A 53,326-nucleotide genomic window follows, 5' to 3' on the forward strand; every position below is an offset into this window, starting at 1 on the left:
GAGTCGGATACACAACCTGGTCCGGCAACCATCGCATGGTCAAAGTCGGCACCAAACTTAATTTTACACAAGAAGCCCGCATCCGAAACGTCCGAACCTACCAGGGCAAACTATACGATTCCATCCGCATGGGGATACTGCGCGAGGAATGGGAGCAATCCAAATCCACACCTACACCAACAAAAGGAGGAAGCTAATCCACCATGCAAATATACACCGAACTCACAAAAGATAACCATCAAGACCTGATCCATCTGCTAACAACGGAAACCTGGCCCTACCATGGCACCGAAAATCCAACTGAGGAAGTCATCCAAACATCCATCCAGCAAGGCAATTACGCCAACGAAGGCACCAAAACCTTTCTCATTCAAGACAAACAAGAAACCGTCATAGGCATGCTGCGACTTTTTGATCTCGAGGACCCGACATGCCTTTTCGACCTCCGACTCAAACAACAAGTCAGAGGTCAAAACCGCGGAGTACATGCTGTAAAATGGCTCACACACTACGCCTTCACCAACTACCCGCATCTCATAAGAATCGAAGGCCATACCCGCCATGACAACCTGGCGATGCGGAAGACCTTCTACCATTGCGGGTACGTCAAAGAAGCCTACCACCGGAGTGCCTGGCCTCAAAACGAGAAGTTATTTGATTCCGTGGGATATGCCATCACCCGCACGGACTGGGAGAAGAAAATCACCACGCCAATCCGCGACCACGTCCCGTTCTAACAATTTTTCGGACAGATAATCAAATCAGAGTGGGACAAAATCTCGATAGCACGCTCTAAATCAGAAGTATCGAGGAACACATTTGTATTCTCACCAAGATACATACTTTCCACCTGCAGCTCACACCAGAGCGCACCAAAAAGGTCGTTGAGCTGTCCGGATTGACCCGCCGGCAGCTTTACAACCTGGATAACCTGTCTTTCTTTAAAAGGAATACTGTACCCGCGCAAAACTCTGCGCATAGCCTGAAGATCCTTTGTTGTTTCACCCTCACTGCTGCCAAGCACCAATTTTACAAGGTGGGTTTCCTTATCCAGTTTTGTATGAAAATAGGCATTTACATTAACCTCTTGCTCCGCCAATCCATCCAAAATGCAGCTTAATGCCCAATCGTCCACCTGGAAAGAAAACTGCGTCCGAATTAAATAATCAAAGGATTCCACCACTTCCGGCATCTCCCGCATCGCCATACAACTCCCTCGACCTGAGTTTTACCCTATACTATGCAGCACTGAGGAAAAAGGCCATCACATCAGTCCATGCAACGAGGAGGGTTCTCTTCCGACAGCAGCCGAATGGCATATCCGATATTAGAAACATCTAAATAAATAGTATTGTCCTCGCCAAGATAAACCGCACGAACCTGCATCTTGCACCATAACGTGCCAAAGATAGCGTTGACTTGCCCAGACACACCCGAAACACGATTTAGCAACTGAATCACTTGATTCTCCCTGTAACGAACACCGACTTTTTTCATCACCTTGCGAACCGAACGAATATCACGCTCATTCTCCTCAGCTGTTGTCCCAACAACCATACGGACAAAATTGTATTTCTTGCCGGCAAGCGTCTGGAAGTAACCGTTGATATTAACATTCTCCTCAGCTAGTCCATTTAAAATACGGCTTAAATCCGGATCACTTAGGCTAAACGTAAATTGTGTCCTAATATTGAAGTCCAGACATGCACTTCCCATCCCATCTCACTCCCGTAAAAAGTCTTTCCTGTAGAATATGAGAATTCGCTTAGCATGCTTGGACTTTTTCCTGAATTTCTTAAGTAAAATAAAAAAATGATAAATTAATAGATTATATTTATAGAAAATAGGGAATGGGGAAAGGGATGGACTTTAGTACTACATAGGATTTCATAGAGACATGATGGAAATTCCAAAGAAGGGAAACGTGAAATGCAAAACACCTCTTATAGCACACAAAAAATGATCTACAAAAACTTCGATGAAGCAGCAGATAATATCTTGAAAATGATGAGCAGGATGCTCGACATCAATACACTCTTCATTGCAAAGAACGATCGCAGTACGAACAAAATCATAAAAGTACTGAATAAAAAGGATACGTTGCTAGAAGAAGGTGGAACCCTTCCTTTTGAACAGACATTTTGCAAGCTATCTGTGGACCATGGAAACACCACGTTGAATATACCGGATATCACGCAAAGTGACCTGACAAGGAATATGGATGTGACAAAAAATCTGGGAGGTGGTTGTTTTATAGGCATCCCCATTTATTATGAAGACGGGGAAAACTACGGTACACTTTGTGGATTGGATAACAGACCGAATAATTTTAAAGAAGAGCTTATAGAGCTTTTTCAAACAATGGGATCATTACTTACATATGTTCTGGAGTTAGATGAAGCCTACCAACAAATCCGCAGCCTTTCCGTCCCGTTTATTCCGATAACACAAGGAGTTGCAGCCCTCACCATCATAGGAAATGTGAGCGAGCTACGAGCGGAAAATATTATTGCCCTTGCGCTGAAAAAAAGTCAGGACTATTCGCTAGATTATTTAATCATCGACCTTTCAGGGATTGATAAAATAAATGAAATTGTCAGCCTGTCACTATTTAAAATAGTCAACCTCCTCCAACTAATCGGCGTAAAGCCTATCCTAACCGGAATTACCCCCGACATTGCCATCAAAGCAATCGGGATTGGCTTTGAGACAGGTGATATCCTCGTTCAATCCAACTTAGAACAAGCATTAAAGAAGATTGGATTTTCATTATTAAAAGAAGGAAAAAAACGTTAATAGCAAACTAAAAAGCAACCAAGAGATGCTGGTTGCTTTTTTTATCAATTGGTAATATTTGAGCGAATGGAGTGTGACAATGGCAGTTAGATTATTATATAATGGTCCAAAGGACTACTTCTGGAGGTGTGGAAATGGCAAAACAAGACATTCGGAAATTAGCTCCTCAAATGTTAGATGAATTAGAAGAAGCAGAGCTTTCAAAAGTGGTTCACACAATGCGACTAATTAAAGATCAAAATAGTAAAGAGAATACAGAGAAAAACTTTCCTGTAGCTAAGCCTACTAATGAAGAATTAATTGCCATAAATAAAGCCAAAAGGGAGTTTGAAACTGGGGAAAGTTATACCCACGAAGATGTATTCGGAGAAGACTATGTTTGAGCTGAAATATTCCAAACAAGCAATGAAGTATATTAAAAAGCAAGATAAGCAAACAAAAAAAACGATTGGAAAAAGCACTGTTCACCTTGGCGGAGAATCCATATCAGAGAGACACTCTAGATATAAGTTCACTTCAAGGATTGGACGGTGCTTTTCGTTTAAGAATTGGAGATTTCAGAATTGTCTATGAAGTAGTTGATAACGAACTAATCATCTATGTTATCGCAGTTGGGAGTAGAGGGGACATATATAAATAGAGTTTCGTATAAGGAGCTAGGGGGAGCAAATTGAACTTATTTAATATCATTAAAAACAAACAGGAATACTGGCTAGTAGATCAAATCAAAAAGGAAGATGTTTCAACAGAATTATACATAAGAGAATTGACAGGTATTTTAGGGGATTGGGACCGTTTGGAGATTGGCTATTTGTCCTTGCTAATGGATGAACAATTTGAAAGCTGGTTGCTTGATAAGAAGTTCAACAAAATCTCGAGTATCGTGGAGTATACAAGGAAATTAAAAGATTTACCTTTAACGAACGACCAAATAGTCTGGCATTCCCTTGCAGAAGGGTTAATCGATGACCAGGCATACGCAGAATTATATGAGCTTTGCCGTTCGGGAAGTGCCAATAAGAATACGAAGCAAACAATAGCCCAGATTATGAGTTCCCTAGAAAATGAATTGGGACCTGAATGGCACAAGCATTGTTATTATTTTTTGAAAGATGGAGCTTTTGCAGGGATCAGTATTCCTCATATTGAAATGGGAACGGAAGATGAAGGGAGATTGTTTTATTTCGGAGTAGTTCCTGAGCTAAGAGGCCAAGGGATTGGTGCACAAATTCATCGAGTAAGTATGGTGTTACTCAAGCAATTCCAGGCCACCTATTATGTAGGTAGCACGGATGTCAACAATGCCAATATGATAAAGATATTTGAGAAAAATGGGTGCAAGCTTCGTGATCGGAAAGGGATTTATAAGATAGTCAGGTGAGCTTATTTTAAAAAGGGAGTGAAGTGATGAAATTATTACTAACATCTGCAGGGGTCAACAACAAAAGTATTCACGACGCGTTGGTTGACATGCTGGACAAGCCGATTGCCGAATCCAACGCCTTGTGCATTCCTACTGCTATGTATGGACACCCCTGGGTCGGCCCCGGCGTAAAAGCTTGGGAGTTCATTACTGGTAACTCCGATAATCCCATGGTCGATCTCGGTTGGAAGTCCGTCGGTGTGCTTGAGCTCACAGCGTTGCCAAGCATTGATAAAGAACGCTGGGTGCCGTTGGTCCAGGAGACGGACGTCCTGCTGGTGGGGGGCGGCGATGCCCTCTATCTGTACCATTGGATGAAGCAATCGGGACTGGCAGACCTCTTGCTGGAGCTGAATGCCGTTTATGTGGGAATGAGTGCGGGGAGCATGGTGATGGCTCCTAAGATTGGAGAATTTTTTGTTGGTTGGACTCCACCAAATGGCGAAGATAAAACGCTGGGGCTGGTTGATTTTACAATGTTCCCGCATCTGGACCACGAGATGTTGCCGGGAAACACCATGGCTGCCGCAGAGAAGTGGGCCGCAGGGATGCAAGGACCAGCGTATGCCATTGATGACATGACGGCTATCAAAGTGATAGATGGAGCAGTAGAAGTTGTTTCCGAAGGGCAGTGGAAGCTGTTTAGCCCTAAAACGAGTGATTTGTAATCCTACAAAATGGTGCACAAAATATCGGATGACTAGATTAAACTCCTGTTATTCTATTGATGAAAGGGGGGCATATTAATGGATTTGCTTAAGGGCATGAATACTGCAATGAAGTATATTGAGGAAAACCTTACGAATGAAATAGATTTTAAGGAAGTGGCAAGGATAGCTCATTGTTCTGAATATCATTTTAAAAGAATGTTTTCTTTCCTTGCAGGGATTACATTATCAGAATATATACGCCGCAGACGACTTAGTTTGGCTGCTCTGGAGCTTCATGATAGTAAGGTAAAAATAATCGATGTTGCAATAAAGTATGGTTACAATTCACCGGATTCTTTTACTAGAGCTTTTTTCAATTTACACGGGATTACACCATCAGAAGCAAGAGAAAATGGTCAGCAACTAAAAGCCTATCCTCATATGACCTTTCAATTATCAATTAGAGGAGGAAATGAAATGAATTACCGAATAGAACAGAAAGAAGCATTTAACATCGTTGGGATCATGAAACGGGTTCCTATCGTTTTTCAAGGGGAGAATCCCGAAATTGCAGAAATGTGGAAATCCCTGGATGCTGATAAGATAGCTCATTTACAGAAGCTCTCCAATGTTGAACCCATGGGCATGATTCAAGCATCTACTAACTTCTCGGAAGGGCGGATGGAAGAGAAAGGTCAGTTGGATCAGTATATTGGAGTCGCAACAACGCAAGAGGATCCTCAAAGTTTTTCAAAGCTTGAAGTCCCTGCTTTGACTTGGGCGATATTTGAATCAACAGGACCATTTCCTCAAACCCTCCAGGAAACTTGGGGAAGGATTTATTCTGAGTGGTTCCCATCTTCAAGCTATCAAGTTACAGAAGGACCAGAAATATTGTCTATTAAAAGCAAAGATTTAGCATCACCATCAGTAAAATGTGAAATATGGATTCCGGTTTTAAAGAAGTAAATAATGAAGTTTATGTAAGAGGTTTAATAACCTAATAAAAACTAACGCAGGATAATCCCTGCGTTTTCTTGTGTGCAAATTAGAGGTAAAGAAACCACTTTTTTGTTAAGGTTATGTTGAACAAAAATAAGGAGGTAAGATAAGGATGTCTACATTGCTCGAAGAAATCAAAGCTTATAAAGAGGTATTTAAACAAAAGGCTCCTGAGGAAAAGCAGCGTTTAATGGCACAGGCAACAAAAGAATTAGAGGAGTCTGGAGTGGCACAGGGGCTAAAAGAGGGAGAGCAAGTACCGGATTTTACCCTTCCTGATGCAACAGGCAAAACGGTGTCCATCAAGGACGAGCTTGAGAAAGGACCAGTAATCCTAACATTCTATCGAGGCGGCTGGTGCCCTTACTGCAACCTTGAATTAAAAGCTTACCAGCGTGAATTACACTCTATCCAAAACGCTGGTGCAACTTTAATCGCCATCAGTCCACAGACCCCTGATGCTTCCCTGTCTACAAAGGAAAAGAATGAACTTCAATTCTTGGTTCTTAGTGATGAAGGCAATCAAGTTGCAGAACAATTTAGTTTGGTTTTCAAAATGCCGGATTATTTAGTAGAGATATATAAAAGTTCAGGCTTAATCGTTCCAGATCATAATGGGAATGATGATTGGGAGCTTCCAAAACCAGCTACATTTGTCATTGATCAGACAGGTAAAATCGTATTTGCAGATGTAGACTCTGACTATACAAAACGTGTAGAGCCTAGCAAAGTTATAGATGTTTTAAAGAGTATCTAACAAGAATAAAATAAAAAATGGCTTGGGATTTTATTCTCAAGCCATTTTTGCTATTTAAAAATGATGCTAGCAAAATTTAACTGTACAACGTGAAACTTTTTAGATGAACCTCCGTATAAATACTAAGAAAGCCCAGTAAAATACAGGAGGTTTATGATGAAGGAATTTTCAAGGTATTTTTTCTGGACGGTGGTTATCGGGTTAATATTCTACGTGGGTTCAATATATGAGCTGCATTTAGTGAATGAAGCTCAAATGAACTATAGTTTTTGGCCGCAAGTGATATTTGCAGCGTTATTCCCGATCTTAATTGGGGTACTCCTTCGCTTGCCAAAATTAATCAAAGAGATACAACAGGAAAAAGCATGGTCAGTGAATTGGATGAAGCTACTTGCAGTCGGACTCCCTACTTTTTACGTAGCTTTGGTTCCCGTACTATCACTTACTAATCTGTTTGTGTACATTCCGTTTGCGATGGACATCATACATTTAGATCTTGCAACCTTAGCTGGGGTGGTTTTTGGTTATGTGTTAATGGATAGTTTGAAGGAAGATTCGGAGGCTGAAGACACTATCCAAATGGCGCGCATATAGTTTTTTAAAGGACTCTTTTCAAGTAACAATGAAAAGGGTCTTTTTTAATTAATTTAAGAAAAAGTTAAGAATTATCCTATTATTTTTTAAAGAAATTTTATATAAAGTGGTAAATGAAAAGGTAATGCTGTTATATCCATTTGGATAGAATATTGTTCAAAGAGTAATTTATTTGAGTGGTTGCTACGAATTAAAGCATCCCTGACATAAATCAGTTTTTTGCCGGGGAAGTTTCATAAGCCTTGATGGATATTTAGAGAATACAAATTTATATAGGAGTGGAAATAATTGAAACGTTTATCCGTATTAATTGCTGATGATGATGCTGAAATTGCTGATCTGGTCGCCATCCATTTAGAAAAAGAAGGGTATCATGTTATAAAAGTTTCAGATGGAGAAGAGGCTGTTGATGCAGTTGAAACTCAATCTGTTGATTTGCTGATTTTGGATATCATGATGCCAAAAATGGATGGTTATGAAGTAACCCGTAGCATTCGCGAAAAGCATAATTTGCCGATTATCTTTTTAAGTGCCAAGACATCGGACTTCGATAAGGTACAGGGGCTTGTCATTGGAGCGGATGATTATATGACGAAGCCATTTACCCCGATAGAATTAGTTGCCCGTGTAAATGCTCAACTCAGACGTTTTATGAAGCTTAATCAGCCCAAAACAGATAATAAAACCTCCCTGGAATATGGAGGGTTAGTGATAACTCCTGATCAGCGCACAGTAACCCTTTATGGTGAGAGCATCCAGCTTAGGCCGAAAGAGTTTGACATTTTGTATTTACTTGCATGTAATCCAAAGAAGGTATATAGCGTGGAAAATATTTTTCAGCAAGTTTGGGGTGAAACGTATTTTGAAAGTGGTAATACCGTTATGGTTCACATTCGTACGCTTCGAAAAAAGCTTGAAGAAGATAGACGGAAAGACAAATGGATCAAGACAGTATGGGGGGTAGGGTACACATTCAATGGGTAAAATGATGCACAGCTTTCGGTCAAAGATGGTACTATTATTTGGTTTGAGTATGATTTTATCTGGAATTATAACATTTATAGTCTTTAAATCACTCCAATTATATTATTATACGAATGTCCAGTATGGTGACCAATTAGAATATTATCGGAAAGTTATGAAACAAATTGGCGACATTAATGTATTCTTACTACTTTTTATCCCTCTTTCTTTCATGTTTTTTTACATACTTACGAAGCGATACTCTATCTATTTTAACGAGATTTCAATTGGAATCCACCAACTCTCTCGGGGAGACTTTTCACATCAAATACAAATAAAATCAAATGATGAATTTCAGCAAATAGCCCATGATATTAATTTGGCAAGTGAAAAATTGAAACAAGCTGTAGAAAGAGGAGACTTTTCGGAAAGCAGCAAGGATCAATTGGTAGTAAATTTAGCTCATGATTTGCGGACGCCACTAACCTCAGTACTGGGATATTTAGATTTGATTCTTAAGGATGAAAACTTGACTAAAGAACAAGCAAGGCATTTTTTAACAATTGCTTTTACTAAGTCTCAGCGTTTAGAAAGGCTAATTGATGAGTTATTTGAAATAACTAGAATGAACTATGGAATTCTTCCAGTAGAAAAAAATAGATTTAACTTAACTGACCTCCTTAATCAATTAAAGGAAGAATTGTATCCAGTCCTCAAAAAGAATCATTTGGTTGCGCGCCTGGAATGTATTTCTCACCTACCCATTTTAGGTGATGGAGAATTAATAGCCCGTGTGTTTGAAAACCTTCTAACCAATGCCATTCGTTATGGATATGAAGGTCAGTATGTGGATATCTACGGCACTATTGAGCTAGATGAAGTGGTCGTTCAAGTTGTGAATTATGGAGATAGTATTCCTCCGGATGAACTCCCGAATATCTTTGAGATGTTCTATACTGGTGACAAAGCAAGAACGAATCAAGAAGATGGCACTGGTCTTGGCTTATTCATTGCGAGGAATATTCTGGAGCAGCACAATGGCACCATCACTGTCGAAAGTGATGTCATCAAAACAGTTTTTGAAGTTCGGTTACCAAAGGATAATGAACAAATTAATCTAGATTAGCTTTAAATGAAGTATTTAAGAAAAATTTAATATTTACCCTACACTTTTTTTAAATAATTTTCCCTATTCTTTAAGAAAGGAAAGAACAAGGAGGAAATTAGATAATGAAGAAGTGGGGCTTTGCATTAATAATATGTTTGGGGTTAACTTTCATTTATATGAAACCTTTTGCTGAACCAAAAGTAGAAATACAATATGGTCATTATAAAAATGAGAAAGAGGATAGATGGACAACAGAAGAAATCCAAAAAGAGATTAAAGTGGAGCAAATTTTTCAAGGAAATCTGCTTTTGGTCAATAGTGAACATCCGGTTGACCAAGAGGGCATTAAATCGGATATAGTTAATTTATCAGCAAACAATGATTTAACACAAGGTTACGTATTGTTAGGCACGGACATTTATTTGTCAGAGGAGATTGCGCATCAATTCTCAGAGATGATTGCTGCTGCGGGAAAAGAAGGCATTCAAAATTTCGCCATTACAAGCGGCTTTCGAGATTTCAATGAGCAGAGTATACTCTTTGAAAACATGGGTCCTGACTATGCTTTGCCACCGGGATATAGCGAACATAATCTAGGCTTATCGCTTGATGTAGGATCTACTCAAATGAGGATGGCTGATGCACCAGAAGGAAAGTGGATAGAAGAAAACGCTTGGAAATACGGATTCATTTTACGCTATCCAAAGGATAAAGTCGGAATAACGGGCATTCAATATGAACCATGGCACATCCGCTATGTTGGTTTCCCACACAGTGCAATTATGAAAGAAAAGAATTTAGTTCTAGAAGAATATTTGGAATATCTAAAAAAAGAAGAAAATATATCTGCAAGTGTAAACGGGGAAAGGTATGAGATTTCTTATTATCCTGTTACTGAAAATACGTCGATTCCTGTGCCTGCGGATCATTATTATGAGGTTTCAGGTAACAATGTCGATGGTGTGATTGTAACAGTGTTTTCCTCATAGGCATGCTGTGTACTCATAATGAGGAATAAGCAGAACGCAAGGTATTATAATACCTCCACATTCACTTAAGGGGGGATATTAATGAGTAGTAAAGTAAGTTGGTTTATACTTTCTTTGTTTGTAGTAATGATGACAGTCGTAGGAATAATTGCATTTGATAATTTAGCTTCATCGCTAATTTTTGGGCTAGGTGTCGGTGGGATATTTGGTTGGATATTTTCCAAAAAATCTAAAGTAAAAGAATAGTAAGTTGCATTATCAATGGCCATTGCTGTAGGCAATATTCTAAAATGAGCACAATCCTAGGACGGGGTCAGTGCTCATTTTTTATGATGAAAAATTCTTGGATGAAGACACAAGAATAAAGGAGGAAATGGATTGCTACCAACTGAATACATTTAAGAATTCTATGTATGTTTTATCAGGTAATTAATGGGAAGGAATATGCAGTATAATGTCGAAATTATAGTGTATTCGGAAAAAGCAACCCATGGAGGTATAAGACAGTGGTTAAATGGTGGAAGTACTCTTCAAAATAATTATTTTGAGGAGGAAACAGAAATGGAAATTAAGTTCAGTAGGGATAAAGACGTCAAGCTAGAACAATTAGAGACATTATATAACGATGTAGAGTGGTATGCTTACACCAAGGATTTAGATGTCCTCCAACAAGCAATCTATCAGTCTTTAGATGTTATTTCTGCGTGGAATGACGACGAATTAGTAGCGTTGATTCGAGTAGTTGGTGATGGATTGACCATTATCTATATCCAAGACATTCTGGTGTTGAATGCTTATCAAAAACAAGGAATTGCGACTCAACTGGTGCAACAGATTCTAGAGAAATATAAACATGTTCGCCAAAAAGTTCTGTTAACAGATGAGGCTCCTGATGTAAGGCACTTTTATGAGAAAAACGGATTCGAATCTTGTGATAAGGGATCTTTAGTAGCTTTTGCGAGATTTGATTAATTTCATTTAGAACATGTAATGTTACATTTTAGCGCTATTCAGGATTCTGGGATAGCGCTTAATTTTTACTTAGTAATGGGAGAGTGGGTTTCTCGTGATTAATCTTTTCGAGCAAATGAAGACCGGCAATATTCAGCAACAAAAGGCGTATTCAGCCATTAATGAATTAAAGATTTTAGATGATCTGAACGATTATACCCCAGTCCTATGTGGAACCATCCCTATAGATATTGATATCAAAGGGTCTGATTTGGACATCATTATGGAAGTAAGGGACTTAGATACTTTTGCAAACGAACTACAAAATTTATACGCAAATAAAGAAAATTTCTCTTTAAAAAGAAAAGTGATCCGAGGGAAAGAAGTCGTGAAAGCGAACTTTATTTTTCATGATTTCGAGTTTGAATTGTTCGGTCAAGCGTTGCCTGTACATAAGCAGTTTGCGTACCTGCATATGTTGATTGAAGATGAACTAATGAAAAGAAATCCCGGTTTAAAAGAGAAAGTCTTACACCTTAAAAAACAAGGATATAAAACGGAACCGGCATTTTGTAAAATTCTAAACATTGGTGGAGATCCTTATGAGGGCCTCATCTTGTTCGGTGTCCAAGAAGGAATTGTGCAAGTATAGCAAACTACCTACCAAACTTAATGGAAAAGGTGAAAAAATGTTCGATAAAATTAAAGCAGTACCGGAGAAAAAGTCATTTTTCATAGGTATGACCCTACTATTAATAACACCTTTGTTCTCATTTTTAATAGTAGATTTATTTCTAATGTCTAATTGGATAATGATTTCTATAGGAGTTTTCATTAACATTTTTTCTCTTTTATTTATTTTGAACGCGGCTGATAAACGGCATTCACGGTTGGCTAAGAGGTAAATAGTAATCGGTAGTACAAAGGAGGAAACTATTTTGGCAGAGTACAAGGTCATTCTATTCGATTTAGATGGAACGCTTTCGGACCCAAAAGAAGGAATCACAAAATCGGTTCAATATGCATTAGCCAAAATGGATATTGTGGAATCTGATGCCGATAGACTTGAGACTTTTATTGGTCCCCCACTCCAGATTTCTTTTGTCGAGTATTATGGTTTGGATGAAATGGAATCAAAACGTGCTATTGGATTTTATAGAGAAAGGTTTAAGGAGAAGGGGATGTTTGAAAATGTCCTTTATCCGGATATTTCCTTGCTTTTAGAGGCGTTAAAGGAGAACGGCTTTGTATTAGTGGTGGCAACCTCGAAGCCTACCGTTTTCGCTGAGCAGATAATAAAGTATTTTGAGTTAGAGAAGTATTTACAACTGATCGTCGGAGGTAACCTCGATGGAACAAGGTCATCCAAAACGGAAATCATTCAATACATACTTGATAAATATACTGAATTTAATCGCAGTGACTTTGTCATGATTGGAGACCGGAAGCACGATATAATTGGGGCGAAAAATACAGGGATTGACTCTATTGGAGTGACGTATGGGTACGGGTCTCAGGAAGAAATAAGGGATGCAGAGCCGACTTACATCGTTTCTAGTATTGATGATTTAATGGGTTTGTTGCTAGGAAGCCGAGTATAGGATGACTACTTACTCCTGTAATCGTTTTACTATACAAGGCGAAGAACACAAGAAAAAACATAAGGTTATTATACTGTTAAAGATGCACTCGACGCGAAGAAACAACAGTGGTTTAAGCGAGCAGTTAGCATCCATGAACCAACACATGAATGGTTACAGGTATTAAAATAAGAAACAAATTTTCAAAGCATAAAGGGGAGAGGTTTCTGAAATGCTTATCATTATTACCATCGCTGTTTTTATATTTTTATTCGACTTTGCCAGGATTAGAAAACAGAATGATACGCTAATAGAGCAAAATGAAAAGGTAATATCTTTATTAGAAGAAATAAAAAACAAATAAAAGAAGGGGTTCAAGGGTGCTTAACGTAGAGATAAGAAGGCCAAGAACGGAAGATATTAACGAGTTACATAAATTTTTTAAAACAGTGATTATTGATACATTTAACAAAGAAGGCATAGGGGATCAGTTAGATGATTTACAAGCTGAGATTGAATCCAAGAGAGCTTACTTAACGGAAGATTTAGCAAGCGATGGCAAGAACCGATTTTTTCTGCTGGCTTTAGTGAGAGAAAAGATCATTGGCACGATAGAATATGGCGCAGCAAGTGATCTTATATGTAAATGTACCGATAACGCCATAAAAGAATTGCATGAGGTCGGTACAGTGTTTGTGCATCCTGACTACCAAAGGATGGGAGTAGGGAATTTGCTCTTAGAAAATATGTATCGAACCCTGCGCGACAAGGGGATTAGTGAGTTTTGCTTAGATAGCGGGTATGCACGTGCGCAAAACATTTGGAAGAAGAAATTTGGTGAACCTGCTTATTTGCTAGAAGACTATTGGGGCGAAGGCTATCATCATATGATTTGGAGAGTCAAATGTGAGGGAGAGATTTAATTTGACATGGTTTGTAGTACTGGACATTTTAACACTAGTGTTTCTTCTTCTCGCAGCAGTTTATTACTTTAAGTTCTGGAAGGGATTCAGGGGCCTTGAAGGTGAGCGGAACCTCTCCAGGAAATTCGTACATGCAGGTGTCAAAAATATTCAAGTGGCAACTTTTTTTCTTGTAACTGGGTGTATGATAGGGCTTATTAGTATTTGGATGTGACGAATTTCTAATAATTTTACAAGTGCCATCTTGAACAAATGGAAGATGTTTCGCGTTTTAATAAGTAAAAGGTTACTAGAAGGATGATGACTTATTAAAAGAAAGCTTTTGATGGTGCTATTGATACTTAGCTTAGGTGTGAATGTCTATGTTGCTGGAAAGTGGATGCTGGTTGACCAGTTTTATGAACCATCCCCAGAAGAAAGTATCATTTTAAGTGAAATGGTTCAAAAAACGGTGGAAAGTAGCGATTATAGAAGAATAGCAGAACAAGAGAACATCCTTGCTATTGATACTAATATGGATAAAAACAAGGGTGGGGTGTTTCCGTATTATTTTGCGGTAAGTGTTCGTACGGATAAACAAACCTATCTTTTTTCCTGTAACAATGAGCAATGCTCCAAAATGGAATTGTTTGGGGAGACTTATTCCATTTATCAGGATGAGAAGCCGAGACTTCCGTTTCATTGATTGAGTTGAATATGTAGGGGGAAAATTATGAAGAAATCAAAGGAACCAACCGCAAAATACTATGTTATGATGTCTTCTTTACTTTGCCTGTCTATAATCTTACAAAGTATTGTTGTGGTTTCGACTCCTCATACTTTTATCCGGATTATTAATTTGATATCCGTCATAGTATCTTCTGGTATTGTAGGGGCTTTTATAAGAGAAGTATTTATTTTAAAAGAATAAGAGAAACAAGTGATGAAAGTATGAAAAAATATCATTGCCCCTGCTGTGGTTTCAGAACGTTAGAGGAGGAACCACCTGGAACGTATGAAATTTGTGAGATTTGCTTTTGGGAAGACGATGAGATTCAATTCCGTGACCAGGACTACGAAGGCGGTGCAAATGAACTTTCTCTCCGAAACTATCAAAAAGGTGTGATAGAAGGAAGGTTCCTTAAACGCAAAGCTGTTGAAGGGGAAGAGAGAAGTCTGGGTTGGAAACCTTTAGGGATTAAAGCGAATCCATTGTCTACAGGGGGATGAGATATGTTAATGGCTTGTTGGAAAAACTTCCTGTATATCTTTGAACATAAACTAAATGTGCTTGTCGAGTGTTGGAAAGAAGGGTTATATCTACAAGGGATAGCTCATGATTGTTCAAAGTTTACACCTAAAGAATTCTTTCCTTATGCAAAGAAGTTCTTCTTCCATGGAGATAAAAGTGCTGACGATGAATTAAGGTGGAAATATGCTTGGCTACATCATCAAAATAAAAATAAGCATCATTGGGAGTATTGGGTGGTAGACCCGCGTACTAAACAAGCTTTACCTATGCCAAGAAAGTATCTCATTGAAATGATCTGTGATTGGCGTTCTTTCTCAAGAAAGTGGGGGAGAAAGGTCAAAGACTCTACCTTGAATCTAAGCGATAAAATCATATTACATCCAGATACGAGAATCGAGCTTGAGATATTGATAGGGAATGATAAAGAAAAGTCTAATGATTGATACATAGAAAAAATACCGTAGTTTTTAATGAAAAAAGAGTGGTAGTATTACGTCCTCCAACGTAATCACCACTCTTTTTCGCACGGTTATACTTCTTAAAGATTAATCTTATTACGCTGCCCTTTATCGACTATTCGGGTGTTAGGTACGGAGGGGATATTGAGAGTGGTATCCATACTGTTGACGGTTAGTTCTATCAAAGGGTTGTTATGAGGGATAGATGAAACATCCCAAACCATTCCATCAAAATAGTTGAATTGACCGCTAACCTTTAAGATTTTGGTTGTAATAGATGTAGGCTGAATTTGGAGGTCTTTAAATTGATTCCCACTAATTTCAAATGGGATAGTTGGACTGCTGGACATGGTGATCATTTCAATACAATCATCAAGTGACACACTAAGAAATCGGTTTGCATTAATCCAGGCGAACCCAGAAGCTGGACGGGTGGCAACCAGTTTCATACCAATTTTCAATCCGGCAATTTTGATATTCTCAAAATTAACGAAAGAAATTTCATGCCCTGCACCGCCTGAAATAAGCGATAGGCCGATACCTTTGTGACTATTTTGCCAGTTGACAATATTTATATCTCTTATTTGTGTTCGATTCCATGTATTGTAATATTTATATCTACCATTTAAATAGATAACATCTGAATCAAACACAGGGTCATTGATTGCAATATAAGCCCCATCCAGAGAGGCGTTTGTTTGTATTTCCAATACCCTGAAATTTCCTTGGACGATAAACCGAGTTCCATAATCAAACAGTAATTTGACGCCTTGCTTAATAATGATGGGTCTAGTTATAAAATAATCTTTATTACTCAACTTAACGTTCTTTCTTTTATTGCTTGTCGCATAGTCAATGGCAGCTTGAATTTTTAAGGAGTCATTCGACCCACTGAATTCTTCTATATAGATGTCTTCATTCAACATTTGTCCCTACTTTCATTTTGTATAGCATCCCTCTAAAGCTATCAAAGCAATTAAAACACTAAGAGTAACGCTTGTACTATCTTATTCATGAAAAATACAAAGAGTGCGAAAAGTAGATATATGTAATGAACCCGGGAGGCAAGCAGTGATATGAAATTGCTTATCATTCGGAGCGGGGAACATCTAATGGAGCACCGAAGGAAAATTGTAGGTTGGACGCGGCCTCGCAGAGATCAGTGCATTCAAAGCCTTTATAGGCGGGGAGAAGATATTAAAAGCTAATATAAAACGAGAATTTTGAAATATGGCAACATCAGGGTGGAGGCGTTTGGAGCAGGGTTATGGTGTAACAGGAGATATCGTTAGAACTAATGGTCACTTATGTTATCCTTGTAACAGGAGAGTGATTTTTTTGGAAGAAAAGAAAGAAATAGTATCTGTAAGTGGAGTAGTTAGTCAGGAGATTTTCAAGAAGTTCTTGGGCTATCATATTCAGTCGTTGAACAAGATGGTGCTAACTGTCTTGTTATTGGGTTTCTTTTTGTATATATGGCTAATCCTTGATTTGGGTTGGATATTTGCCCTGATTACTGCCCTCATCCTGTGGGGAATTATTAAATTAATGCTAACAATTGTGATGAATCTTCGTTCTGTAAAAGAATACAAAAGCGACAAGCTGATGCAAAATGAGGTATTTTTGACCATTAGTGAGGATGGTATCCAGCAGAAACGCCAGAAAGCAGAAGCGTCTTGGGAGTGGGATGATATCCTTTCCGTCCATGAACAAAAGGAAATGTTCCTATTTTATGTATCTAAAAATAAGGCGGTCTTGTTGCCGAAAAGCTTTATGGTCAACCATGAGATGATTAAACTGAGAAAAATCATACATAATAACGCATTGACGCAAAAGGTGAAATTGCTAGAGGGGTCGGTGTAAGGATGACGAGAAACATCTACATCATTTCCGGTCCGTGTGGTGTTGGAAAATCGACTATTACCAAAGGTCTTGTACGTAAGTTAGAGAAAACGGTTCTTGTTGAGGGTGACTTGATTACTGCTATGTTTGCAGGGGAGGAGCAGCCGCCTTGGGAGGAGAAGCTCTCCATCGTCTGGCAGAACCTAAGCAGCCTGACCAAGAACTTTTTACGGAATGGTTATGATGTTGTGATCGATTATGTGGTGGAGGACGAATTTGAATGGTTTAGCAAGGAACTCCAACAAGCAGGACTGGATGTGACGCTGCACTATTATGTATTACGAGCTGACGCGGAAGTGCTAGTGGAACGTATCACCAAACGCGGTGACACCGACATGATCCCGCGTTCCTTGGAGCTTCTTCATCAGCTTGAAAATAAAAAGGAAAACGCGCCACATTTGTACGACACAACCCATAAGGACTCGAACGTCATTATAGAGGAAATCGCGAATAACATTACGTATTATTATCCTTGACAGATCGTTTTGAAATTCTTACCATAAAGGAAAGAGATGTACGGAAGGGGAATCGAAAGCCTAACAATGTGGAATAACCTTTAATGAAAAAATTGAGCAATTGGATAGAGTCAGCTGTTCCGACCAAGGGATAAGTCTGTCCGTCCATCATTTCATTAAAGGGATACACATGTTGTGGAGTTGATACCCCACTTGAAACAGGTGCCTTTGGTGCACCTGTTTTTTTATGGGGAAAAACATCTCTTTTATCGAACCATACTTGTTTATACCCCAACAATTGGAGGGTTATTTTATGAATAGAATAGCAATTGTAACTGGCGCGAGCCGTTTGAAAGGAATCGGAGCAGAAGTATGCAGGGAATTGGCAAAAGTGGGACATTCCGTATTTTTTACGTATTGGTCGGCTTATGATGAAGAGATGCCATGGGGTTCTGAAGCTAGTGAACCACAACTTTTAAAAGAAGAGCTGGAGGGATTCGGTGTTCTGGTGGGCCTGATGGAGCTTGACCTCACAAATGTGGAAGCGGCTGATATGTTGTTTCAAAAAGTGAGGGAGGAACTTGGTGAGCCGAGTATACTTGTGAATAACGCAGCCTACTCAATCAACGATGATTATAGAACGATAACAGCGGAGGATCTGGATAAGCATTATCTTGTAAACATCCGGGCTACCACTCTATTAAGCAGTAGATTTGCTCAGCAGTTCACCTTTGGGAGCGGTGGGCGAATTGTTAACCTTACATCCGGCCAATTCCGCGGGCCGATGCCAGGCGAGCTTTCGTATGCAACTACGAAAGGCGCGATTGATGCCATGACGATAACGCTAGCGGCAGAGGTTGGGAAGCTTGGAATTACGGTCAATGCAATCAATCCGGGCCCGACCGATACAGGTTGGATGACAGAGGAAATCAAATCAGGTCTTTCAGGCATGTTTCCTTCAGGACGGGTAGGTTTGCCAAGTGACGTGGCACGGACTATTAAGTTTCTTGTCAGTGAAGAAGCAGAATGGGTGACAGGACAGATTATCCATTCAGAAGGCGGATTTAGGAGGTAGAGGGATGGGAGAGATAAGTGTTTGGTTGCAGTTAGTGGAAAGTTCGGATCGCTTGGAGTACTTGCCGTATTTGGTCATGGCGGATGAGAGCGAGAGCGTGGTGAAAGAGTATATTGCGGAAGGGCAAATGTTCGCGATTATGGTGGATAGCGGTACGGTGGCTGGTGTGGCCTTGTTTGTGGAAGATTCCGAGGGTGTGATTGAGCTGAAAAATATCGCGTTGGATCCACAGTTTCGTGGGCTTGGACTAGGGAAGCGCGTTATTAATCTGGCTTTTGAGATTTTCAAGGGACAGGGTTTTCGCAAAATGATAGTCGGCACCGCCAACTCCAGCATCGCCAGTCTTGCATTCTATCAGAAAGCAGGGTTTAGGATGGCGGAGATAAGGAAGGATTTCTTCTTAAAGTATCCGGAACAAATTATTGAGGATGGGATACAGGCGATGGATATGGTGGTGTTTGAGCGGGTGTTGCAGGAAGAGTGATAGCTCGTACGTAAGGCGCTCCATATGATGGAGCGTTTTTCATTTGGCGTTTTCCTCGAATGTGTCTAATTGTAAACAATATCCAACTCGTTTTTAACAAATTTTTCAAAAAACATTTGAGTATTCCGAACTATTTTGAAATAATTGGAGATAGAATGTAGTAGGTTGAAACCTTCCTTACACACCATCCGCCTATTGCTTAGAGGTGATAATGTTGAAAAAAACGATATTCATAGCTTTCTTTTCCCTGACTCTAGTTGGTTGCGCTTCAACCAAAGAGCCCATCCTCATAGAATCCACAGAAGAAGCATCCTGGGCATACGAATTTGTTCGAGTAGATGAAATCTCCTTTCAGCTGACACAGAAAGAAGCGGAGGAGAGTGCTAAGGGAGACCTAATTGGCGAAGTCCAACGAAATATTGTGGATATGGATACCGATGAGGAGTTAGTGGAGCAGCATCTAGATAGCAACTCCCTACCGCCCGGAACAGCCCTCTACAAACACACTGAGAACAACAACTTCATCCTATACGAGTTAGATGACAAATGCTATATCGCAGAAAAAAGAGACTGAATTTTGAAATTTTAGGGGGATCCAATGGAACTAAAGAAAGAATCGATTAAGTTGTCCGTTTCTGTTATTTTGGCTTTAATTTTCACCATCCTGCTTATTTTTTTCCCAAGAGGCGGGTACTATGGTGAGATCCCTATGAACCTGGAAGATGGTGCATTTCAAGGGTTTCAACTTTCTCTATTTTTTGAAGTGTACCAAACAAACATCACGCAGTTCTTTCAGCATATTTGGGAACACCAGAGTTTAGGGGGAACCATGTTCTCAGAGACTTCCGTGGAAAAAGAACTAATTAGGTACTATCCGAAAAGCTTACTTATCATTGTGATTGGATTTGTGGTCAGTATTATTTTCGGTGTATTAAAGGGGATTTTTGATTACCGCAATACATATACAAAAAAGAATCTGCTTGGGAACGGAACGACGTGGCTTTTTCAATCTATCCCTGACTTTTTCGTCGTGATTATCGCCTTTTATCTAGCATTCTACTACTTGCCGATGGGGATGATATTCAGCAATAAGAACTGGTACAGCTTTGCTGCGCCGGCCTTACTTGTTTCTATTTATCCAACGATGTATGTTGCGCGCATGACGTGTGTGTCGCTTTTGAACCAAGATGGCCAGGACTATATCCGCACGGCTTTTGCGAAAGGATTTAAAGTCACACAGGTCATTAACCGCCATATATTGAGAAACAGCGTGCTTGACTTGATCGCCCTCCTGCCGACCATCATGATGGTAGTTATCTCTAACATGTTGATGGTCGAGTACCTAACAGGTTATGCTGGGGCGGGGAATAGAATGTTCGTAGCACTTGGAGGAAGACAGAATACGGTTGGATTTGGTACTCCGGACATTGAAGCCGGACTCGTTTTTGGTTTCGCACTTTGCTTTATAGCAACCGTGCTTGTCGTTCATATTGTAAAAATGATCATGCTGACAAAACTCAGCCAGAAGGGAGCGTAAGGGATGCAGAAAAACACAGCGCTTTGGACCGGAGGATTTTTTCTTTTTGTGTTAATTTTGGTGGCCGCATTCGGCTCTTCTTTTTCATATTAAAAAAAGTACTTGAAGGCAAACGAATAATTTTTCCGGAGGCTGGAGGTATCATATCAGCGCCTTTCCCTCCATCGGCCGATTTCCCGCTTGGCTCTGACCATGAAGGAAGAAATATGGTAAGTCTTCTTGTGATGGGAGCCAAGGATACATTATTGCTCATTTTTTTAATAACCAGTATTCGTTATGTTGTAGGCGTGGTGCTTGGTGCGATTGCATCGATCGGTGGACGCGTGATCTCAAACGTCCTTAATGTGTGGGATCAGATTTTCTCCAGCATGCCGGTAATTTTCTTTGCCATCTTAGCATTTAATCTGCCTCTATTGATTTATGCGGAAAACAGGTTCTGGATTGTTATTTTCAGCATAGCATTGGTGGAAGTAGGGCGCGTGGGCGTGACAATCCGAGATCAATTAATTCATGTGAAAAATAAACCGTATGTCGATGCTGCGAGGACCGTTGGATTATCAAACTTCGGCATTGCCAAGAATCACTTCCTACCGATTTTGCTGCCAACGATGCTTGTTAATTTTTGTTTTGATATTGGAAGAGTGGCGCTAATCATCGGCCAGCTCGGGATTTTCTCCATTTTCATTACGATGCAATTTGTGGAGGTTCCACCAGGCGGGATGTATGACCTAGTTAACACGAGCTTCAACTGGCCGACAATTTTAGGAGATGCCCGCAAAGATATCTATACAGCCGTATGGATTCCAGCCGCAGCGGCATTCTCGATCATGTATGTCATTTTGACATTCAATATTTTAGGTGAGGGATTGAGAAGGCACTTTAGTCGTTTTGGGGTGTGATGTAGGATGAGAAAGTATATCTTACTGTGTTTAATGATTACCTTTTTGCTGGTGGCTCTACTAACTAACCCCAGCAAGGAAGAGTACCTTGAGATGACAGGGGAACCATTTTATGAAAAGCTTCCGGAGGGGCTGGAAGTAGAAGTGGAGCGCGTGAACTTCTATCTCTTTTCAGCCTACACGCCTGTAGTTGCGGGGGAACACGGTATAACCCATCTGGGGGTCTATGGAAGTTTCTTTCAAATATCTAACGGTCAATTCGATTACCCGGGTTGGTTAGAGGTGTTTAATTGATTTTTGAGTGAGAGGAGGATGTAATTGGATTACAATGAATACAATTACAAACAACCACATTCCGATAGCCGCGGACACACTCCAACTCGTCATAGCTGGGATACGAGTGAAGTAACCCTTGGGACCTGGATTGTTGTTTTGCTTCTTTTGGCAATTCCTTTTGTTAACTTTATCGTTTTAGTGGTTCTGGCATTCGGTGATCATAACGTGAGCCTAAAGAACTTTGCGAAAGCGTCATTGATATTTATTGTGCTGGGGTTTTTCCTAACTATTCTGGGGGTAGGGTGTAGTTTTTGACATTCACTAATAAAGCGGGGTTATGAACATTAAGAAAATCATTCTGTTACTTGCTCTAGGGCTGTTACTTTTTTTGAGTAGGATATATTTAAGCGACCTGTTCTGGATAGTGATAGCAATAGAAGCATGCATTGTAACATACATTATTTTTAGTGTGATAAAAAGCATTATTGGCTTTAAAAATAAGAGTAGGGAAGATTTCAACATTAATATTAGGAAAGTCTTGGAGCAGAAGTTTGGTAAATCATTTTTAATAGAGTTTGTTATTATCGAGCTCAACGTTTTTTATTATTCATTACTAGTTTGGTTTAAGAAATCGAGAACAGCTGAACAGAATGGTAAAGCATTTACCTATCATAGAAGCTCAGAGATGAAAACCTTCATTATTGTGTTTGCTATTTTGATAACTGGAGAAGGCATACTTTTTCATTATCTTTTGCAAAAGTGGAATGAAGGTATTGCATGGATTTTTACCATACTGAATGTTTACGGCCTTCTATACTTGGTAGGGTTTTATAACTCAGCCAAACATCTTCCGCATATGATCACACAAGAAAAAATGATTATCCGACTCGGTTTCCAAAGTAACATTACCATAGATATCGCCAACATTGAACAAATCAACCGGGCTAAAGAAATCGAGTTAGGGATGAAAATTCCTAAAACTACATACTACTCTTTATTGAAACTTGATACCCCACATGCTGAGATTACCTTGAAAGAGCCGGTGGAGATGAGGGGGTCTTACGGGATGAGGAAAATGGTAGATAAAGTAGTGTTTAGGGCAGATGACCGAGATGAACTATTAAAAGAGATCAAACTAGTAATGACTTCAGGCTATAAACCTCATGCCACTCAGAAATGATTCTTTCGAGACAGAGAGCGGTTCTCTAAGCCTGAAACCAGCTTGGAAAGAGGAAAGCGGTAACAGAGAATCAATCTCTATAATCCCCTCAACAAATCTCACCATAAATGGTCCAGCATGGAACTTTTTCCTAGTCCATTTCGTATAATTAGTAGGAATAATCATAAAAGGGGATATGGGGAAGATATGGAGTGGTTGGTGATGTTTATAATTTGGGGTGGATTGATGTTGTATTTTATCATTCCTTTCCATAAAAATGATGAAGTATCAACAAATGTACCATCTATGAAAGTAGCCGTGAAATTAAGCCTTCAAAGAGTTACTTTTCACCGAAAGTTCCTTCTAGCAATTTTCCTCTTAATACTCAGCTATCTCGCAATCTGGTATAGTTTCAAGGACATGACCTGGTATAACGAGGCACATGGAGTACCCAACCACATAGATGCTGCAGAAACATTATCTTTTTATTTAATAGCAGTCACCCTTTATACCCTTCTACTCTATAGCGCAGCAGTTGTTATGCGGGCTTTCTCGTATATGAAAGAGTTTTAATAATAATACTAGGTTTAAATATCTTGCTTTATTTAATTTATAGTAGAAGGTAATAGGAGTTGTACAAGATGGGATTATTTTTTCAAGATAGAGAACATAAGGGTAGCTCAAAATTGTTAAATGGAATTAGGATCGTTTTTGTGATTGGAGTCTTTGCTTTATTGATTATAGGATTAGTAAATGACTTTAGTTTCAAATACACAGGCCTAGCGTTTATCTTGCTGGGTGTGACCAACATAATGAATGGTGCTGAATCTCACTATTACGGGGAAAAGAAAAAAGTTTATATCACAGAATATCTGTTTGGCTTCTTGCTTTTTACAATAGCCATAACCTATTTAAGCTAGATGTGAAACATGCGAAAGGAGAGGGGAAAGTGGAGAATAGTATATCATTACGTGGAATAGTTAGTTATGAAGATTACAAGAAATATGTTAATTTTCATTGGAGAAAAATGAGAGTGTTATTTACTATTGTATGTGCCGTTATATATATACCTATTACTACTTATCTAGTTTACTTACCTTTAATTGGAAGGTTGATAGGTGCTATAGTGTTAGGGGTGCTTATTTGGTATATGATCCCCATACTTAATAACTTTAAAGTAAAGCAGGAGTTTAAAAGTGATCAATTAATCAAGAATGAAATGTCTATTACGGTAAGTCCTGCAGGGGTACAGCAAAAAGTGAAGAATAATGAAGCAAACTTGGACTGGGACGATATAATAGAAATTCACGAGACGAAGGATATGTTCGTATTCTATATTTCTAAAAATAAAGCTATCTTGATTCCACAAAGTTTTCTAAGAGAGACGAGTGATAAAGAAACACTCAGGTCTATAATCAGAGAAAATGCAGTACCAGGCAAGGTGGAGTTGAATAAGGAAAGCGTATCATGAAGTTGTATGCGAAGTTATGAGATGAAAAACTATCTTGTTTTATTTGTGTGTGCTTCTCTTATTCTTTCAGCCTATAGTTCAAAGAGCAGTGGCACTTATATATATTGGACAGAAAAAACAGACAACCAGATTCAACGTTTAGATCAAGCAAAAATAAAATACGAAATTAGGCATGGAGATATCTGGATTAGGGAAAAGGATAATAGAAAAGTTGTGGCGTGTTGTAGCTGAGGAGAGCTATAATGCAGTAAGAGTCTAAAAAATTTATCTTCTAACATTCAGTGGATTAGAATGGTAGGTGCAAAAAAATGAATGAATCTGTTCCACATTCCGAGACAGGAAAGCTAAATAGTAATGCTATTATTTCTTTAATTCTTGGTATCATATCGATAGTTTGTTGTGTCATTAGTTTTTTAAGCATGCTTTTTGCAGTTCCAGGATTTGTCCTTGCTGTGATTGGGTTGAATGAGATTCACAAAACGGATCAATCAGGACGAGGGTATGCAAAGGCAGGTTTAATATGCAGCCTTGTCGGAATCATTTTGCCTCTCATTATTATCCTACTTAGCTTGTTAATATTTGAGTCGACGGATTTCATTATGGACGTGAGTTAAGAAGAAAAGGACAACCTTTGTTGGATAAAAAGGGTGGTCCTTTTTTATTCTTCTATAGTAATTTTTAAACAAACGTATGATTAAGAAAAGTTCAAAGCTATGGGGCTGTAGGGAGAAAACAATTTTTTAAAGATTAACTTTTCAAAAAGGAGTAGTGGTATAATTCACAAACCTGCCATTATTCATGTCTAAACGACAAATTTCCCGGGAAAACTTTATTTTGGAATAGGTTTTTTTAAACAAACGTTTGTTAAAGAAAAAAATAACCCCTTGGTAGAGAAGGGGTTCAGCGAAAAAATCAAAATTAACTTTTGAAAAAGGTATGGTGGAAAATTGCCTTTTTTCCAATGAGGGAAATTCCACGTCCTCTTGTCGAATTTTAAGGTGCTTGAAAGCCAAAAATCGCCACAAAGAGTAATAATCCCCACCCGCAAATACTAAGTAAGTTTGCTGCAATGAGCCAACCTTTAGCCCAACCTTTTACTTTTATTAGACTCACCAGTAATCCTATAACACCAAAAGCAATAGGGATGAAGAGGGTTACTCTGTTGAACAGCTCAACCATTGCTGCACCCCAATATGTCATAAAGGCAATCAAAGGAATGACAGATAATATAAAGAAAAGTGACGCCAAAATAGTGGCTAGCTTTTGCATAAACTCCCTCCTTATTCCATTAACTTATGCTGCGGGGAAAACAAAAACACCACTGTTAACAGAAATGGGTGGGTGGAGGTGCCTGTCCCCGTAGCCCGCTAAGCTCGTAAAATCTTCTCCATTGCTTTTCCTTTTGCTAATTCATCAATCAGCTTGTCTAGAAAGCGGATTTCTCTCATGGTTGGTTCTTCAATGTTTTCTACTCGTACGCCACAAACGACTCCTTTAATTAAGTTCCGGGAAGTGTTCATATGGGGTGCTTCTGCAAAGAAGGTTTCAAAGTCCGTTTTCTTTTCCAGCACCGTTTCTAACTCTTCCTGACTGTAGCCTGTCAACCAACGAATGATCTCATCGACTTCTTCTTTCGTACGGCCTTTTTTCTCTGCCTTCGTAACGTAGTGGGGGTATACACTTGCAAAACTCATCGTATAGATTCTGTGCTTTTCCATCATTTATCCTCCCTTAAAGATTCTTTATTTTATTGTATCATGCAAAGGTTAGAATGATGTACAAACCTTTGTCAGTATATATAACATGTAAAGATTATAGAAGGGTGGAGATGTTTTGTTTTTTCATATGAAGGAATTACAGTATGAGGCAAAACCGGATAAGCCTGATCCCATATTCGCTACAAGGCTGCAAGAAATATTGGGAGGACAGTTTGGGGAGATTTCGGTTGCTGTTCAATATCTGTTTCAAGGCTGGGGAGCAAGGAGGCATGATAAGTACCGGGATTTATTGATGGATACTGGGACAGAGGAGCTTGCACATATTGAGATGCTTGCCACAATGATTGCAAGACTGCTTGATAATGCACCCGTAAAAGCTCAGGAAGAAGCAGCGCAAAACCCTGTAATGGCAGCGATTATGGGTGGGATGAACCCGCAATATGCCATTGTATCCGGACTCGGGGCGTTGCCTGTCAATAGTGTTGGTGTACCGTGGAACGGGGGATATGTCATCGCAAGTGGAAATCTTCTCGCCGACTTCAGGGCAAACCTGAACGCCGAAACACAAGGGCGTCTGCAGGCAGTCAGATTATATGAACAGACAACGGACCGAGGAGTAAGAGACATGTTATCGTTCCTGATTGCCAGGGATAGAATGCACCAAAATCAGTGGTTGGCAGCGATTCAAGAGCTAGAAGCACAAGAAGGAGTAATCGTTCCAAGTACCTTTCCGACGACAAAGGAAAAGTCGGAAGTCTCACATACGTTCATTGCTTTATCGGAAGGGGAAGAGAGCAGCAAAGGAAACTGGGCAAGTGGCCCTGCGCCAGACGGTTTAGCAAATTTCCAATACTTAAGTATGCCAGGTGCATGGGGAGGAAAACCAATCCTGAATCCTGCTCCTCCAGCGTTGCATAATACACCGCCATCTGTAAAATAAAAAAAGAATGCTCGGTTGCGATGGTTGCAATCCCGAGCATTCCTTTAATTTAACCTTTTGAAATTTCGACAATTCCTTCTTCCTTCAATGCTACTTGACCTTGCTTATTCAGCTTCACTTTCTCATCATCCTTCAAGTTTGTGAACACAATCGGTGTCATCATAGATGGCGCATTCTTCCCGATGAAGTCCATATCGAACTTAAGGAGTTCTTGCCCCTTGGTTACAGAATCACCCTGGGCAACCAGTGCTTCAAATCCTTCACCCTTTAGATTAACGGTATCAATCCCTACGTGGATAAGAATTTCATGTCCTTCATTGGACTCAATCCCAATCGCATGCTTGGTTGGGAACAGGTTAACGATTTTCCCGTCAACTGGTGAGACGACAAGTCCTTCTGAAGGCTCAATCGCAAAGCCGTCACCCATCATTTTTCCGGAGAAGACTTGATCTGGCACATCGTCGAGCGGTTTGATTTCCCCTTTGATAGGAGCGATAAATCCGCCTTCTGTAGACTTGGTTTGCATTGCATCCGGATTGATCTCTTCAATTTGCTGCTCGACTTCTTTGTTGGAGTCGGTTTTAGCAGGACGAGGAGTTTTGCCATCCATAATGTCCTTGATTTGTGATTTTAGCGTATCTGATTTTGGACCAAAAATTGCTTGGATATTGTTACCGACTTCTAGAACGCCGGAAGCACCAAGCCTTTTCAAGCGAGCTTTGTCGACCATGGAAATTTCGTTAACCGATACGCGAAGCCTTGTGATACAAGCATCCAAATGGGAGATGTTTTGCTTTCCACCCATTGCCTCCAATACATCATGTGGGAGGTCACCGGCAGTTGTCGGAGAGGCTCCGTCTTCATCCTCGTCCACATCCTCACGACCAGGAGTTGCAAGGTTGAATTTTGTGATAGCGAAGCGGAAACCGAAATAGTAAATGACCGAGAACACAAGCCCGACCGGTATCACCAGCCACCAGGCAGTTCGGTTAGGCACAACCCCAAACAACAGGTAGTCAATGACCCCGCCTGAGAAGGTCATCCCTATTTTTACATCTAAAATATGCATCACCATGAACGAAAGTCCGGCAAACACAGTGTGAATCGCAAATAACACTGGTGCGACAAACAGGAACGAGAACTCAATTGGTTCTGTAATCCCAGTTAAAAAAGAGGTAAGAGCAGCAGATGCCATGATTCCCCCAACCACTTTCTTCTTTTCAGGACGCGCCGTGTGGTAAATCGCGAGCGCCGCAGCAGGAAGTCCAAACATCATAAACGGGAATTTCCCTGTCATGAATGTACCGGCAGTAGGCTCGACCCCATCACGAAGCTGGGCAAAGAATATCGCTTGGTCCCCGCGGACAATGTTTCCAGCTTCGTTCGTATAGGAGCCGAACTCAAACCAGAAAGGCGAGTAGAAAATATGGTGTAGTCCAAACGGAATCAAAGCACGTTCAATCACACCAAAAATAAAGGCAGACAATGTTAAGTTGGTGTTAATCATGCTTTCTGAAAGTGTGTTCAATCCACCTTGAATCGGCGGCCATACAAAGGACATCAGGATTCCAAGCACCACTGCAGAGGCAGCTGTAGCAATCGGGACGAATCGCTTCCCTGCGAAGAATCCAAGGTAGGATGGAAGCTCGATATTGTAGTACTTGTTGTACATGAATGCCCCGAGGATACCGACGATTACCCCGCCGAACACCCCACTCTGAAGCGTGTTGATGCCGAGTACATTCGCGTATGCCGGGTCATCAAGCATTGCGTCATCCACGCCAAGCACAACACCCATGGTCGCATTCATGATGAGGTAACCGATGATCGCGGCAAGTGCTGCAACCCCCTCACCACCAGCAAGTCCAACTGCAACCCCAACGGCAAAAAGAACAGGAAGGTTACTAAATACAATTCCACCGGCAGCATCCATGACGCTCGCCACTAACTGGATCCAATCTGCTCCAAGGAACGGCATCAACTCCAGTAAATTTTCCTCTTTCAATGCAGCCCCAAGCGCAAGCAAAATCCCCGCCGCCGGTAGGAGCGCCACCGGAAGCATTAAGGCCTTCCCGACCTTCTGCAACACACCAAATAACTTCTTCAAAGGCACTACCTCCTAAATATGTAATAGTCAAAGTGCTTTTAATTTCCCCTAATTAGTGAGTTTTAAACAATGTGTCGCCGTGCCTGTCTCAAAAGGGTTTTGGCATCAACTTAGAGCATTTTGGCACGAACTTGGCAGTTTTCCGCACTAACTCGAAGCGTTTTGGCATCAACTCACCCTGTTTTGGCACAAACTTTAGGTCATGCAAAATAAATGTACAAAGAAAAGCATAATAGTTTATTAATTCTGTTGATATTTACATATATAGGAATTATTTTTAATGAGGAGGAGATTTCAGGTGGACATAGCAACGTTATTTATAGATTTATCTCGCAATATTAAGGGTTTTTTCTTCAATGAAGACGGCATTTTGGATAAAACAAGAATGGTAACCGGTTCTGCTGTCATCCTATTTTTGATAGGTGGAATTGGGTATTTGTCTTATCGCTTATTTGTTTAAGGATCCAGCCTTGTTCTCCTACACAAAATATCCAGTTGACTGGACACTGATTAGTGTCATATAATCAAGACACTAATCGGTGTCGTATTTATTGAAAGGAGGAAGAATATTGAATCTAGCCCTTCAAGAAAGAGATGTGTATGTGGCTATTGCAGATCCAACAAGACGAAAGATTATCCGATTGTTAGCTGAGTCAGAGGAACTACCACTCTACGAACTCACCCCACATTTTGACATGGGACGTACTGCCGTATCCAAACATTTATCTGTCCTGAAAGCAGCAGACTTAGTGACAAATCGTAAAATAGGGAGAGAAACAAGGTACAGGCTTAACCCAGCGCCTTTAAAAGAAGTTCAAGATTGGCTGGCGTTTTATGAGCAATTCTGGAATGAAAGTGCGATGAAACTAAAGAAGTTATTGGAGGAATAAAAAATGGCCAATTTATCATTAGATTATCAATTTAAAAGTCCCATCGACAAGGTTTGGAACGCTTTAACCCATTCAGAAACACTTGCACAATGGGTGATGGAAAACAATTTCAGACCCATCGTAGGCTACAAATGCCAGTTTCAAAATGAAGAGATTGGATTGGTTGTAAATAGTGAGGTTTTAGTTGTGGACAAGCCCCATAAATTATCTTACACATGGGTTGGAGGTCCCATCGACACGATCGTAACCTGGACCTTAAAAGAAGAAGGCGGAACAACTCACCTCCACTTGGAGCATACAGGATTTGAAGAAGAGAACCAAGCTTACTTTGGAGCCAAGTATGGTTGGGCCATGATGGTAGAAGGATTGTCAGAAATTCTAAGAGAAGTTTAAGGGGGAACTAGTATGGGTTTTAAAGATGCACTTTCTATTTTTAAGAAAAGTGAACTTGTTTTTTTGGAAAGAGTAAAAGAATCAGAAAAGATCTATTCTTTTCTATTTAAAAAGGATCAAGACCTCACGTGGAAACCGGGCCAGCATGGGTTATTTACGATTACACACAAGAAAATTAAAAATGGAACAAAGCCTTTCACGGTATCTTCCACTCCAAATGAGGGCGTGGTAAGGATCACTACAAAAATTGGTGATAACCCAAGTGAATTCAAGCAAGCGTTACTGGATTTAGAACCAGGGATGAAAATCAGCATGAGTGGCCCGGTAGGCTCCTTTTATGTCAAAGAAGACAGCGCTGCACTGTTCATCGCAGCAGACATCGGCATTACCCCGTTTCGTGCAATGATTAAGCAAATAGAGGAAGAAAATAGACAGAATCAGGTCAAGCTCCTCTATTTCAATAACGAAAATGTACACATCTATAAAGAAGATTTCAAGAATGTTGATGTCGACTTTATCACGACAAAAGAACAGTTGTTGCACGAAATAAGTGCATTCGCGGAAAAACATAAAGAAAACGGTCAATACTTTGTTGCAGGGTCAAAGGGTGCAGTAAACATGGTAGTCGAGCACTTGAAGAGTAAGAATATAGCCAAACGTAATATCAAGAAAGACGTTTTTGTGGGTTGAGGGGACAGGCACGGTGACCCGTTATTGTGGAATATTAAAGAATGTAGCCTAAGGCAAGTATAGAGATAAGCTCTATGCTTGCCTTTTTTGTTTTTGAAAAATCACATTATAGAAGACGAATACCAGGCCACAATCAAAGATAAACTATCAAGAAAACGACATAGAATGGAGCCACATAGATGTTAAAACTATTAGTCGGCCTGCTATTAATGATGCCACTTCAGCCCCTAAATACGGAAAGCGATTCTATTGCCTCCAATTATAAAAGTTCAGGCTTCACCACAGTTGAAAAAGCTACATTTCAATATGAAAAGCAGTCCAAATTGCACGCGACGCCTCCAGAATCTATTCCCTTCAAGCCAACACATTCTTTTGGAAGATATATCGACAGGGGCTATTACAAAGGGAAATTACAGCTGGAATATGTGGATTCTAGTAATATGGACGTTTTAGTAGTCTGGATAGCTGAAGAAGAGCATGAAGATTTTCCTTTCATTATTTCGAAACAACTATCACTTAATGGCGGGATAAGTGGAACATATATGGAAGGAAAAGATCATGCTTGTGTTTCAAAGCTTGCTTTTGAATATGAAGGAAGTCATTACATGATTGAATATATTCGTGCACTTTCAATGCCATATGTAAAAGAAGAATCGCTTATAGAAGTAGCCAACTCCATTATTCATTAATGGTATTTGCGTAGAAATTATTACCATCTACTCACCTATATGATACTATTAAAATAGACGGAATATTCCTTTATTAAATAGTAGGGAGATGGGAACATGGAGTTATTTCAAAGCCAGTATGATTGGATTAGACGCACAAGGGAACCATTATTTACATATTGTGAAGGGATGTCTCATGCCGACTATGTCAAAGAAATGGAAGCCTTCGGTGGAGATTCAATCCGAAATCTTCACGTACATATTGCGACCTGTTATCATTTTTGGCTAGGTACACACGGTCTTGGAAAAACAATCGCCAAAACAGACCCGCAAGACATCAAAACCGTACAAGATATGAGAGAGCTTTTCCACAAGACAGACGAGATTGTGGAGGGGTTTTTGCGGAAATATGAGGGGAACTGGGATCATATAATTCCATATACTCTTAAAAGTAGCGGTGAAACCCTAGACTTTAGTGCACTTTGGCTTTTTACCCACACAATCACCCATGAATTTAACCATAAAGGACAAATGGTCAAAATTGGCCGCCAGCTAGGTTATATCCCACCTGATACAGATCTGATTGCGCCGGAGGTAAATACATGTCAGTCTTAACGAGAAATCAATTGGAGGTTGTGGAACAGTCAGAAATTGATGCTTTGGAAGATAGGTTGAAGAGGATTGCCAGCTTAAATGATAATGAACGTGGCGTGGAGCTGAAACGGTTTGGAAATGCTGTTGCCTTCTCTGTTAAAAACATCCCAGGTCCTTCTTTCAATACGGCAAAAGGAATCAGTGGAGAAAATATAGGGGACTTAGAAGAAATAGTAGACTTCTATTCAAGTAGAGGCATTCCTGCTAGGTTTGAGGTGACACCAGGTAATGCCACCACTGATCTTTTGCGGAAGTTGAGTGGTATGGGCTTTTTTCAAAGTGGCTTTCATACCGCACTTTATCGGACTCTCTCTACAAAAGAAATGGCGTGGACTGTGACGGAGGACACCATCTTAGTAGAAAAGATCAGTCTTGAGGATTTCGGTATTTTCGGAGAGTTATACACGAAAGGCTTTGGTATGCCAGTTGCATTCAAGGACTATGTAACCACCAATAACAGGGTACTTGCCGAGAGTGATAAATGGAATTTCTATCTCGCTCGTGTTGACGGAGAACCAGCCGGAATCGGAGTTTTATTTAACGAAAATGATGTAGCAACATTGGCTGCTTCGGCAACGTTGCCTGAGTTTAGGAACAAAGGCGTTCAAACAGCGTTGATCCAAAGACGTATGCAACGAGCAGAGGAGGCAGGATGCCGTTATTTGGTTGGACAAGCGGCTTTTGGCAGTGTGAGCCAGAAGAATATGGAGCGAGCGGGATTGCGGATTGCTTATACGAATGCGGTTTGGGAGAAGGTTTGATTCCTAAAGTAATATAGGGTTTTACGTGCTGAGTTAGTGTCGTTATTTGTCGATTGGCATTTATCTGGCCCAAAGTGGCTTATAAAATGAAAAAGTGGCTTATAAATTTAAAAGTTGGCTTATAAAATGAAAACTTGGCTTATAAAATCGGGGGGAGGATGGTGCGTGTGTGCTTTAATGGGCATTTTTGCAGATTCTCTCCAAACTCCCTAGTATTTGAGCAATATTTTTGCACCCACCTCACTAAAATCATCATTTATTAACTAGCACAAGAGATTTTCAACTCAAAATACTCCTCTTTCCTATGCCGCATCCTCATCTTTAGTATAAAATGTACTCATCAGAAGAGAAAGGAAGAGATTTAGTATGTCCATAGTTGTTATTTACGGGGGAAGTCGTAAGCAAGGAAATACAGAAACTTTAACAAAGCACGCCATCCAGGGTATGGAAGTAGAAGAGATATATTTGAACAACCACAACATCCTGCCGATTATCGATATGCGCCACGATGTCGAGGGCTTTCAAAATCGAAACGATGATTATAACACCATAATCGAGCGTATCCTGCAGCATGATACGTTGATTTTTGCGACTCCAATCTATTGGTACAGCATGTCCGGGACGATGAAAAATTTCATTGATCGCTGGTCCCATTCGATGCGTGACGCTAATTTTCCAGATTTTAAAGAGAGAATGTCTACCAAAGCCGCATACGTTATTGCAGTCGGAGGGGATTCTCCATCTATGAAAGGATTGCCAATGATTGAGCAATTCAAATACATTTTTGAGTTTATGGGAATGGAATTTAAGGGTTATATTATTGGAAAAGGAAACCAACCCGGGGATATCCAAGAAGATAATGTTGCGTTGTTTCAAGCAGAAGCGCTTCGGGAAGAACTACGAGTAAAATAAGTTATTATCTACTCAATTTGTCCAAGAAACTCTCCCTTCTCTATCATATATTATTCTATAACGATAGAGAGGAGAGTTTTAATGAGTCACTATTATTATCAAAAATCCTCAAGGGATCATCGGGATTTTAGTAGAGTCCTGACCACCGGAGTCCAGAGAAGAGAACCAGAAACGTATTCTGCAGTTATCAACCTTGCCAATCTGGATCCAAAGATTACCCAACGCGTAACGGTGGAAGTGTGGGACTGGAGCAGCTATGTTAATCCGGTGAAATTACCAGTATTGATAGGTGACCGGGAAGTTGTCCGGTTTCCCTATAAAATTGCCCCAGAGAACCTTGCAGTCATGTACATATTTTTAGAACCGGAAGACGTCGTGTTCTATGAAGACCGCATCATTCAGCACTCTGGAAATGAGAACCTCGTAACCAACACCTATGGAAATAGAATCGAACTTACCGACCCAATCGAGAACCGCGTCCTGCAATCCCAACTAGTGCCACTTCACTTGAAGCATGGTTGCTAATGGTGAGCAGGAGAGCGGTTCTCCTGGTTTTATAGTGTTATTTTACAAAAAAGGATTTAAGTTACCGAGAATAGAATTATTATACATATGAATGAGGTGCTAGTTATTAACATTGTGAGGGTCTAACCATGGAATTTATTAATATGATACTTTCGGTTTTTATTTTATATATATATTACAAGCTTTTAAAAGCAGGTCTCCAATATCTTGATAAGAAAAACTTCTTTGTTGAGTTGAGAACTTTAGTAAACAGTATATTCATTTCTATCCTCTCAACCATTGTGTTGTTCCTTCCCATAAGGGAGGGCCTTCATAAATATTTTGCAATGGGAGGACTCACCGTTGTGGTTGTTTTATTGTTTTTATTAGTTTGGATAGGGTTAGCTAAAAAAATAAATCAACAACTCTATGAGAAATCAGTGAGGGTGTTGGAGAAGGTCCTAGCAACGATAATTTAGGAGAAGCAGGCTAATAAAATAATGACGAGTGGGTGACCAGTATAGATGAAAAATAGTAAAGACAAATTATTAGGCATAGTTGCTTGTGTGGGAGGCATAGCAGTTCTTTTCGCCATATATTTTTCTTTTGAAGAATCAAAAACATTCAAAGGATTTCCTGTACCAAGGTACGCGGAATTAACCTCAAGTAGTGAGAACCTCGAAGAATATGATTGGAGGCCGGCTTCAGAAGAAAATGGCTTACCACTAAGATATCAAGCCATCATCTGGTTATGGGGTTGGGAGGTCAAAGAGGTGATGGGAACCCTGACTGTTTATCACAAAGATGGGCAGGAAGTGGATGTCATTTCTCAGACTGATTATTTATCGCTAAGCACTGTTCCAGAATAACGAAATTTTCTAAGAGTGGGGGAAGAAAATGGAGTTCTTGCTGATTTTAAGTGTACATTTCATTATTGTGGGATCGGCTGTCATGTTGCTAAGCATTCTAATCAGTTTTTTTGCCAAGAAATTACCTGTCATCATAACCATACTTTTGTGCATGCTAATTGGATTTTTTTATGCAAATTTATTTGGATTAACGCATGTCGCGTGGCTTCAAGCCGTCTTTATTGGGGTAGTGTCGGCTGTGGGAATTGCGATGGTGAAGGTAGGAAGGTATGCAGGGGAGAAGGCGTTGAGGTTGGAGGAAGATTTTGGAGCTAAGGAGATTAACAAACGAATATAATCTGGGGTACTGTGGGTTTTAAGACCTCCGCTACTTAAAAAGTTAGACACTGAAGTCATAATAAGGGCGATAAAGACTTCTGTGACGTGAAAAATCGACCGGAGGGGTCATGAGAAGGGCTATAAAGACCTTTGGGACAAGAAAAGTAGGGAAGAAAAGTCTTTATAACGCTTATAAAGACTTCTACACCGAAAAAACTCGAAGCTACAGGTCTTTAACGAGCGACCAGCTGTTCGACAGCCCACACCGGGCTCGCCACTCCAGACAAAAGTGGGTCTGCCTGACCCTCCGACACCAGTGGGTCACCGTGCCTGTCCCCACAACCAACCCACTCAACTATACTTCAACTTCTTCCCCCCACCCTTTTTCCATTTCCTATGCATGATCAAGGTAACAATTCCAATCAACGCAACAAACAAAATGCTGATGAAGAAGCCGTTTCGGACGGTCTTTTCCGCGAGGGTTCCGCTTATGGCTAATAGCAACAGCAGCAGCCCCACTACGGAAACTACTTTCCCTTTCTTCTCTAACTTACAAGAAGAGAGCAAGATGAAAATCCAGTTATACAACAATAGCAACCCAGCAGCTGTGGTGATGTATTCAAACACCTTTCCAGGCAACACAAATGCACAAACGACCGATGCTGCTAATCCCCCCACTCCAAGTAAGAGGGAGGGGAGCGGTAACTCCCGAAATTCCAATTTTTTCTGAAATAGTTTTGGTGCATCCCCGTCCTTTGCCAAGGTGACCAAGAGGGTCGTTACGCCGAACAGTGCTGCGGTCATAGTAGAGAAGCCGGCAATGATAATGGCCCCGTTGAATACGTGTGGGAAAAAGGAAAGGTCGTAATTGGTCAGGGCAGTCACAAAGGGACTTTCCTTTTCGTTGAATGCTTCAAAGGAAGCCAGGCTAACGGCAAGCCCGAGTGAGCCTACATAGAGTATCATTAATAAAAACATCATGATTGTTCCGGCCTTCAGTGTATCTTCCTTCTTTTTCAGCTGGATGGCCATCAGCCCGATGACTTCAATGCCTCCGTATGCGTAGAAGGCATAAATAAGCGAAGACCATAATCCTTTTATTCCCAACGGCATCCATTCTTTGATGGTGTTCGGAAGGTTGCCGGGACTTGCCGCGGAACCTCCGCCATCCCCTTTTATCCAGCCAAAATAAATCCCAAGAGCAATAACAATGAACATCACAATCGCCGCCAACTTGATGATGGCAAACAGGTCTTCCATTTTATCGAACCCTTTTGTCCCAAGCATGACAACGAAAAGGGACAACAATGCGTAACCGGCAGAGAAAATCCAAAGCGGTATATCTGGAAACCAAAATTGGGACAACAAGCCTAGGGCAGTCAGCTGACTACCCATTATCAGTATATTGGAGCACCAGTAATTCCAGCCGCAGCTGAATCCCGCCCATTTGCCAAAAGCCTTGCCTGCGTAGTAGCAAAAAGAGCCTTCCTGTGGATCTTGAATGGTCATTTTAGCTAATCTGCTGTAGACGATATAGGTCCCGGCGGCGCCAATCAAAAAGGATAGGATAATGGAGGCCCCTGCAAGTTGGATTCCTAAAGAGGAACCAAGGAAAAAGCCAATGCCAATTGTGCATCCGATTCCTATTAGTGACAGCTGCCACCATGCTAAATCTCCTGATGTTGGTTTTGAATTGCAAGTGGCTTTTGACATGGGACTCTCCTTTTAACCAGCTACCATAGCGTGCTTTTCTTCGGTTTTACATTTTGGATAAAAATAAACACTAGGACTCCGATGACGATGGCCAGAGCACCAGAAATATAAAGGCTTAGTAGCAGATTTTCTTTCATGACGACTGACATGATTGGTGGACCGGCAGCGACTCCTATGAAACGAGAAGAGCTATAAAAGGATGAAATCGTCCCTTTCTCTTCCTTTTCAACATTTTCCGTAATCAAAGCATCTAATGTGGGCAGCATCGCCCCAATACTAATACCGATAAAACTAGATATCACAAGCAATAAGAATAGTTTTTCATTCAGATATCCAACAAAGATGATGGTTACGGCGATAACAGCAAGCGAAATCATCAGGATCTTTCTCATCAATTCTATATTTCCTTTGATTACTTTTCCCGTGATATAGGAAGAGACACATAGGGTAAATAATGGAACGGCTAAGTATAACCCTTTTTTTACACCGTGCAGGTCATGTGTTTTCTCGAGTATGTCTGATAGATAAAATAATAGGCCAAATAGGATCAGCATCGCGTAAATGCCGATGACGAAGGTGGTATAAATCCATTTTCCTTCTTTTTGAAAAATCTTTTTTGTATTTTGGATAAAAAGATGGAGTGCAAGTGGCTTGTCTTTTTTCTTAGGTACTTTGATGAAAAAAAGAACGAGCAGAATGGAAATCAGACTGAAAAAGGATATAGAAAAGAATGGAAGGTACCATAGGACAGCTGCCAAAAGGGAGCCTAAAATAGGGCTTAGAACCTTCCCGAATGTATTCGACGTCTCAATGATTCCCAAACAAGAACTGGTTTTCTCATCGTCATCCTGATACAAGTCTCCAACAAGCGGGAGAATGATAGGGGTCGCACCTGCTGCTCCAACTCCTTGAATGATGCGTCCGATGATAATCCATAAGTAAGGATCATCTATTTTCCAAGACGCGAATCCAGAAATCAACCCTCCGATAAGTGCCAGTATTAAACTAGGCAATATAATCATTTTCCTGCCAAACCGGTCAGATAAGTAACCTGCAATAGGTATCAAAAAAATGGAAGCAACAGAATAAGACGTGATGATCATACTGGATTGGAAGGAGGAGATGTCCAATTCTTTTTCGAGCATTGGCAATACAGGTATAAGCATGGAATTGCCCAGTGTCATAATAAGAGGGATGGAAGCCATGCTTATTATGCACCAAGCACTGACTTGTCCGATTTTCTTGTTTGTCACCTCTAACCCTCCAAAGTCTTTTCTATGATGTATAAAATGGGTTGCTTCGTTTACTTATAGCTTAAATGAAAACCCATCAATGGAATCGATTCTTCCGCGCCACCAGGCATGACTCTTGATAGGAGATGGTGTGTTTGCAGCGTTATACATAGCGTCTTTTAAATGAATAAAAGTAGCAATCATATCCTGCTTTTTCTTCTCCTCTTCCTCTTGCCGTTCACTGATATAGGCCTCTTTTAGGTCAGTGAATTTCTTATGTAGAACGTGCTTGAGGGTAGTATTTTCTACATTATCAGAAGAAGCGATGATTCCTTCATAATAAGTATGCGGGCCAACAAGTGTTCCGGCCACCACAGTTCCATTCATGTTTAATGTAATCCCTATCTCCACGCCGTCTTTATCTGTTAAATCAAGTAGCATTTGCAACACTGCATCATCAGTGGATACGTTTTCCTCTTTTTTCGCCAAGTTAACCCCTCACTTTATGTTTCTTCATCCGTTTTGTCACGCACATAGTTAGTATAGGTAAATAGGGGAAGGTTATTCTGGAAGTTTGTTCAAGTGAAGGCGGGAAAAGGCGTGCCGTTCTTATTCCTAACTTTTACAAAAACAACAATTTAAATGCCTCCACACCAAAATAAATGCCAAAACCAATCATTGATAAGGACGAAAAAATCGAAATGACCACAAGGAAATTGGTCGTTAATAGATTTCTTGCGATGCTTGAAATGGTGGCCATGAACACATCCCACAGTAAAATACCGCAGATGATGGCCGCACTATAAATAGCCAATTGACTGCTGGAAAAAGAAGAAGCGGTTTTTGCTAAAACAGACCCATATATCCCTAGCCAAAAAAGAATCGTAAGCGGGTTAGAAATCGAAAGGAGGAAGCCAGAAGTCCAGGATCGAAGCAATGATGTTTTTCCTCTTGGTCCATCCACAAAAGTCGACTTCCCACTTTTTATCAAACTTTCGATTCCTGTATACGTAAGCACAAAAAAGCCGAAAAGCCATAAAAATGCCTGCATCATTGGCTGTTCAATAAAATGAATCATCCCCATATAAACAAGCAGCATATAGCATATATCAGCGACGAGTGCCCCTACCCCAAATATCCAAGCATGTCCAAAACCAAGTCGCAATCCTTTATCCAACTGTGCAGCATTGACCGGTCCAATAGGTGCTGCCAGTGATATCCCTAAGAATATGTAAGTAAATATAGAATTCATTTTGTAGCCCTCCCCATCATCTCCTTACATTTCTATTCAATGAGGAGGGGTTGTACCACAATTTTTCACATTAAAAAGAGCCTGGAAACTCGAGCTCTAATCAATCGTTCCGTATGGCATTCACAGCGGCTTGCGTCTCTTTCAAGCGCCTTAGCATATCTTTTGCATGTTGCTCTTCAGACGTAGGAGAAGAGTTTTCCGGTGCATCTTTCAACGCTTGTTCCACTTTTTCAATGGCCTGTTGTGAATATCCGATATTATCAGAGTTGCTTTCCAATTGTGTCGCATAAACGGCCTTGTCAGCTTCTTCTAAAACTTTTTTTAACTGGTCCATGTCCACTTCTCCTTACAAACAATTTGTGAAAATTAGTCTATGCAACTTACACGGAATTTAAAAACGTTTCCCTTGGCCAATTAAAAATCCTTTCCCTAGGTAACAATAAAAACATTATTTTAATATAGGGGGATTTGTTATGTCTTTATTTTCTAAAAGTCCGATGAGGCCGCTCGCCAGCAGTGAGTTTGATGTGCTAAAAAAAGTGATTCTCTGTAAACCGGAGTATATGACAATACGGGAAGTCATCAATGAAACGCAGAAAAAGTTTAAAAATGAAGGCATTCACATCGAGATTGCGATGGCACAGCATAAAAAGTTCGTGGAAACATTGGAGGAGCATGGAGTGGAGGTTATTCTGCTACCTGCTATTAAGACGTTCCCAGAACAAGTATTCACCCGTGATATCGGCTTCACGCTTGGTAATATTCTTTTTGTCGCGGAAATGGCCAATAAAATAAGGCAAGGCGAAGAAGAGGTCCTGAAAAGTATGCTGGAGCAACAGGAAATCTCCTATTTAAATTTAATGGGTGACATGATTGAAGGCGGAGACGTCATCATCAATGGGGAAACGGTATATGTTGGACTGAGTAACCGGACGAATGAGGATGCGATCGAACACCTTCAAAGCATCCTGCCGCATTATGAAGTAGTGAAGGTGCCATTCAAAGAAAAATATTTACACCTGGATTGCGTGTTCAACATCATCTCACCGAAAGAAGCACTTTACTATCCAGAAGCATTTACACAAAAAGAACTGGACATCCTTTCGTCGCGCTTTGAGCTAATCGAAGTAACGGATGAGGAACAGTTCACCCTTGGCACCAACGTACTCAGCATCGGCAAGAAGAAAATCTTCAGCCTACCCGTAAATCCTAAAGTAAACGCAGAACTAACTAAGAGGGGCTTTGAAGTAATTGAAGTCGACATTATCGAAATAATTAAATCAGGTGGGTCTTTCCGTTGTTGTACGTTGCCTATCCTTCGTAGGTAGGGGGGACAGGCACCATAGCCCACTTATGTGGCCTGTAAAATGGAAAATGTATTTTTCTTATAAAACGTGATAGTTGCCCTCTTATCCACTATAATTAAAAGAGGAGGTGATAACATGGAAAAGCAAATTTTGGAGCTGCTGATCGGATTGGATTCGGAAGTTAAAGGGATGAAGTCCGAGATGAAAGACCTGAAATCAGAAATGCACGCGCGATTTAATACTGTAGATGAGCGATTTAATGCTGTAGACGAACAATTTAATGCTGTAGACGAGCGGTTTAATACTGTAGACGAACGCTTTAATGCTGTAGACGAACGCTTTAATATCGTGGATGAACGTTTCAATTCTGTTGACGCACGTTTTGATACTATGGAAGCAAAGCTTGACGGAATTGGAAATCAATTTGAATTAACGAATGAGTCCAGGATAAATGAGGTAGACTTCCTAGACAATAAGGTGAATAGACTTGAAAAAGAGATTTTCATCATGAAGAGTAAAAGTAAAAGTTAAGGTGGCTCCTGCATAACCCTCTATAAAACCTCAAAGTGTTTACTTCCACCTTGAATACTTCAGGAAAAAACTATACTCAAAGTGAAAAGACGCTTCCCGTTCAGAAGGGAAGCGTCTTTTCGAGTGCACTACATATTTTTAAACACGGTAAGTTTGCTTTCCGCAGGCTTTCGTTCACGTTTTGGCGGCACCTGTTCAAAGTACCCCATATGCAAGAACCCAGCTATTTTTTCACCAGGCTGTACGCCTAAAATTTTATGAACTTTTGGATCGTATATATGCGGGTTTGTCTTCCACACGACGCCAAGCTTTTTCTCCCAAGCAAGCAGCTGGAAGTTCTGAATAAGGCAACTTACAGCACCGAAGTTTTCCTCCCATTGCTTTTGTCTAGGATCCTCTTCCATTACCACAATCAAGAAGGCAGCCGGTTGACTAAAATAATTTCTTCTATTTTCCTGCATTTCTAGTGGAAATGTTTTAACCAGTTTTTCCACAAAACCATTCTTCTCACTTGAGGACACAAAAATAAACCGCCACGGCTCCCGCAGTCCATGGTTTGGTGCCCAGACTGCATCGTCCAGGAGCTCTAGTACGATTTCGTGTGTCACTTCCTTGTCGGTATATCCAGCTTTTATAGAACGTCGCTCACGAATGGTTTGAGCTAAGGATGATTTATTTTTCATTAGATTGTCTCCTTTTACCTTTTTTAAGATGATTGTGATTATCATTATCAATTATATTGTAGTATAGATTTTTATGTAATTCCATATCTATGGGAGAAAAGCGGAAAGGTTCTTATGTAAAAGTAGTGACTTTTCAAAGAAAGTTGTAACATTTTCCAAGTGTATTCGTAATTATTAGTAGAGAAAGAAAGGAGATCAGCCCATGTCAAAAAACATATACATCGTCAGGCATTGCCAAGCCCAAGGGCAACCAGCAGAATCACAGCTTACAGAAGAAGGATTCAAGCAAGCTGAAGAGTTAGCCAGATTCTTTTCCAACATACCAGTGGACAGAATTGTATCAAGCCCTTTTTTGCGCGCCATCCAATCTGTTGAACCATTTAGTAAGAATAGGAACATAAGCATAGAGGTCGATGATCGCTTGGCTGAACGCACGCTCAGTGCCGTAGATTTACAGGACTGGATGGAAAAATTGAAAGCAACCTATGAAGATTTGGAGTTGAAATTTGAAGGTGGGGAATCGAGTAGGGAGGCGATGGACCGTATAGTCAGCGTGGTAGAAGAAGCGTTTGAAACTGACGCGGAAAACATCGTTGTGGTCACACACGGAAATATCATGTCATTGTTGTTGAGAAACTACCAAGAAAGCTTTGGATTTGAGGAGTGGAAGGAACTTAGGAATCCGGATGTGTTTCTTTTGAAAAGAGATGAGGAGACAGGTGAAGTGACAGTTGAAAGGATATTGTGACATGGATGTTAATATTTTCATAAAAGTGATACCTTTTCAAACCTAAATCGTCAAAATGATTGAGAGATAGAAAGGGGGACTTTGTGATAAAAGACGAAATGAACTTTGAAGATATATATCAGAAGCTAAGTGATAAGGTTTATGGCTATATTTACTTGATGATTGGAGAGGCAGAGACTGCGGAGGATTTAACGCAAGAAACATTTCTAAAAATCTATAACAATATGAGTTCTTATAGAGGGCAATCTTCTATCTCTACTTGGGCTATTGCCATAGCTCGTAACAAAACGATTGATTATATCCGCCAGAAAAAAAGACGTTCCTTTTTTTCGCTGCAAAAAAAATCGCTTGTTGATCATTCGGATACACCTCTTGAAATTTTAGAAAAAGGGGAATCGGTGGTAGAACTATTTAAGGGCATAAACCAACTAAAGTTTGATTATAAAGAGGTACTGATTCTCAGAAAAATAAAAGAACTTTCTATTAAAGAAACTGCATATGTCTTGGGGTGGGAGGAAACAAAAGTGAAAGTGACCACCAGCCGTGCATTAGCAGCTCTTAAAGAAAAAATACATAGTAGAAAGGGGTATTTTTCTGATGAATCATCTGGATAAAAATGAATTTCAGAACGAGTTTCAAAAGTTAAGTAATATTCCTCGGGATGAAGCTATAAAGCAAAACACTTATATGAATATCATTAATAAGAAGAAAAAATCTGCAAATTTAATACCTCATATTTATAAATTGATTATACCTCTCGCTGCTGCCTTAGTTATTAGCATATATGCGTTAAGCTCATTAACAGATTTGACTGGTCAAAATCAAGATAGTTCTTCGAGTGCAATGGAATATCAAAGTATCGCCAATATCAATCCAGAAAAAATCACAAAAGTCTATGCAGCAAAAGCGGAAGAATTAAAAACCTTTCAAGCTAAAGTGCTTAATGGGGTTCCATATCTTGGTACGAAACTTTTTCAAGCAGATGAACAATGGCACAAAGATGTATCAACAATTCTAGCTAACACTAAGCTAGTATCTGAGGGACCAACCAGCACCCCTGATATAGATTTAGTTGTTGAATCGGAAAAGAATACCCCGTTGAAATTAAAAATTTGGTTCAGTCAGAATGGTAAAGGTTATATTAGTGAATATAATTCAAACCAATTTTATGAAATCAGGGAAGATCACCTATTAAAACTTGTCATTAGTACACAGGATCTATTGGAGTAGCCCATATTAGGATAGAGGCCACCGTGGCGACTTTGAAGCACCTTGAAATTTGTTTATAATAAAATAAAGAAATCCTTAATGGAGGTGCTTTTCATGAGCACAAGGGAAGATGTTATCAGAATTATAAAAGAACTGCCCGAAACGGCAACAACTGAAGATATCATGCGCAAACTATATGATCGTTTGAAAATAGAAAAAGGTATTAATGAATTAGATCGGGAAAATTCAGTCTCCCACCAACAGGTAAAGGAAACAATGAGTAAATGGCTGAAATAAGGTGGTCGCCAAGTGCTGTTCAAGATTTAGAGGAGATCTGTTCTTTTATTGCCAAGGACTCTGTAGAATACGCGAGCTTTACAGCAAAAGGAATCCTCCACACCATTGAGACCGCTTCAGTATTTCCTTTCTCAGGGAAGGTTGTACCTGAGTTGGAGAATGAATTCGTTAGAGAAAAAATATATAGCAGTTATAGGGTTATTTATAGATGCAAGGATGAAATGTTGGAAGTTGTTCGAATAATCCATCATGCTAGAGATTTAAACACCATGGGTGAATATGAGTAACATACCATTTATAAAAATAGCGCTTCTCTTTAGGAAGCGCACTTTTTTAATTGATTATTTGTTTATTAACTTAGAGGTGGGTCACAGTGCCTGTCCCCTCAACTCCGCTCCAACACCGTAACAAGCATACGATGAACCACCTCGTGATCTCGCAAATCGTGCAGGATGTAGTCGTCACCAGGCAACGTGTACCATTCTGCGGCACCGACGTAGGTGATTTCGAGTGAAAGTTCACCATCTTCATTACATGTAGTGCGTAGCTCAAGTTCACCGCTAATGACGCCAACCTCTGCTGTCATGACGCCGTGTGATGCGGTAAAAGTAGATGATAGTTTTTCCATAGATAGGACTCCTCTCATTTAAAGCTAGACTGCAAGGCACTTAACCTCGCAGTCTCACAAAGATTTTAGTAAGCGCAGCCGTTAAGCATTGTTTGCAATGAAGTTTTTTCAGAAGACTGGAGACTCAGGTTCCAGCGATGTTTTGTATTGATCCACCATTTTGCATATGCACAGCGAGCACCGGCACGGGGGGGTTGCCAAGTAGACGGATCCTGGTCACCTTTGGAACGGTTGACGCTTGCTGTAACTGCTATCAGTTGCGGACCAGTGAGGTCATTGGCAAAAGCACGTCGCTGTTCAGTTGTCCAATTGCTAGCGCCGGAACGCCACGCTTCGGCCAATGGAACAACGTGATCAATATCAATTTCAGACGGAGAATAGACAATAACGCCATCAAAGTAACTATACCATTTTCCAGAAGTAGTGGGGCAGTTGCCACTGTAATAGTCGGCATCGCGTTGCAGGACAATTTGGCGAGTATCACAACCGTTACCCTGGCTACTCCAATGAGGGAACAGATCCCGCGAGTACCCGGTCATGGGGCCTTCCGTTTTGACAGTCAACGAGTTCAATTGAGATTGAGCTTCTGACTTGGTCGGTGTTCCAGGGGGAAGAGCTGAGACAGATTGCGGATCAAGCTGTAGTGCGGAGAACGACAGGATAAATGCAAAAACAACCAACATGGATTTCTTCAGCATAGATATGCCTCCTACTATCAAATTTTTATATCAAAATCTCGTTGATAGAGCGAGATTTTAATAGTCGACTATGTATCTAATTGAAATAATAATATATAAATGCGTCTCAATAAGTTAAAATATTGTAAATGTTAAGAAAAGGTACTGTCCTCCTGCGCCTGATGGACCAGAAAGGGCGGAGAAGAGCTGAGGGGACAGGTCCGTTGACCCAGAATGTTGGTGGTGACTCTCCTCGCCCGGAAATCGGGTTTTGGTGGGTCGTCGTGCCTGTCCCTACAACCCACAAGGAGGATATCTATGCTAAAACGAAGATACGGAGATCGTTCTGAATGGAAGAGGATTTTAAAGCGGCAGTATTCTCAGAGATTTATAGATACAGAGGGATTCAAAGGCTATGTTACCCTACTTAAAATACATAAAGTTACGGAGCCTTTAACCGTAAACTATGAAAATGAGAGTGTTTGCATTGTGGATGATGGGTATATGTGGCTTCAGCACTTTCCATGCGATGAACATTACTCCTTAACCACCATGTTTGACGCTAATGGCGAGGTAGTTCAATGGTATATTGATATCACGGATGAGAACGGAGTAGAAAACAATCTCCCTTACACTGATGACCTTTTCTTGGATATCGTCGTGCTTTCATCAGGAGAAGTCATCCAAAAAGATGCAGATGAATTGGAAGATGCACTAAACAACGGGAAAATTAATCAATCTCAATACCAGCTCGCCTGGGCAGAAGCATACAAAATTAACCAACAGATTGAAAATAATGACTTTCCGTTGATGGGGATGGCAACATCACACTTAGGAATCTTAATGAAGGATTTAGGTGATAACAGTGGAGATGGTAACGGAGAATATTAAAGGTCAGCGCTATAATCTTCTAATCAACATACTCGCAAAGCATTGTGACTGTTTTGCATTTGTGGAGAATAGGCAGTTGATAGAGATTGAGGAAGAACGTCTTGCTTATGTAGACGAGTTAATTGCGGACATAAAAAAACATCTACTAGAAAGAAAAATTCAACGGGAGTGGGAAACGACAAAACTTCGTGGTGCAACAGCATATGTTTACTATTTTCAAATGAATAATGCGACATAGTTATTTTTAAGGGACCAAAGTGACTCGCTTTTCGGTTGGACTGGTCATCTGCCGGAAGATTTGATGTTTTATCAGAAGGATCAATGTCTTCTGGCTGCCTGTTCTCATGAGAGTTATTTTTTGGTGGATAATGTTATCTGGAATGAATTTGTGACTAACACAAAATAATGAGGTGTAATTAACCATGCTATCAAAAGAACAACTACAACAAATTAAAGAGCTACAAAGCGCCTGCGAAAAAGAAGGCGGATTTGAGCTAAAACTAAATGAAGATATGCTCGAAACCCGTGATGAAAACAGCAAAGAAGACTTCTTTCACTATGAAGATGGACGTCTTGTCGGGTTCCTCGGTTGCTACGGGTTTGGTAATAAAATAGAGCTGACGGGTATGGTTCACCCGGATTACCGGAGAAAAGGAATCTTCGCGAAATTGTTTGCTGAAGCAATCGCAGAAGTGAAAAAGAGAGAGATCTCGACCACCTTGTTGAATGCCCCAAGCTCTTCCCAAAGCGCCAAGGAGTTTCTAAAAAGCATTCCGTGTACATTCGAGGTGGCGGAGTATCAAATGAAATGGGAAGCAGGCCAGGTGTTTGATGATCCTACTGTCATCATAAGGCCATCCAGGTCCCGAGAGGATTTTGAAGAGGAGATTCAGCTAGAAGTGGCTTGCTTTGGTTTCACAGAACAAGAAGCGCGGAAATTTAACCAGCGAATGAAAGAACTGAACAGCGAGGACATGTTCATCATTGAAGCGGAAGGTCGAACTGCCGGTAAAATTCGTGTTTCGGAAACAAACGGGGAAGCGTGGATATACGGGTTTGCGGTTTCTCCAGAACTACAAGGAAAAGGGATAGGACGGAAAGCTCTATCTAAAGTGGTGAAAATGGAGACAGAAAAAGGCTTCCCTGTCTTTTTGGAGGTAGAAGCTCGGAATGCTCATGCACTGAGACTCTATGAATCTTGTGGTTTTAGAAGTTATCATTCGCAGGATTACTATAAGTACCTAGGATAAAAAAGAGATGAAGACCTGCTCGAAAAGGGATTCGCCCGACAGAGGTCTTGATAGCGAGTATGAAGACGTGTAAAGAAGAAAATCCCTGCAACAGAGGTCTTCAAAGACTATCATCATAGTTTCTTTTGCTTGAAACCAAAAGTCCAGCTCGAATATTGCTCTTAGGAGGAAAAAATATGATAAAACGCCTCACCATCATAAGTCTTATTGCCATCATCCTAGGAGTGCTTGCATTCAATAGCAAATTCTATTACCCGACCCTGCCGATAGAATCCGTAAGTAAAAAGGTAGTCTTGCAGTCTATCAATGACTCATCAGAACCGATTGTGCAAATTGCGAATGAAGATGGGTATGATTGGTTTATTACACGATCGAATCAAGGAGAGTACAGGGAAGCCCTTAAAGCGATGATACGTGAACATGGGTGGGAGTTTGAGACCCAAGATGGTAGTGGCTACTTTTTTGAAAAAGAGGATGAGAAGCTAATTGTTACCACACAAATGTGGACAGGGGAGTATGTGATGGTGCAGGTGGCAGAGGAGTGGGAAGAGTGAATCTTCCTATAAATATTTGTACAAAAAGTAAGGGGAGAGAAAAAAATGTCCAACACAAAACCAATCTTAATAGATTTCCCATCAGAGTTCACCACAGACAGACTTTTAATCCGAATGCCGCTTCCAGGGGACGGTTCGGCGGTATATGACGCCATCATCCATTCTCTACCTGAGCTCAAGCCGTGGATGATTTTCGCACAGCGTGACCAGACAGTGGAAGATGTGGAAGCGAATATAAGGGAGAGTCATGCAGAATTCCTGCAGCGAAAAGATTTAAGGCTAATGGTTTTCTTAAAAGAAACCGGTGAATTTGTGGCATCGTCGGGATTGCATCGGATTGACTGGTCCATCCCGAAGTTTGAGATCGGCTATTGGATCGATTCCAGACACAGCGGCAAGGGCTACATAACAGAAGCGGTGGAAGGTATCAGCCAGTTCGCCTTTGAACAATTGGATGCAAACCGAGTGGAAATCCGCTGCGATTCTAAAAACGTGAAGAGTCGAGCAGTTGCAGAGAGAGCGGGATATACGTTAGAGGGGATCCTTAAAAACAGTGAGCGCGATGTGAATGGGGAATTGCGGGATACGTGCGTGTTTGCGAAGGTGAAATAATTATGAGGGGACAAGTGCGTAAAGTGCTTGTCTTTTTTTTGTGGAAAAATGGGTCGCGGTGTGCCTGTCCCCTCGACTCTTTTTTCTCCATTTCAATATATTTTTATTGAAAAACAATAAATTTAGTGGTAAATTTTAATTATTACGATGAAGCGAGGTGCTTTTGGTGAAGCATGGTTCTACACTTTTTTTGAAGATAGCGGTATTTCTTATTGGGACACCGGTCTTTATTTTATGTATAGTTGGGTTGGTTTCGTTGGTGCAAAATCCGGCAAATCCTGAATATGCGTACATCCTGTATCCCATCGTCTCCGGGATGTTCTTGACTACTATTCCGTTTTATTTTGCGTTGTATCAGGCGTTCAAACTTTTAGGATATATTGATAAGAATGAAGCGTTCTCGCAATTTTCGGTAGAAGCGTTGAAGAAAATCAAATTTTGTGCGATTACAATCAGTGGTGTGTATGTTGTGCTCATGCCTTTTATGTTTCTTTTAGCAGATAAAGACGATGCACCAGGGGTGGTCGTCATGGGTGCGGTTCCAATCTTTGCCGCTATCGTTATTGCCGTATTCGCTGCGGTCCTTCAAAGGCTTTTGCAAGTAGCCATCGACATAAAATCCGAAAATGACTTAACAGTGTGAGGTGAAAACAATGGCCATAATCATAAATATTGATGTCATGTTGGCAAAAAGAAAAATGAGCGTCACCGAACTCTCCGAAAGAGTCGGAATCACCATGGCAAACCTCTCCATCCTCAAGAATGGCAAGGCCAAAGCCATCCGTTTCTCCACCCTCGAGGCCGTCTGCAAAGCTCTCGACTGTCAACCGGGAGATATTTTGGAGTATAGGGCGGATGAGGAGTAGATAGAGTGGGCCGCGTTTTGAGGGTTATTACAATGTCGTAGCATTAAAATGTGATTCATAAAGGGAGGTTTTTATCGCTTAAGAGAAGCGGTAGAAACCTCTTTTTTGGCGAAAATGTAGAAAGTCGCCGCTAAAAGGTAGAAGTTCGTTTGGGAAATGTACAAGTAGACTCGGGAAATCTAGAAGTTGCCCGCAAAACACTAGAAGGTGAAGGCTGAAAGGTATATAACTAGAACCCTAACTAACTCTTCATTCTAGATATCAAACGGATATTGCCCTCTAAAAAACAAAATCAGATCCCCAATCACGCCAATGCAAAAGAAAATGAAGTAGTAGCTAGCATTGGAAACTTCCTTATTAAATAGTTCTTTTAAAGCTTGTACTAACAGGCGATTAAAACCGAACCAGCTTAATACCCATGCGATAATTAAAAAAGCAACAATGGTCATTTGGCAACCTCCTCTATAAAACTATTCTAATTTTAACATATTCAACCAGTAAGCAGCCCACAATCTCAACTATACATAAAGGTGGCTAGACAAATTTTCTGCCTCCTCGATAAATTTAAGGATCCTTTAAGGTTCATTTAAGTTTCTGTTTATTCTAACCCTCTAGAATTGAAACGGTAACATAAATGTGTGTGGGAAAGGAGAGAAGTTTCAAGTTAAATTAGATGTTTAATAAGGTAGTTAAATTAATTGTTATAATATCGAGAGGATGAATCAAAGTGAAGAATATTTTTACTATTGTTTTAGCATTTACCTTAATTTTCTCTATTATCGTTCCAAATTTCGCTACGGTTTTCGCAGAACCTAACAATGAAATTTTGTTAGAAAATGAAGATGACTTTTTATATGATATTGGATATGAAGATACAAATATTGATGAAAATTATGGTGAGAATCAAAGTGACTATAGTGTTGTAGACAGTTCTAATAACTTAAGACCAATGGTTGCTCCTATGGTTGCACCGATTATCGGTTTAGTTGTTCGAACAATTGTAGTAAACGGAGTTAAAATATCAAAAAATCTTTATAAATCAATAAAATATGCCCCTAAATATCCGAGTGGTTTTAAAGCAGTGCAAAATGGTACTAAGAATGTAACAGTAAATAATAAATCTCTATTAAATGAATTGAGGGAGATTGAAGCAGGTACATGGAAAAAGGTATATAAAGATGGATATGATAAGGATGGTAAAAAGGTTTCAATTCATTACTTCCAAAGTAAATCTGGTTTAGTTTTTGATGTTAAAGTGAAAAATGGATGGAGTGTGAAATAACTAGCGATGAAAAATTTATTAATGAAACCTGCAACTAAAGAGGACTTAGAAAAAGTCATTCTTATAAATGCAATCGGATTAGTGGAAGCGTTAAATAAAAACTTGATAACAATAGAAGAAGCGGAGAAGGTATTGTTCAGTCCTTACATGATGGAGCAATTGGAATCCATAAATGTATCCAAACCGGTTCTAGAGGTTATACATTTAGGTACGGAATTGGAGGATGTTAATAGTATTATTCCGGATAAACTAGCTGAAAGCCTTGCAGAAATAAAGGAGAAGAGTTTGGATTTATTAGAAAAAAGAAAAGCACAAATTATAGAAGAACGAGTTATCAATAGCGAGACCAAATGAATATAGGACATATGTTGAATGGGGGAAAACTCCCAATCCTACATAAGTTAACCAGCATGCAGGGGGGCGGATCTCCTGCTTTTTTTCATATAAATGAAGCACAAGAACCGTCCCCTCGATTTCCTTTAATATTTAACCCAACCATACATGTCTTTCTAAAAATTGTTAATAATATGCTTAAAATACGTTTTTAGGAGCTAGTTTATGCCTAACAAAAAAGTGATGATTTCTTTAGGGGTCTTAATCTTTCCGTGGCTCACGGTGCTTTTATAGGGAGAAAATCATTTGTCCGTTTTTTTCCTGTAGCAACATTCGCGAACCTAATAATAATTGTATTTACCGTAATTTCTAATCATAAAAAATGGTTCAAAAACAAAAATCCTTTATTCACCAATGCTCCAATAGATTTTACTTATATTTTAGGTCCTCACTTGATCGGAACACTTTGGATATTTAAGCTAACATATGGTTCATTTCGAAAATACATATTCACAAACATAGTGTTAGACTGGGTCAACATTTTCCCCTTTGGTGGTGCTTTGAAAAAAGCTGGGATATTTAAAATGAAAAGAATGTCACCAAGCATGTACTGGGGTTTTACGGTCATTTTGGCTGTAGTTTTATATGGTTATCAGGCCATCATAGAAAAAGTGATTAGAAAAACAAAGAGTTCTCAACCAGATTTCGAAGGGGCGGAGGACACCGGTTTTTGACCTACTAAGGGATGGTTTGCAGTACTTCGATTGGAGCACTGCGAACCGTCCCTTTTTGCGAAGTTGTAGAATGTTGGAGTGAAAAGGTAGAACATCGTTTGGGAAATGAAGAAGTAAGATCGGGAAATTGAGAAGTAGGAGTTTAAAAGGTAGAAGTAGAGGGATGAAAGGTAGAATGAGGTGGAAACATTGAGAAGCATACCAGCAACTATCCACCACCTCAACTGGCAAGCCCAACCTCCTTATGGTACAATCGGAACAGCGATTTTAACGTGAAGGAAGAGAAAATACATGACAGTACCTGTTCAAAAAAATGAATACTACGATGTCACTGTTCAGGATTTAACGCATGACGGTGCTGGCGTAGCAAAAATAGATGGCTTTCCGATTTTCGTTCAAAATGCCCTGCCGGACGAAGAA

The 53,326-nt window shown here is 40.1% G+C and carries 82 protein-coding genes (2 of these 82 only partly in view); 67 read left to right on the plus strand and 15 right to left on the minus strand.

Going from position 1 to position 53,326, the window contains the following annotated elements:
- A protein-coding gene (locus LG307_RS02355) for a GNAT family N-acetyltransferase (protein WP_404447599.1) crosses the window boundary here: on the plus strand, positions 1-197 show its 3' end. Its footprint begins 430 nt before the window's first position; the window shows 197 of its 627 coding nt (coding positions 431-627); its start codon lies off the left edge, out of view; the stop codon is at positions 195-197.
- A 6-nt stretch (positions 198-203) separates the two neighbouring features.
- Positions 204-737, plus strand: coding sequence for a GNAT family N-acetyltransferase (locus tag LG307_RS02360; RefSeq protein ID WP_404447601.1), 534 nt, complete (start codon positions 204-206; stop codon positions 735-737).
- On the opposite strand, the gene LG307_RS02365 is transcribed toward LG307_RS02360, so the two are convergent.
- The gene (locus LG307_RS02365) at positions 734-1,201 is read right to left on the minus strand and encodes a hypothetical protein (RefSeq protein ID WP_404447604.1); all 468 of its coding nucleotides are present in this window, start codon (positions 1,199-1,201) and stop codon (positions 734-736) included. The genes LG307_RS02360 and LG307_RS02365 overlap by 4 nt on opposite strands.
- Positions 1,202-1,269: 68 nt before the next feature.
- Positions 1,270-1,716 carry a hypothetical protein gene (locus LG307_RS02370; RefSeq protein ID WP_404447606.1) on the minus strand — a complete coding sequence of 149 codons (447 nt, stop codon included), beginning with the start codon at positions 1,714-1,716 and terminating at the stop codon, positions 1,270-1,272.
- 213 nt (positions 1,717-1,929) lie between these two features.
- Between LG307_RS02370 and LG307_RS02375 the strand changes: the two genes are divergently transcribed.
- The 20 genes from LG307_RS02375 to LG307_RS02470 all read left to right on the plus strand — a co-directional run bounded on the left by LG307_RS02375 (position 1,930) and on the right by LG307_RS02470 (position 15,410).
- Complete coding sequence (locus tag LG307_RS02375) at positions 1,930-2,796, plus strand: GAF domain-containing protein (RefSeq protein ID WP_404447608.1); 867 nt, start codon at positions 1,930-1,932, stop codon at positions 2,794-2,796.
- A gap of 134 nt (positions 2,797-2,930) precedes the next feature.
- The gene (locus LG307_RS02380; RefSeq protein ID WP_404447610.1) at positions 2,931-3,179 is read left to right on the plus strand and encodes a hypothetical protein; all 249 of its coding nucleotides are present in this window, start codon (positions 2,931-2,933) and stop codon (positions 3,177-3,179) included.
- 44 nt (positions 3,180-3,223) lie between these two features.
- A complete protein-coding gene (locus LG307_RS02385; RefSeq protein WP_404450357.1) occupies positions 3,224-3,436 on the plus strand; it encodes a type II toxin-antitoxin system RelE/ParE family toxin in 213 nt (70 codons plus the stop codon).
- Positions 3,437-3,466: 30 nt separating this feature from the next.
- Positions 3,467-4,177, plus strand: coding sequence for a GNAT family N-acetyltransferase (locus LG307_RS02390; protein ID WP_404447612.1), 711 nt, complete (start codon positions 3,467-3,469; stop codon positions 4,175-4,177).
- Between the two features lie 26 nt (positions 4,178-4,203).
- Positions 4,204-4,887, plus strand: coding sequence for a Type 1 glutamine amidotransferase-like domain-containing protein (locus LG307_RS02395; RefSeq protein ID WP_404447614.1), 684 nt, complete (start codon positions 4,204-4,206; stop codon positions 4,885-4,887).
- 78 nt (positions 4,888-4,965) lie between these two features.
- Positions 4,966-5,838: a GyrI-like domain-containing protein gene (locus LG307_RS02400; protein ID WP_404447616.1), complete on the plus strand. Its 873-nt coding sequence runs from the start codon at positions 4,966-4,968 to the stop codon at positions 5,836-5,838.
- 145 nt (positions 5,839-5,983) lie between these two features.
- Positions 5,984-6,628: a peroxiredoxin-like family protein gene (locus tag LG307_RS02405; protein ID WP_404447619.1), complete on the plus strand. Its 645-nt coding sequence runs from the start codon at positions 5,984-5,986 to the stop codon at positions 6,626-6,628.
- A 153-nt stretch (positions 6,629-6,781) separates the two neighbouring features.
- The gene (locus LG307_RS02410) at positions 6,782-7,222 is read left to right on the plus strand and encodes a hypothetical protein (RefSeq protein WP_404447622.1); all 441 of its coding nucleotides are present in this window, start codon (positions 6,782-6,784) and stop codon (positions 7,220-7,222) included.
- 288 nt (positions 7,223-7,510) lie between these two features.
- The gene (gene vanR / locus LG307_RS02415) at positions 7,511-8,206 is read left to right on the plus strand and encodes a vancomycin resistance response regulator transcription factor, VanR-F/VanR-M family (RefSeq protein WP_404447625.1); all 696 of its coding nucleotides are present in this window, start codon (positions 7,511-7,513) and stop codon (positions 8,204-8,206) included.
- Positions 8,199-9,311 carry a sensor histidine kinase gene (locus LG307_RS02420; protein ID WP_404447628.1) on the plus strand — a complete coding sequence of 371 codons (1,113 nt, stop codon included), beginning with the start codon at positions 8,199-8,201 and terminating at the stop codon, positions 9,309-9,311. The genes vanR and LG307_RS02420 overlap by 8 nt, the downstream gene beginning before the upstream one ends.
- Before the next feature lie 104 nt (positions 9,312-9,415).
- Positions 9,416-10,282, plus strand: coding sequence for a VanY-A/VanY-F/VanY-M family D-Ala-D-Ala carboxypeptidase (gene vanY, locus LG307_RS02425; protein WP_404447631.1), 867 nt, complete (start codon positions 9,416-9,418; stop codon positions 10,280-10,282).
- 81 nt (positions 10,283-10,363) lie between these two features.
- Positions 10,364-10,528: a hypothetical protein gene (locus LG307_RS02430; protein WP_404447634.1), complete on the plus strand. Its 165-nt coding sequence runs from the start codon at positions 10,364-10,366 to the stop codon at positions 10,526-10,528.
- A gap of 315 nt (positions 10,529-10,843) precedes the next feature.
- Positions 10,844-11,254: a GNAT family N-acetyltransferase gene (locus LG307_RS02435; protein ID WP_404447636.1), complete on the plus strand. Its 411-nt coding sequence runs from the start codon at positions 10,844-10,846 to the stop codon at positions 11,252-11,254.
- A 115-nt stretch (positions 11,255-11,369) separates the two neighbouring features.
- Positions 11,370-11,885 (plus strand): DUF4269 domain-containing protein, encoded by a 516-nt coding sequence (locus tag LG307_RS02440; protein ID WP_404450358.1) that lies wholly within the window; start codon positions 11,370-11,372, stop codon positions 11,883-11,885.
- Positions 11,886-12,171: 286 nt separating this feature from the next.
- On the plus strand, positions 12,172-12,834 hold the full coding sequence (locus LG307_RS02445) for an HAD family hydrolase (protein ID WP_404447639.1): 663 nt from the start codon (positions 12,172-12,174) through the stop codon (positions 12,832-12,834).
- 359 nt (positions 12,835-13,193) lie between these two features.
- Positions 13,194-13,736: a GNAT family N-acetyltransferase gene (locus LG307_RS02450; protein ID WP_404447641.1), complete on the plus strand. Its 543-nt coding sequence runs from the start codon at positions 13,194-13,196 to the stop codon at positions 13,734-13,736.
- A gap of 325 nt (positions 13,737-14,061) precedes the next feature.
- Positions 14,062-14,421: a hypothetical protein gene (locus LG307_RS02455; protein ID WP_404447644.1), complete on the plus strand. Its 360-nt coding sequence runs from the start codon at positions 14,062-14,064 to the stop codon at positions 14,419-14,421.
- Positions 14,422-14,448: 27 nt separating this feature from the next.
- Positions 14,449-14,646: a hypothetical protein gene (locus tag LG307_RS02460; RefSeq protein WP_404447647.1), complete on the plus strand. Its 198-nt coding sequence runs from the start codon at positions 14,449-14,451 to the stop codon at positions 14,644-14,646.
- 20 nt (positions 14,647-14,666) lie between these two features.
- Positions 14,667-14,945 carry a CPCC family cysteine-rich protein gene (locus tag LG307_RS02465; protein WP_404447649.1) on the plus strand — a complete coding sequence of 93 codons (279 nt, stop codon included), beginning with the start codon at positions 14,667-14,669 and terminating at the stop codon, positions 14,943-14,945.
- 3 nt (positions 14,946-14,948) lie between these two features.
- Complete coding sequence (locus LG307_RS02470; protein WP_404447652.1) at positions 14,949-15,410, plus strand: DUF5662 family protein; 462 nt, start codon at positions 14,949-14,951, stop codon at positions 15,408-15,410.
- 95 nt (positions 15,411-15,505) lie between these two features.
- Here LG307_RS02470 and LG307_RS02475 read toward each other — a convergent pair whose 3' ends face one another.
- Positions 15,506-16,351 carry a hypothetical protein gene (locus LG307_RS02475; RefSeq protein ID WP_404447655.1) on the minus strand — a complete coding sequence of 282 codons (846 nt, stop codon included), beginning with the start codon at positions 16,349-16,351 and terminating at the stop codon, positions 15,506-15,508.
- A 412-nt stretch (positions 16,352-16,763) separates the two neighbouring features.
- On the opposite strand from LG307_RS02475, the gene LG307_RS02480 reads away from it, so the two are divergent.
- From LG307_RS02480 to LG307_RS02545, 14 genes are all read left to right on the plus strand, one after another.
- Entirely contained in the window at positions 16,764-17,288 is a 525-nt protein-coding gene (locus LG307_RS02480) for a YcxB family protein (protein WP_404447657.1), read from the plus strand.
- A 2-nt stretch (positions 17,289-17,290) separates the two neighbouring features.
- The gene (locus LG307_RS02485; protein WP_404447660.1) at positions 17,291-17,803 is read left to right on the plus strand and encodes an AAA family ATPase; all 513 of its coding nucleotides are present in this window, start codon (positions 17,291-17,293) and stop codon (positions 17,801-17,803) included.
- Between the two features lie 292 nt (positions 17,804-18,095).
- Positions 18,096-18,857, plus strand: a complete 762-nt coding sequence (locus LG307_RS02490) for an SDR family oxidoreductase (RefSeq protein ID WP_404447663.1) — start codon at positions 18,096-18,098, stop codon at positions 18,855-18,857.
- Positions 18,858-18,861: 4 nt separating this feature from the next.
- Complete coding sequence (locus LG307_RS02495) at positions 18,862-19,341, plus strand: GNAT family N-acetyltransferase (RefSeq protein WP_404447665.1); 480 nt, start codon at positions 18,862-18,864, stop codon at positions 19,339-19,341.
- A 211-nt stretch (positions 19,342-19,552) separates the two neighbouring features.
- Positions 19,553-19,915: a hypothetical protein gene (locus LG307_RS02500; protein WP_404447668.1), complete on the plus strand. Its 363-nt coding sequence runs from the start codon at positions 19,553-19,555 to the stop codon at positions 19,913-19,915.
- A gap of 24 nt (positions 19,916-19,939) precedes the next feature.
- On the plus strand, positions 19,940-20,878 hold the full coding sequence (locus LG307_RS02505; RefSeq protein ID WP_404447671.1) for an ABC transporter permease subunit: 939 nt from the start codon (positions 19,940-19,942) through the stop codon (positions 20,876-20,878).
- A 206-nt stretch (positions 20,879-21,084) separates the two neighbouring features.
- Positions 21,085-21,777 carry an ABC transporter permease subunit gene (locus LG307_RS02510; protein ID WP_404447674.1) on the plus strand — a complete coding sequence of 231 codons (693 nt, stop codon included), beginning with the start codon at positions 21,085-21,087 and terminating at the stop codon, positions 21,775-21,777.
- A 6-nt stretch (positions 21,778-21,783) separates the two neighbouring features.
- Positions 21,784-22,071: a hypothetical protein gene (locus LG307_RS02515; protein ID WP_404447677.1), complete on the plus strand. Its 288-nt coding sequence runs from the start codon at positions 21,784-21,786 to the stop codon at positions 22,069-22,071.
- 24 nt (positions 22,072-22,095) lie between these two features.
- Positions 22,096-22,368 (plus strand): hypothetical protein, encoded by a 273-nt coding sequence (locus LG307_RS02520; protein ID WP_404447679.1) that lies wholly within the window; start codon positions 22,096-22,098, stop codon positions 22,366-22,368.
- 22 nt (positions 22,369-22,390) lie between these two features.
- The gene (locus tag LG307_RS02525) at positions 22,391-23,233 is read left to right on the plus strand and encodes a hypothetical protein (protein ID WP_404447682.1); all 843 of its coding nucleotides are present in this window, start codon (positions 22,391-22,393) and stop codon (positions 23,231-23,233) included.
- 201 nt (positions 23,234-23,434) lie between these two features.
- Positions 23,435-23,785, plus strand: a complete 351-nt coding sequence (locus LG307_RS02530) for a hypothetical protein (protein ID WP_404447685.1) — start codon at positions 23,435-23,437, stop codon at positions 23,783-23,785.
- Positions 23,786-23,853: 68 nt separating this feature from the next.
- Positions 23,854-24,132, plus strand: coding sequence for a hypothetical protein (locus tag LG307_RS02535; protein ID WP_404447687.1), 279 nt, complete (start codon positions 23,854-23,856; stop codon positions 24,130-24,132).
- Positions 24,133-24,161: 29 nt separating this feature from the next.
- A complete protein-coding gene (locus tag LG307_RS02540; RefSeq protein ID WP_404447689.1) occupies positions 24,162-24,683 on the plus strand; it encodes a YcxB family protein in 522 nt (173 codons plus the stop codon).
- A 308-nt stretch (positions 24,684-24,991) separates the two neighbouring features.
- On the plus strand, positions 24,992-25,297 hold the full coding sequence (locus tag LG307_RS02545; protein ID WP_404447692.1) for a DUF4190 domain-containing protein: 306 nt from the start codon (positions 24,992-24,994) through the stop codon (positions 25,295-25,297).
- A 379-nt stretch (positions 25,298-25,676) separates the two neighbouring features.
- Here LG307_RS02545 and LG307_RS02550 read toward each other — a convergent pair whose 3' ends face one another.
- Together LG307_RS02550 and LG307_RS02555 are read right to left on the minus strand one after the other, a co-directional pair.
- Positions 25,677-25,952, minus strand: a complete 276-nt coding sequence (locus tag LG307_RS02550; RefSeq protein ID WP_404447695.1) for a hypothetical protein — start codon at positions 25,950-25,952, stop codon at positions 25,677-25,679.
- Between the two features lie 98 nt (positions 25,953-26,050).
- Positions 26,051-26,401: a DUF2200 domain-containing protein gene (locus LG307_RS02555; RefSeq protein WP_404450359.1), complete on the minus strand. Its 351-nt coding sequence runs from the start codon at positions 26,399-26,401 to the stop codon at positions 26,051-26,053.
- A 115-nt stretch (positions 26,402-26,516) separates the two neighbouring features.
- Between LG307_RS02555 and LG307_RS02560 the strand changes: the two genes are divergently transcribed.
- A complete protein-coding gene (locus LG307_RS02560) occupies positions 26,517-27,341 on the plus strand; it encodes a manganese catalase family protein (protein WP_010199675.1) in 825 nt (274 codons plus the stop codon).
- A gap of 49 nt (positions 27,342-27,390) precedes the next feature.
- Here the strand turns inward: LG307_RS02560 and ptsG are convergent, their stop codons facing one another.
- A complete protein-coding gene (gene ptsG / locus LG307_RS02565; RefSeq protein WP_404447698.1) occupies positions 27,391-29,448 on the minus strand; it encodes a glucose-specific PTS transporter subunit IIBC in 2,058 nt (685 codons plus the stop codon).
- A gap of 298 nt (positions 29,449-29,746) precedes the next feature.
- Between ptsG and LG307_RS02570 the strand changes: the two genes are divergently transcribed.
- From LG307_RS02570 to LG307_RS02625, 12 genes are all read left to right on the plus strand, one after another.
- Positions 29,747-29,908, plus strand: a complete 162-nt coding sequence (locus LG307_RS02570; RefSeq protein ID WP_404447701.1) for a hypothetical protein — start codon at positions 29,747-29,749, stop codon at positions 29,906-29,908.
- Between the two features lie 109 nt (positions 29,909-30,017).
- Positions 30,018-30,338 (plus strand): helix-turn-helix transcriptional regulator, encoded by a 321-nt coding sequence (locus tag LG307_RS02575; RefSeq protein ID WP_010199681.1) that lies wholly within the window; start codon positions 30,018-30,020, stop codon positions 30,336-30,338.
- Positions 30,339-30,341: 3 nt separating this feature from the next.
- Complete coding sequence (locus LG307_RS02580) at positions 30,342-30,731, plus strand: SRPBCC domain-containing protein (RefSeq protein WP_404447704.1); 390 nt, start codon at positions 30,342-30,344, stop codon at positions 30,729-30,731.
- 12 nt (positions 30,732-30,743) lie between these two features.
- A complete protein-coding gene (locus LG307_RS02585) occupies positions 30,744-31,421 on the plus strand; it encodes an FAD-dependent oxidoreductase (protein ID WP_404447707.1) in 678 nt (225 codons plus the stop codon).
- Between the two features lie 179 nt (positions 31,422-31,600).
- Entirely contained in the window at positions 31,601-32,110 is a 510-nt protein-coding gene (locus LG307_RS02590; protein ID WP_404447710.1) for a hypothetical protein, read from the plus strand.
- 96 nt (positions 32,111-32,206) lie between these two features.
- Positions 32,207-32,704 carry a DinB family protein gene (locus tag LG307_RS02595; RefSeq protein WP_404447713.1) on the plus strand — a complete coding sequence of 166 codons (498 nt, stop codon included), beginning with the start codon at positions 32,207-32,209 and terminating at the stop codon, positions 32,702-32,704.
- Entirely contained in the window at positions 32,692-33,504 is an 813-nt protein-coding gene (locus tag LG307_RS02600; protein ID WP_404447715.1) for a GNAT family N-acetyltransferase, read from the plus strand. Before LG307_RS02595 ends, LG307_RS02600 begins: the two co-directional genes overlap by 13 nt.
- A gap of 366 nt (positions 33,505-33,870) precedes the next feature.
- Positions 33,871-34,416, plus strand: a complete 546-nt coding sequence (locus LG307_RS02605; protein ID WP_404447718.1) for a flavodoxin family protein — start codon at positions 33,871-33,873, stop codon at positions 34,414-34,416.
- A gap of 81 nt (positions 34,417-34,497) precedes the next feature.
- On the plus strand, positions 34,498-34,941 hold the full coding sequence (locus tag LG307_RS02610) for a hypothetical protein (protein ID WP_404447720.1): 444 nt from the start codon (positions 34,498-34,500) through the stop codon (positions 34,939-34,941).
- Positions 34,942-35,069: 128 nt separating this feature from the next.
- Positions 35,070-35,399: a hypothetical protein gene (locus LG307_RS02615; protein ID WP_404447723.1), complete on the plus strand. Its 330-nt coding sequence runs from the start codon at positions 35,070-35,072 to the stop codon at positions 35,397-35,399.
- Between the two features lie 45 nt (positions 35,400-35,444).
- Positions 35,445-35,789, plus strand: coding sequence for a hypothetical protein (locus LG307_RS02620; protein ID WP_404447726.1), 345 nt, complete (start codon positions 35,445-35,447; stop codon positions 35,787-35,789).
- 28 nt (positions 35,790-35,817) lie between these two features.
- Entirely contained in the window at positions 35,818-36,126 is a 309-nt protein-coding gene (locus LG307_RS02625) for a hypothetical protein (protein WP_404447727.1), read from the plus strand.
- 332 nt (positions 36,127-36,458) lie between these two features.
- Here the strand turns inward: LG307_RS02625 and LG307_RS02630 are convergent, their stop codons facing one another.
- The 5 genes from LG307_RS02630 to LG307_RS02650 form a co-directional block, all read right to left on the minus strand.
- Entirely contained in the window at positions 36,459-37,820 is a 1,362-nt protein-coding gene (locus tag LG307_RS02630) for an amino acid permease (protein WP_404447729.1), read from the minus strand.
- Positions 37,821-37,840: 20 nt separating this feature from the next.
- Entirely contained in the window at positions 37,841-39,025 is a 1,185-nt protein-coding gene (locus tag LG307_RS02635) for an MFS transporter (protein ID WP_404450360.1), read from the minus strand.
- 102 nt (positions 39,026-39,127) lie between these two features.
- A complete protein-coding gene (gene gvpU / locus LG307_RS02640; RefSeq protein ID WP_404447731.1) occupies positions 39,128-39,541 on the minus strand; it encodes a gas vesicle accessory protein GvpU in 414 nt (137 codons plus the stop codon).
- A 133-nt stretch (positions 39,542-39,674) separates the two neighbouring features.
- Positions 39,675-40,304: a LysE family transporter gene (locus LG307_RS02645; protein WP_404447734.1), complete on the minus strand. Its 630-nt coding sequence runs from the start codon at positions 40,302-40,304 to the stop codon at positions 39,675-39,677.
- Positions 40,305-40,404: 100 nt separating this feature from the next.
- Positions 40,405-40,638 (minus strand): hypothetical protein, encoded by a 234-nt coding sequence (locus LG307_RS02650; RefSeq protein ID WP_404447737.1) that lies wholly within the window; start codon positions 40,636-40,638, stop codon positions 40,405-40,407.
- A 139-nt stretch (positions 40,639-40,777) separates the two neighbouring features.
- On the opposite strand from LG307_RS02650, the gene LG307_RS02655 reads away from it, so the two are divergent.
- Both LG307_RS02655 and LG307_RS02660 read left to right on the plus strand, forming a co-directional pair.
- On the plus strand, positions 40,778-41,632 hold the full coding sequence (locus LG307_RS02655; protein WP_404447739.1) for a dimethylarginine dimethylaminohydrolase family protein: 855 nt from the start codon (positions 40,778-40,780) through the stop codon (positions 41,630-41,632).
- A 114-nt stretch (positions 41,633-41,746) separates the two neighbouring features.
- Complete coding sequence (locus tag LG307_RS02660; RefSeq protein ID WP_404447742.1) at positions 41,747-42,142, plus strand: hypothetical protein; 396 nt, start codon at positions 41,747-41,749, stop codon at positions 42,140-42,142.
- Between the two features lie 128 nt (positions 42,143-42,270).
- Here LG307_RS02660 and LG307_RS02665 read toward each other — a convergent pair whose 3' ends face one another.
- Positions 42,271-42,825 (minus strand): nitroreductase, encoded by a 555-nt coding sequence (locus tag LG307_RS02665; protein ID WP_404447744.1) that lies wholly within the window; start codon positions 42,823-42,825, stop codon positions 42,271-42,273.
- Between the two features lie 202 nt (positions 42,826-43,027).
- Between LG307_RS02665 and LG307_RS02670 the strand changes: the two genes are divergently transcribed.
- The 5 genes from LG307_RS02670 (at position 43,028) to LG307_RS02690 (ending at position 45,366) form a co-directional block, all read left to right on the plus strand.
- Complete coding sequence (locus LG307_RS02670; RefSeq protein WP_404447747.1) at positions 43,028-43,573, plus strand: histidine phosphatase family protein; 546 nt, start codon at positions 43,028-43,030, stop codon at positions 43,571-43,573.
- A gap of 83 nt (positions 43,574-43,656) precedes the next feature.
- On the plus strand, positions 43,657-44,187 hold the full coding sequence (locus tag LG307_RS02675; RefSeq protein ID WP_404447750.1) for an RNA polymerase sigma factor: 531 nt from the start codon (positions 43,657-43,659) through the stop codon (positions 44,185-44,187).
- Complete coding sequence (locus tag LG307_RS02680; protein ID WP_404447753.1) at positions 44,171-44,803, plus strand: hypothetical protein; 633 nt, start codon at positions 44,171-44,173, stop codon at positions 44,801-44,803. Before LG307_RS02675 ends, LG307_RS02680 begins: the two co-directional genes overlap by 17 nt.
- A 93-nt stretch (positions 44,804-44,896) precedes the next feature.
- Positions 44,897-45,079 carry a hypothetical protein gene (locus tag LG307_RS02685; RefSeq protein WP_404447756.1) on the plus strand — a complete coding sequence of 61 codons (183 nt, stop codon included), beginning with the start codon at positions 44,897-44,899 and terminating at the stop codon, positions 45,077-45,079.
- Positions 45,067-45,366: a type II toxin-antitoxin system RelE/ParE family toxin gene (locus LG307_RS02690; RefSeq protein ID WP_404447759.1), complete on the plus strand. Its 300-nt coding sequence runs from the start codon at positions 45,067-45,069 to the stop codon at positions 45,364-45,366. The genes LG307_RS02685 and LG307_RS02690 overlap by 13 nt, the downstream gene beginning before the upstream one ends.
- A 98-nt stretch (positions 45,367-45,464) precedes the next feature.
- On the opposite strand, the gene LG307_RS02695 is transcribed toward LG307_RS02690, so the two are convergent.
- Both LG307_RS02695 and LG307_RS02700 read right to left on the minus strand, forming a co-directional pair.
- Positions 45,465-45,725, minus strand: coding sequence for a hypothetical protein (locus LG307_RS02695; RefSeq protein WP_404447762.1), 261 nt, complete (start codon positions 45,723-45,725; stop codon positions 45,465-45,467).
- 47 nt (positions 45,726-45,772) lie between these two features.
- Positions 45,773-46,405, minus strand: coding sequence for an HNH endonuclease family protein (locus LG307_RS02700; protein WP_404447765.1), 633 nt, complete (start codon positions 46,403-46,405; stop codon positions 45,773-45,775).
- 297 nt (positions 46,406-46,702) lie between these two features.
- Here LG307_RS02700 and LG307_RS02705 point away from each other — a divergent pair, with 297 nt between their 5' ends.
- From LG307_RS02705 to LG307_RS02735, 7 genes are all read left to right on the plus strand, one after another.
- Positions 46,703-47,275, plus strand: coding sequence for a DUF402 domain-containing protein (locus LG307_RS02705; RefSeq protein WP_404447768.1), 573 nt, complete (start codon positions 46,703-46,705; stop codon positions 47,273-47,275).
- On the plus strand, positions 47,256-47,513 hold the full coding sequence (locus tag LG307_RS02710; RefSeq protein WP_404447771.1) for a hypothetical protein: 258 nt from the start codon (positions 47,256-47,258) through the stop codon (positions 47,511-47,513). The genes LG307_RS02705 and LG307_RS02710 overlap by 20 nt, the downstream gene beginning before the upstream one ends.
- Positions 47,514-47,697: 184 nt before the next feature.
- The gene (locus LG307_RS02715; RefSeq protein ID WP_404447774.1) at positions 47,698-48,525 is read left to right on the plus strand and encodes a GNAT family N-acetyltransferase; all 828 of its coding nucleotides are present in this window, start codon (positions 47,698-47,700) and stop codon (positions 48,523-48,525) included.
- Between the two features lie 176 nt (positions 48,526-48,701).
- Positions 48,702-49,079: a type II toxin-antitoxin system HicA family toxin gene (locus LG307_RS02720; RefSeq protein ID WP_404447777.1), complete on the plus strand. Its 378-nt coding sequence runs from the start codon at positions 48,702-48,704 to the stop codon at positions 49,077-49,079.
- A gap of 45 nt (positions 49,080-49,124) precedes the next feature.
- Positions 49,125-49,691 (plus strand): GNAT family N-acetyltransferase, encoded by a 567-nt coding sequence (locus LG307_RS02725; RefSeq protein WP_404447780.1) that lies wholly within the window; start codon positions 49,125-49,127, stop codon positions 49,689-49,691.
- Between the two features lie 166 nt (positions 49,692-49,857).
- Complete coding sequence (locus LG307_RS02730) at positions 49,858-50,334, plus strand: DUF2975 domain-containing protein (protein WP_404447783.1); 477 nt, start codon at positions 49,858-49,860, stop codon at positions 50,332-50,334.
- Positions 50,335-50,344: 10 nt separating this feature from the next.
- Positions 50,345-50,557 (plus strand): helix-turn-helix domain-containing protein, encoded by a 213-nt coding sequence (locus LG307_RS02735; protein ID WP_404447785.1) that lies wholly within the window; start codon positions 50,345-50,347, stop codon positions 50,555-50,557.
- Positions 50,558-50,811: 254 nt separating this feature from the next.
- Here LG307_RS02735 and LG307_RS02740 read toward each other — a convergent pair whose 3' ends face one another.
- The gene (locus LG307_RS02740; RefSeq protein ID WP_404447788.1) at positions 50,812-51,006 is read right to left on the minus strand and encodes a hypothetical protein; all 195 of its coding nucleotides are present in this window, start codon (positions 51,004-51,006) and stop codon (positions 50,812-50,814) included.
- Positions 51,007-51,284: 278 nt separating this feature from the next.
- Here LG307_RS02740 and LG307_RS02745 point away from each other — a divergent pair, with 278 nt between their 5' ends.
- From LG307_RS02745 to rlmD, 4 genes are all read left to right on the plus strand, one after another.
- The gene (locus tag LG307_RS02745) at positions 51,285-51,839 is read left to right on the plus strand and encodes a hypothetical protein (protein ID WP_063558658.1); all 555 of its coding nucleotides are present in this window, start codon (positions 51,285-51,287) and stop codon (positions 51,837-51,839) included.
- A gap of 6 nt (positions 51,840-51,845) precedes the next feature.
- Positions 51,846-52,193, plus strand: a complete 348-nt coding sequence (locus LG307_RS02750; protein ID WP_404447792.1) for a DUF3969 family protein — start codon at positions 51,846-51,848, stop codon at positions 52,191-52,193.
- 563 nt (positions 52,194-52,756) lie between these two features.
- The gene (locus LG307_RS02755; protein WP_404447794.1) at positions 52,757-52,906 is read left to right on the plus strand and encodes a hypothetical protein; all 150 of its coding nucleotides are present in this window, start codon (positions 52,757-52,759) and stop codon (positions 52,904-52,906) included.
- A gap of 291 nt (positions 52,907-53,197) precedes the next feature.
- Positions 53,198-53,326: the 5' portion of a 23S rRNA (uracil(1939)-C(5))-methyltransferase RlmD gene (gene rlmD / locus LG307_RS02760; RefSeq protein WP_404447795.1), read on the plus strand. It continues 1,248 nt past the right edge of the window; 129 of the gene's 1,377 nt are visible here — the first part of the coding sequence; the start codon lies at positions 53,198-53,200; its stop codon lies beyond the right edge, outside the window.

Source organism: Sutcliffiella horikoshii, assembly GCF_044809035.1.
Lineage (GTDB): Bacteria > Bacillota > Bacilli > Bacillales > Bacillaceae_I > Sutcliffiella_A > Sutcliffiella_A horikoshii_G.

Excerpts from the sequence above, each read along its gene's own strand:
- LG307_RS02360 (WP_404447601.1), top strand. The coding sequence starts at position 204 with ATGCAAATATACACCGAACTCACAAAAGATAACCATCAAGACCTGATC.
- LG307_RS02365 (WP_404447604.1), bottom strand. The coding sequence starts at position 1,201 with ATGCGGGAGATGCCGGAAGTGGTGGAATCCTTTGATTATTTAATTCGG.
- LG307_RS02370 (WP_404447606.1), bottom strand. The coding sequence starts at position 1,716 with ATGGGAAGTGCATGTCTGGACTTCAATATTAGGACACAATTTACGTTT.
- LG307_RS02375 (WP_404447608.1), top strand. The coding sequence starts at position 1,930 with ATGCAAAACACCTCTTATAGCACACAAAAAATGATCTACAAAAACTTC.
- LG307_RS02380 (WP_404447610.1), top strand. The coding sequence starts at position 2,931 with ATGGCAAAACAAGACATTCGGAAATTAGCTCCTCAAATGTTAGATGAA.
- LG307_RS02395 (WP_404447614.1), top strand. The coding sequence starts at position 4,204 with ATGAAATTATTACTAACATCTGCAGGGGTCAACAACAAAAGTATTCAC.
- LG307_RS02400 (WP_404447616.1), top strand. The coding sequence starts at position 4,966 with ATGGATTTGCTTAAGGGCATGAATACTGCAATGAAGTATATTGAGGAA.
- LG307_RS02405 (WP_404447619.1), top strand. The coding sequence starts at position 5,984 with ATGTCTACATTGCTCGAAGAAATCAAAGCTTATAAAGAGGTATTTAAA.
- LG307_RS02410 (WP_404447622.1), top strand. The coding sequence starts at position 6,782 with ATGATGAAGGAATTTTCAAGGTATTTTTTCTGGACGGTGGTTATCGGG.
- LG307_RS02420 (WP_404447628.1), top strand. The coding sequence starts at position 8,199 with ATGGGTAAAATGATGCACAGCTTTCGGTCAAAGATGGTACTATTATTT.
- vanY (WP_404447631.1), top strand. The coding sequence starts at position 9,416 with ATGAAGAAGTGGGGCTTTGCATTAATAATATGTTTGGGGTTAACTTTC.
- LG307_RS02430 (WP_404447634.1), top strand. The coding sequence starts at position 10,364 with ATGAGTAGTAAAGTAAGTTGGTTTATACTTTCTTTGTTTGTAGTAATG.
- LG307_RS02435 (WP_404447636.1), top strand. The coding sequence starts at position 10,844 with ATGGAAATTAAGTTCAGTAGGGATAAAGACGTCAAGCTAGAACAATTA.
- LG307_RS02440 (WP_404450358.1), top strand. The coding sequence starts at position 11,370 with ATGAAGACCGGCAATATTCAGCAACAAAAGGCGTATTCAGCCATTAAT.
- LG307_RS02455 (WP_404447644.1), top strand. The coding sequence starts at position 14,062 with ATGGTGCTATTGATACTTAGCTTAGGTGTGAATGTCTATGTTGCTGGA.
- LG307_RS02460 (WP_404447647.1), top strand. The coding sequence starts at position 14,449 with ATGAAGAAATCAAAGGAACCAACCGCAAAATACTATGTTATGATGTCT.
- LG307_RS02465 (WP_404447649.1), top strand. The coding sequence starts at position 14,667 with ATGAAAAAATATCATTGCCCCTGCTGTGGTTTCAGAACGTTAGAGGAG.
- LG307_RS02470 (WP_404447652.1), top strand. The coding sequence starts at position 14,949 with ATGTTAATGGCTTGTTGGAAAAACTTCCTGTATATCTTTGAACATAAA.
- LG307_RS02475 (WP_404447655.1), bottom strand. The coding sequence starts at position 16,351 with ATGTTGAATGAAGACATCTATATAGAAGAATTCAGTGGGTCGAATGAC.
- LG307_RS02485 (WP_404447660.1), top strand. The coding sequence starts at position 17,291 with ATGACGAGAAACATCTACATCATTTCCGGTCCGTGTGGTGTTGGAAAA.
- LG307_RS02490 (WP_404447663.1), top strand. The coding sequence starts at position 18,096 with ATGAATAGAATAGCAATTGTAACTGGCGCGAGCCGTTTGAAAGGAATC.
- LG307_RS02495 (WP_404447665.1), top strand. The coding sequence starts at position 18,862 with ATGGGAGAGATAAGTGTTTGGTTGCAGTTAGTGGAAAGTTCGGATCGC.
- LG307_RS02500 (WP_404447668.1), top strand. The coding sequence starts at position 19,553 with ATGTTGAAAAAAACGATATTCATAGCTTTCTTTTCCCTGACTCTAGTT.
- LG307_RS02505 (WP_404447671.1), top strand. The coding sequence starts at position 19,940 with ATGGAACTAAAGAAAGAATCGATTAAGTTGTCCGTTTCTGTTATTTTG.
- LG307_RS02510 (WP_404447674.1), top strand. The coding sequence starts at position 21,085 with ATGGTAAGTCTTCTTGTGATGGGAGCCAAGGATACATTATTGCTCATT.
- LG307_RS02515 (WP_404447677.1), top strand. The coding sequence starts at position 21,784 with ATGAGAAAGTATATCTTACTGTGTTTAATGATTACCTTTTTGCTGGTG.
- LG307_RS02525 (WP_404447682.1), top strand. The coding sequence starts at position 22,391 with ATGAACATTAAGAAAATCATTCTGTTACTTGCTCTAGGGCTGTTACTT.
- LG307_RS02530 (WP_404447685.1), top strand. The coding sequence starts at position 23,435 with ATGTTTATAATTTGGGGTGGATTGATGTTGTATTTTATCATTCCTTTC.
- LG307_RS02535 (WP_404447687.1), top strand. The coding sequence starts at position 23,854 with ATGGGATTATTTTTTCAAGATAGAGAACATAAGGGTAGCTCAAAATTG.
- LG307_RS02545 (WP_404447692.1), top strand. The coding sequence starts at position 24,992 with ATGAATGAATCTGTTCCACATTCCGAGACAGGAAAGCTAAATAGTAAT.
- LG307_RS02550 (WP_404447695.1), bottom strand. The coding sequence starts at position 25,952 with ATGCAAAAGCTAGCCACTATTTTGGCGTCACTTTTCTTTATATTATCT.
- LG307_RS02555 (WP_404450359.1), bottom strand. The coding sequence starts at position 26,401 with ATGGAAAAGCACAGAATCTATACGATGAGTTTTGCAAGTGTATACCCC.
- LG307_RS02580 (WP_404447704.1), top strand. The coding sequence starts at position 30,342 with ATGGCCAATTTATCATTAGATTATCAATTTAAAAGTCCCATCGACAAG.
- LG307_RS02585 (WP_404447707.1), top strand. The coding sequence starts at position 30,744 with ATGGGTTTTAAAGATGCACTTTCTATTTTTAAGAAAAGTGAACTTGTT.
- LG307_RS02590 (WP_404447710.1), top strand. The coding sequence starts at position 31,601 with ATGTTAAAACTATTAGTCGGCCTGCTATTAATGATGCCACTTCAGCCC.
- LG307_RS02595 (WP_404447713.1), top strand. The coding sequence starts at position 32,207 with ATGGAGTTATTTCAAAGCCAGTATGATTGGATTAGACGCACAAGGGAA.
- LG307_RS02600 (WP_404447715.1), top strand. The coding sequence starts at position 32,692 with ATGTCAGTCTTAACGAGAAATCAATTGGAGGTTGTGGAACAGTCAGAA.
- LG307_RS02605 (WP_404447718.1), top strand. The coding sequence starts at position 33,871 with ATGTCCATAGTTGTTATTTACGGGGGAAGTCGTAAGCAAGGAAATACA.
- LG307_RS02610 (WP_404447720.1), top strand. The coding sequence starts at position 34,498 with ATGAGTCACTATTATTATCAAAAATCCTCAAGGGATCATCGGGATTTT.
- LG307_RS02615 (WP_404447723.1), top strand. The coding sequence starts at position 35,070 with ATGGAATTTATTAATATGATACTTTCGGTTTTTATTTTATATATATAT.
- LG307_RS02620 (WP_404447726.1), top strand. The coding sequence starts at position 35,445 with ATGAAAAATAGTAAAGACAAATTATTAGGCATAGTTGCTTGTGTGGGA.
- LG307_RS02625 (WP_404447727.1), top strand. The coding sequence starts at position 35,818 with ATGGAGTTCTTGCTGATTTTAAGTGTACATTTCATTATTGTGGGATCG.
- LG307_RS02630 (WP_404447729.1), bottom strand. The coding sequence starts at position 37,820 with ATGTCAAAAGCCACTTGCAATTCAAAACCAACATCAGGAGATTTAGCA.
- LG307_RS02635 (WP_404450360.1), bottom strand. The coding sequence starts at position 39,025 with ATGGCTTCCATCCCTCTTATTATGACACTGGGCAATTCCATGCTTATA.
- LG307_RS02645 (WP_404447734.1), bottom strand. The coding sequence starts at position 40,304 with ATGAATTCTATATTTACTTACATATTCTTAGGGATATCACTGGCAGCA.
- LG307_RS02650 (WP_404447737.1), bottom strand. The coding sequence starts at position 40,638 with ATGGACCAGTTAAAAAAAGTTTTAGAAGAAGCTGACAAGGCCGTTTAT.
- LG307_RS02655 (WP_404447739.1), top strand. The coding sequence starts at position 40,778 with ATGTCTTTATTTTCTAAAAGTCCGATGAGGCCGCTCGCCAGCAGTGAG.
- LG307_RS02660 (WP_404447742.1), top strand. The coding sequence starts at position 41,747 with ATGGAAAAGCAAATTTTGGAGCTGCTGATCGGATTGGATTCGGAAGTT.
- LG307_RS02665 (WP_404447744.1), bottom strand. The coding sequence starts at position 42,825 with ATGAAAAATAAATCATCCTTAGCTCAAACCATTCGTGAGCGACGTTCT.
- LG307_RS02670 (WP_404447747.1), top strand. The coding sequence starts at position 43,028 with ATGTCAAAAAACATATACATCGTCAGGCATTGCCAAGCCCAAGGGCAA.
- LG307_RS02680 (WP_404447753.1), top strand. The coding sequence starts at position 44,171 with ATGAATCATCTGGATAAAAATGAATTTCAGAACGAGTTTCAAAAGTTA.
- LG307_RS02685 (WP_404447756.1), top strand. The coding sequence starts at position 44,897 with ATGAGCACAAGGGAAGATGTTATCAGAATTATAAAAGAACTGCCCGAA.
- LG307_RS02690 (WP_404447759.1), top strand. The coding sequence starts at position 45,067 with ATGGCTGAAATAAGGTGGTCGCCAAGTGCTGTTCAAGATTTAGAGGAG.
- LG307_RS02695 (WP_404447762.1), bottom strand. The coding sequence starts at position 45,725 with ATGAGAGGAGTCCTATCTATGGAAAAACTATCATCTACTTTTACCGCA.
- LG307_RS02700 (WP_404447765.1), bottom strand. The coding sequence starts at position 46,405 with ATGCTGAAGAAATCCATGTTGGTTGTTTTTGCATTTATCCTGTCGTTC.
- LG307_RS02705 (WP_404447768.1), top strand. The coding sequence starts at position 46,703 with ATGCTAAAACGAAGATACGGAGATCGTTCTGAATGGAAGAGGATTTTA.
- LG307_RS02710 (WP_404447771.1), top strand. The coding sequence starts at position 47,256 with ATGGTAACGGAGAATATTAAAGGTCAGCGCTATAATCTTCTAATCAAC.
- LG307_RS02715 (WP_404447774.1), top strand. The coding sequence starts at position 47,698 with ATGCTATCAAAAGAACAACTACAACAAATTAAAGAGCTACAAAGCGCC.
- LG307_RS02720 (WP_404447777.1), top strand. The coding sequence starts at position 48,702 with ATGATAAAACGCCTCACCATCATAAGTCTTATTGCCATCATCCTAGGA.
- LG307_RS02725 (WP_404447780.1), top strand. The coding sequence starts at position 49,125 with ATGTCCAACACAAAACCAATCTTAATAGATTTCCCATCAGAGTTCACC.
- LG307_RS02735 (WP_404447785.1), top strand. The coding sequence starts at position 50,345 with ATGGCCATAATCATAAATATTGATGTCATGTTGGCAAAAAGAAAAATG.
- LG307_RS02740 (WP_404447788.1), bottom strand. The coding sequence starts at position 51,006 with ATGACCATTGTTGCTTTTTTAATTATCGCATGGGTATTAAGCTGGTTC.
- LG307_RS02750 (WP_404447792.1), top strand. The coding sequence starts at position 51,846 with ATGAAAAATTTATTAATGAAACCTGCAACTAAAGAGGACTTAGAAAAA.
- LG307_RS02755 (WP_404447794.1), top strand. The coding sequence starts at position 52,757 with ATGAAAAGAATGTCACCAAGCATGTACTGGGGTTTTACGGTCATTTTG.